Source organism: Mammaliicoccus sp. A-M4 (genome assembly GCF_022386955.1).
GTDB lineage: Bacteria > Bacillota > Bacilli > Staphylococcales > Staphylococcaceae > Mammaliicoccus > Mammaliicoccus lentus.
In genome coordinates, this window is sequence record NZ_JAJNHH010000014.1 from 1 (window position 1) to 57,671 (window position 57,671).

Annotated in this window: 61 protein-coding genes, 1 other RNA gene and 1 riboswitch (1 of these 63 running past the window's edge); of the genes, 53 read left to right on the forward strand and 9 right to left on the reverse strand. The window is 31.5% G+C overall.

What is annotated here, in order from left to right; genetic code table 11:
- Positions 1–607: 607 nt before the first annotated feature.
- Positions 608–1,468, reverse strand: a complete 861-nt coding sequence (locus LQ682_RS11535; protein ID WP_064211255.1) for a helix-turn-helix domain-containing protein — start codon at positions 1,466–1,468, stop codon at positions 608–610.
- A 28-nt stretch (positions 1,469–1,496) separates the two neighbouring features.
- Positions 1,497–2,981, reverse strand: coding sequence for a glucose-6-phosphate dehydrogenase (gene zwf, locus LQ682_RS11540; protein WP_016999129.1), 1,485 nt, complete (start codon positions 2,979–2,981; stop codon positions 1,497–1,499).
- 199 nt (positions 2,982–3,180) lie between these two features.
- On the opposite strand from zwf, the gene rnz reads away from it, so the two are divergent.
- Complete coding sequence (gene rnz, locus LQ682_RS11545) at positions 3,181–4,098, forward strand: ribonuclease Z (protein WP_016999130.1); 918 nt, start codon at positions 3,181–3,183, stop codon at positions 4,096–4,098.
- 88 nt (positions 4,099–4,186) lie between these two features.
- On the opposite strand, the gene proC is transcribed toward rnz, so the two are convergent.
- Entirely contained in the window at positions 4,187–5,008 is an 822-nt protein-coding gene (gene proC / locus LQ682_RS11550; RefSeq protein ID WP_016999132.1) for a pyrroline-5-carboxylate reductase, read from the reverse strand.
- 140 nt (positions 5,009–5,148) lie between these two features.
- Between proC and LQ682_RS11555 the strand changes: the two genes are divergently transcribed.
- The gene (locus LQ682_RS11555) at positions 5,149–5,898 is read left to right on the forward strand and encodes an SDR family NAD(P)-dependent oxidoreductase (protein WP_016999133.1); all 750 of its coding nucleotides are present in this window, start codon (positions 5,149–5,151) and stop codon (positions 5,896–5,898) included.
- Positions 5,899–5,993: 95 nt separating this feature from the next.
- On the opposite strand, the gene LQ682_RS11560 is transcribed toward LQ682_RS11555, so the two are convergent.
- Positions 5,994–6,905 (reverse strand): aldo/keto reductase, encoded by a 912-nt coding sequence (locus LQ682_RS11560; protein WP_064211258.1) that lies wholly within the window; start codon positions 6,903–6,905, stop codon positions 5,994–5,996.
- Between the two features lie 76 nt (positions 6,906–6,981).
- Here LQ682_RS11560 and LQ682_RS11565 point away from each other — a divergent pair, with 76 nt between their 5' ends.
- The 3 genes from LQ682_RS11565 (at position 6,982) to xerD (ending at position 9,062) form a co-directional block, all read left to right on the forward strand.
- Entirely contained in the window at positions 6,982–7,524 is a 543-nt protein-coding gene (locus LQ682_RS11565; protein ID WP_103269565.1) for an NUDIX hydrolase, read from the forward strand.
- A 99-nt stretch (positions 7,525–7,623) separates the two neighbouring features.
- The gene (gene fur, locus LQ682_RS11570; protein WP_016999136.1) at positions 7,624–8,064 is read left to right on the forward strand and encodes a ferric iron uptake transcriptional regulator; all 441 of its coding nucleotides are present in this window, start codon (positions 7,624–7,626) and stop codon (positions 8,062–8,064) included.
- 92 nt (positions 8,065–8,156) lie between these two features.
- Positions 8,157–9,062 (forward strand): site-specific tyrosine recombinase XerD, encoded by a 906-nt coding sequence (xerD, locus tag LQ682_RS11575; protein ID WP_016999137.1) that lies wholly within the window; start codon positions 8,157–8,159, stop codon positions 9,060–9,062.
- A 93-nt stretch (positions 9,063–9,155) separates the two neighbouring features.
- Here xerD and LQ682_RS11580 read toward each other — a convergent pair whose 3' ends face one another.
- Entirely contained in the window at positions 9,156–9,659 is a 504-nt protein-coding gene (locus LQ682_RS11580; RefSeq protein WP_064211260.1) for a DUF309 domain-containing protein, read from the reverse strand.
- 97 nt (positions 9,660–9,756) lie between these two features.
- On the opposite strand from LQ682_RS11580, the gene LQ682_RS11585 reads away from it, so the two are divergent.
- From LQ682_RS11585 to LQ682_RS11625, 9 genes are all read left to right on the forward strand, one after another.
- On the forward strand, positions 9,757–10,491 hold the full coding sequence (locus tag LQ682_RS11585; RefSeq protein ID WP_016999140.1) for a segregation and condensation protein A: 735 nt from the start codon (positions 9,757–9,759) through the stop codon (positions 10,489–10,491).
- Positions 10,478–11,035 (forward strand): SMC-Scp complex subunit ScpB, encoded by a 558-nt coding sequence (scpB, locus tag LQ682_RS11590; protein ID WP_016999141.1) that lies wholly within the window; start codon positions 10,478–10,480, stop codon positions 11,033–11,035. The genes LQ682_RS11585 and scpB overlap by 14 nt, the downstream gene beginning before the upstream one ends.
- Entirely contained in the window at positions 11,035–11,772 is a 738-nt protein-coding gene (locus tag LQ682_RS11595; protein WP_016999142.1) for a pseudouridine synthase, read from the forward strand. Before scpB ends, LQ682_RS11595 begins: the two co-directional genes overlap by 1 nt.
- Before the next feature lie 114 nt (positions 11,773–11,886).
- A complete protein-coding gene (resA, locus tag LQ682_RS11600; protein WP_016999143.1) occupies positions 11,887–12,423 on the forward strand; it encodes a thiol-disulfide oxidoreductase ResA in 537 nt (178 codons plus the stop codon).
- A 13-nt stretch (positions 12,424–12,436) separates the two neighbouring features.
- A complete protein-coding gene (resB, locus tag LQ682_RS11605) occupies positions 12,437–14,086 on the forward strand; it encodes a cytochrome c biogenesis protein ResB (RefSeq protein ID WP_239724315.1) in 1,650 nt (549 codons plus the stop codon).
- Complete coding sequence (gene ccsB / locus LQ682_RS11610; RefSeq protein ID WP_016999145.1) at positions 14,079–15,296, forward strand: c-type cytochrome biogenesis protein CcsB; 1,218 nt, start codon at positions 14,079–14,081, stop codon at positions 15,294–15,296. Before resB ends, ccsB begins: the two co-directional genes overlap by 8 nt.
- Before the next feature lie 31 nt (positions 15,297–15,327).
- Positions 15,328–16,035 (forward strand): response regulator transcription factor, encoded by a 708-nt coding sequence (locus LQ682_RS11615; protein ID WP_016999146.1) that lies wholly within the window; start codon positions 15,328–15,330, stop codon positions 16,033–16,035.
- Positions 16,035–17,774 carry an ATP-binding protein gene (locus LQ682_RS11620; protein WP_239724317.1) on the forward strand — a complete coding sequence of 580 codons (1,740 nt, stop codon included), beginning with the start codon at positions 16,035–16,037 and terminating at the stop codon, positions 17,772–17,774. The genes LQ682_RS11615 and LQ682_RS11620 overlap by 1 nt, the downstream gene beginning before the upstream one ends.
- Before the next feature lie 76 nt (positions 17,775–17,850).
- Positions 17,851–17,982, forward strand: a riboswitch (FMN riboswitch).
- Between the two features lie 78 nt (positions 17,983–18,060).
- Complete coding sequence (locus LQ682_RS11625; RefSeq protein ID WP_016999148.1) at positions 18,061–18,609, forward strand: ECF transporter S component; 549 nt, start codon at positions 18,061–18,063, stop codon at positions 18,607–18,609.
- Between the two features lie 270 nt (positions 18,610–18,879).
- On the opposite strand, the gene LQ682_RS11630 is transcribed toward LQ682_RS11625, so the two are convergent.
- Positions 18,880–19,128, reverse strand: a complete 249-nt coding sequence (locus LQ682_RS11630) for a ferredoxin (protein ID WP_016999149.1) — start codon at positions 19,126–19,128, stop codon at positions 18,880–18,882.
- 104 nt (positions 19,129–19,232) lie between these two features.
- On the opposite strand from LQ682_RS11630, the gene LQ682_RS11635 reads away from it, so the two are divergent.
- From LQ682_RS11635 to LQ682_RS11655, 5 genes are all read left to right on the forward strand, one after another.
- Complete coding sequence (locus LQ682_RS11635; protein ID WP_239724319.1) at positions 19,233–20,183, forward strand: helix-turn-helix domain-containing protein; 951 nt, start codon at positions 19,233–19,235, stop codon at positions 20,181–20,183.
- Positions 20,170–21,543 carry a RecQ family ATP-dependent DNA helicase gene (locus LQ682_RS11640; protein WP_239724320.1) on the forward strand — a complete coding sequence of 458 codons (1,374 nt, stop codon included), beginning with the start codon at positions 20,170–20,172 and terminating at the stop codon, positions 21,541–21,543. The genes LQ682_RS11635 and LQ682_RS11640 overlap by 14 nt, the downstream gene beginning before the upstream one ends.
- Before the next feature lie 96 nt (positions 21,544–21,639).
- Positions 21,640–23,160, forward strand: a complete 1,521-nt coding sequence (locus LQ682_RS11645) for a LysM peptidoglycan-binding domain-containing protein (RefSeq protein WP_167543689.1) — start codon at positions 21,640–21,642, stop codon at positions 23,158–23,160.
- Between the two features lie 24 nt (positions 23,161–23,184).
- Positions 23,185–23,823, forward strand: coding sequence for a CBS domain-containing protein (locus tag LQ682_RS11650; RefSeq protein ID WP_016999995.1), 639 nt, complete (start codon positions 23,185–23,187; stop codon positions 23,821–23,823).
- A gap of 105 nt (positions 23,824–23,928) precedes the next feature.
- Complete coding sequence (locus LQ682_RS11655) at positions 23,929–24,915, forward strand: YpdA family putative bacillithiol disulfide reductase (RefSeq protein WP_016999994.1); 987 nt, start codon at positions 23,929–23,931, stop codon at positions 24,913–24,915.
- A gap of 49 nt (positions 24,916–24,964) precedes the next feature.
- Here the strand turns inward: LQ682_RS11655 and LQ682_RS11660 are convergent, their stop codons facing one another.
- The gene (locus LQ682_RS11660; RefSeq protein WP_064204563.1) at positions 24,965–25,933 is read right to left on the reverse strand and encodes an asparaginase; all 969 of its coding nucleotides are present in this window, start codon (positions 25,931–25,933) and stop codon (positions 24,965–24,967) included.
- A 74-nt stretch (positions 25,934–26,007) separates the two neighbouring features.
- Between LQ682_RS11660 and cmk the strand changes: the two genes are divergently transcribed.
- The 30 genes from cmk (at position 26,008) to LQ682_RS11810 (ending at position 52,990) form a co-directional block, all read left to right on the forward strand.
- Positions 26,008–26,661: a (d)CMP kinase gene (gene cmk, locus LQ682_RS11665; protein ID WP_016999992.1), complete on the forward strand. Its 654-nt coding sequence runs from the start codon at positions 26,008–26,010 to the stop codon at positions 26,659–26,661.
- A 78-nt stretch (positions 26,662–26,739) separates the two neighbouring features.
- A complete protein-coding gene (gene rpsA, locus LQ682_RS11670) occupies positions 26,740–27,897 on the forward strand; it encodes a 30S ribosomal protein S1 (RefSeq protein ID WP_016999991.1) in 1,158 nt (385 codons plus the stop codon).
- A 184-nt stretch (positions 27,898–28,081) separates the two neighbouring features.
- Complete coding sequence (gene der, locus LQ682_RS11675; RefSeq protein ID WP_016999990.1) at positions 28,082–29,392, forward strand: ribosome biogenesis GTPase Der; 1,311 nt, start codon at positions 28,082–28,084, stop codon at positions 29,390–29,392.
- A 19-nt stretch (positions 29,393–29,411) separates the two neighbouring features.
- Positions 29,412–30,416: an NAD(P)H-dependent glycerol-3-phosphate dehydrogenase gene (locus tag LQ682_RS11680; protein WP_016999989.1), complete on the forward strand. Its 1,005-nt coding sequence runs from the start codon at positions 29,412–29,414 to the stop codon at positions 30,414–30,416.
- A gap of 17 nt (positions 30,417–30,433) precedes the next feature.
- The gene (locus LQ682_RS11685; protein WP_016999988.1) at positions 30,434–30,640 is read left to right on the forward strand and encodes a DUF2768 domain-containing protein; all 207 of its coding nucleotides are present in this window, start codon (positions 30,434–30,436) and stop codon (positions 30,638–30,640) included.
- Positions 30,633–31,358 carry a hypothetical protein gene (locus LQ682_RS11690; RefSeq protein WP_016999987.1) on the forward strand — a complete coding sequence of 242 codons (726 nt, stop codon included), beginning with the start codon at positions 30,633–30,635 and terminating at the stop codon, positions 31,356–31,358. Before LQ682_RS11685 ends, LQ682_RS11690 begins: the two co-directional genes overlap by 8 nt.
- Before the next feature lie 126 nt (positions 31,359–31,484).
- Complete coding sequence (locus LQ682_RS11695) at positions 31,485–31,757, forward strand: HU family DNA-binding protein (RefSeq protein WP_016912122.1); 273 nt, start codon at positions 31,485–31,487, stop codon at positions 31,755–31,757.
- Between the two features lie 131 nt (positions 31,758–31,888).
- Positions 31,889–32,380: a hypothetical protein gene (locus LQ682_RS11700; protein ID WP_016999986.1), complete on the forward strand. Its 492-nt coding sequence runs from the start codon at positions 31,889–31,891 to the stop codon at positions 32,378–32,380.
- Positions 32,381–33,088 carry a demethylmenaquinone methyltransferase gene (locus LQ682_RS11705; protein ID WP_026023674.1) on the forward strand — a complete coding sequence of 236 codons (708 nt, stop codon included), beginning with the start codon at positions 32,381–32,383 and terminating at the stop codon, positions 33,086–33,088. It abuts the gene before it with no gap.
- A 12-nt stretch (positions 33,089–33,100) separates the two neighbouring features.
- A complete protein-coding gene (locus tag LQ682_RS11710; protein WP_103269574.1) occupies positions 33,101–34,063 on the forward strand; it encodes a polyprenyl synthetase family protein in 963 nt (320 codons plus the stop codon).
- A 74-nt stretch (positions 34,064–34,137) separates the two neighbouring features.
- Positions 34,138–34,590 (forward strand): nucleoside-diphosphate kinase, encoded by a 453-nt coding sequence (gene ndk, locus LQ682_RS11715; protein ID WP_103269575.1) that lies wholly within the window; start codon positions 34,138–34,140, stop codon positions 34,588–34,590.
- A gap of 118 nt (positions 34,591–34,708) precedes the next feature.
- Complete coding sequence (aroC, locus tag LQ682_RS11720) at positions 34,709–35,875, forward strand: chorismate synthase (protein ID WP_016999982.1); 1,167 nt, start codon at positions 34,709–34,711, stop codon at positions 35,873–35,875.
- Positions 35,876–35,883: 8 nt separating this feature from the next.
- Positions 35,884–36,957, forward strand: coding sequence for a 3-dehydroquinate synthase (aroB, locus tag LQ682_RS11725; RefSeq protein WP_016999981.1), 1,074 nt, complete (start codon positions 35,884–35,886; stop codon positions 36,955–36,957).
- A gap of 15 nt (positions 36,958–36,972) precedes the next feature.
- Complete coding sequence (locus LQ682_RS11730; protein WP_016999980.1) at positions 36,973–38,211, forward strand: tetratricopeptide repeat protein; 1,239 nt, start codon at positions 36,973–36,975, stop codon at positions 38,209–38,211.
- Positions 38,212–38,224: 13 nt separating this feature from the next.
- A complete protein-coding gene (locus LQ682_RS11735) occupies positions 38,225–38,764 on the forward strand; it encodes a YpiB family protein (RefSeq protein ID WP_103269576.1) in 540 nt (179 codons plus the stop codon).
- Positions 38,764–39,198 (forward strand): DUF2487 family protein, encoded by a 435-nt coding sequence (locus LQ682_RS11740; protein ID WP_103269577.1) that lies wholly within the window; start codon positions 38,764–38,766, stop codon positions 39,196–39,198. Before LQ682_RS11735 ends, LQ682_RS11740 begins: the two co-directional genes overlap by 1 nt.
- Positions 39,199–39,478: 280 nt before the next feature.
- A complete protein-coding gene (locus LQ682_RS11745; RefSeq protein WP_016999977.1) occupies positions 39,479–39,982 on the forward strand; it encodes a Rieske (2Fe-2S) protein in 504 nt (167 codons plus the stop codon).
- A gap of 13 nt (positions 39,983–39,995) precedes the next feature.
- On the forward strand, positions 39,996–40,670 hold the full coding sequence (qcrB, locus tag LQ682_RS11750) for a menaquinol-cytochrome c reductase cytochrome b subunit (protein ID WP_016912349.1): 675 nt from the start codon (positions 39,996–39,998) through the stop codon (positions 40,668–40,670).
- A 37-nt stretch (positions 40,671–40,707) separates the two neighbouring features.
- Positions 40,708–41,496, forward strand: a complete 789-nt coding sequence (locus LQ682_RS11755) for a menaquinol-cytochrome c reductase cytochrome b/c subunit (protein ID WP_064204570.1) — start codon at positions 40,708–40,710, stop codon at positions 41,494–41,496.
- Positions 41,497–41,687: 191 nt separating this feature from the next.
- On the forward strand, positions 41,688–42,281 hold the full coding sequence (locus LQ682_RS11760; RefSeq protein WP_103269578.1) for a DUF1405 domain-containing protein: 594 nt from the start codon (positions 41,688–41,690) through the stop codon (positions 42,279–42,281).
- Between the two features lie 53 nt (positions 42,282–42,334).
- Positions 42,335–43,024 (forward strand): zinc metallopeptidase, encoded by a 690-nt coding sequence (locus LQ682_RS11765; protein ID WP_016999973.1) that lies wholly within the window; start codon positions 42,335–42,337, stop codon positions 43,022–43,024.
- Positions 43,025–43,446: 422 nt separating this feature from the next.
- Positions 43,447–43,782 carry a nucleotide pyrophosphohydrolase gene (locus LQ682_RS11770; RefSeq protein ID WP_016999972.1) on the forward strand — a complete coding sequence of 112 codons (336 nt, stop codon included), beginning with the start codon at positions 43,447–43,449 and terminating at the stop codon, positions 43,780–43,782.
- Position 43,783: 1 nt separating this feature from the next.
- Positions 43,784–44,905 (forward strand): N-acetyl-alpha-D-glucosaminyl L-malate synthase BshA, encoded by a 1,122-nt coding sequence (bshA, locus tag LQ682_RS11775; RefSeq protein WP_103269579.1) that lies wholly within the window; start codon positions 43,784–43,786, stop codon positions 44,903–44,905.
- A gap of 1 nt (position 44,906) precedes the next feature.
- On the forward strand, positions 44,907–46,118 hold the full coding sequence (locus tag LQ682_RS11780; RefSeq protein ID WP_103269580.1) for a CCA tRNA nucleotidyltransferase: 1,212 nt from the start codon (positions 44,907–44,909) through the stop codon (positions 46,116–46,118).
- Positions 46,105–47,073 carry a biotin--[acetyl-CoA-carboxylase] ligase gene (locus LQ682_RS11785; protein ID WP_239724323.1) on the forward strand — a complete coding sequence of 323 codons (969 nt, stop codon included), beginning with the start codon at positions 46,105–46,107 and terminating at the stop codon, positions 47,071–47,073. Before LQ682_RS11780 ends, LQ682_RS11785 begins: the two co-directional genes overlap by 14 nt.
- Positions 47,074–47,083: 10 nt before the next feature.
- Positions 47,084–49,777, forward strand: a complete 2,694-nt coding sequence (locus tag LQ682_RS11790; RefSeq protein ID WP_103269581.1) for a helicase C-terminal domain-containing protein — start codon at positions 47,084–47,086, stop codon at positions 49,775–49,777.
- A gap of 62 nt (positions 49,778–49,839) precedes the next feature.
- Entirely contained in the window at positions 49,840–51,132 is a 1,293-nt protein-coding gene (asnS, locus tag LQ682_RS11795) for an asparagine--tRNA ligase (RefSeq protein ID WP_016999967.1), read from the forward strand.
- A 169-nt stretch (positions 51,133–51,301) separates the two neighbouring features.
- Positions 51,302–51,994, forward strand: coding sequence for a DnaD domain-containing protein (locus LQ682_RS11800; protein WP_016999966.1), 693 nt, complete (start codon positions 51,302–51,304; stop codon positions 51,992–51,994).
- Entirely contained in the window at positions 51,984–52,652 is a 669-nt protein-coding gene (nth, locus tag LQ682_RS11805) for an endonuclease III (RefSeq protein WP_016999965.1), read from the forward strand. The genes LQ682_RS11800 and nth overlap by 11 nt, the downstream gene beginning before the upstream one ends.
- Positions 52,649–52,990, forward strand: a complete 342-nt coding sequence (locus tag LQ682_RS11810; protein WP_103269583.1) for a YpoC family protein — start codon at positions 52,649–52,651, stop codon at positions 52,988–52,990. Before nth ends, LQ682_RS11810 begins: the two co-directional genes overlap by 4 nt.
- A gap of 227 nt (positions 52,991–53,217) precedes the next feature.
- Here the strand turns inward: LQ682_RS11810 and LQ682_RS11815 are convergent, their stop codons facing one another.
- Both LQ682_RS11815 and recU read right to left on the reverse strand, forming a co-directional pair.
- Positions 53,218–55,581, reverse strand: coding sequence for a transglycosylase domain-containing protein (locus tag LQ682_RS11815; protein ID WP_239724325.1), 2,364 nt, complete (start codon positions 55,579–55,581; stop codon positions 53,218–53,220).
- The gene (gene recU / locus LQ682_RS11820; RefSeq protein ID WP_017000951.1) at positions 55,578–56,204 is read right to left on the reverse strand and encodes a Holliday junction resolvase RecU; all 627 of its coding nucleotides are present in this window, start codon (positions 56,202–56,204) and stop codon (positions 55,578–55,580) included. Before recU ends, LQ682_RS11815 begins: the two co-directional genes overlap by 4 nt.
- A 168-nt stretch (positions 56,205–56,372) precedes the next feature.
- Between recU and LQ682_RS11825 the strand changes: the two genes are divergently transcribed.
- From LQ682_RS11825 to rnpB, 4 genes are all read left to right on the forward strand, one after another.
- Positions 56,373–56,702: a DUF1798 family protein gene (locus tag LQ682_RS11825; RefSeq protein WP_239724327.1), complete on the forward strand. Its 330-nt coding sequence runs from the start codon at positions 56,373–56,375 to the stop codon at positions 56,700–56,702.
- Complete coding sequence (locus LQ682_RS11830) at positions 56,699–57,259, forward strand: SLOG family protein (protein ID WP_103269585.1); 561 nt, start codon at positions 56,699–56,701, stop codon at positions 57,257–57,259. Before LQ682_RS11825 ends, LQ682_RS11830 begins: the two co-directional genes overlap by 4 nt.
- Before the next feature lie 13 nt (positions 57,260–57,272).
- Entirely contained in the window at positions 57,273–57,587 is a 315-nt protein-coding gene (gene gpsB, locus LQ682_RS11835) for a cell division regulator GpsB (protein WP_017000954.1), read from the forward strand.
- Between the two features lie 47 nt (positions 57,588–57,634).
- Positions 57,635–57,671: RNase P RNA component class B (rnpB, locus tag LQ682_RS11840), an RNA gene on the forward strand; it runs 334 nt beyond the window's last position.

The following is a 57,671-nucleotide window of genomic DNA, read 5'->3' on the forward strand; positions in this document are numbered from 1 at the left end:
AAATCAAACAGATTTATTTTGTTAATACATTCTAAAAAACCAAAGGTTGATTACTTCTAAAGATATTACACATAAATATGGACTTGACTGTAGAAAATCCAATAAGAGTGTGTGTAGTTGGATTAATGAGTTAGAAAATCCAATAAAGGTGTGGTTAGTTGGATTAATGAAGTAAAAATCCAATAAAGGTGTGGTTAGTTGGATTAATGAGTTAGAAAATCCAATAAAAGCGTGTGTAGTTGGATTAATGAGTTAGAAAATCCAATAAAGGTGTGGTTAGTTGGATTAATGAGTTAGAAAATCCAATAAAAGCGTGTCTATTTGGATTAATGAGTTAGAAAATCCAATAAGAGTGTGTGTAGTTGGATTAATGAAGTAGAAAATCCAATAAAGGTGTGTCTACTTGGATTAATGAGTTAGAAAATCCAATAAAGGTGTGTCTACTTGGATTAATGAGTTAGAAAATCCAATAACGATGGCTGCACTTCATAAAAAAGCACCTATGTATATGTCGTACTTAATTTTAATCCAATAACAGTATATAAAAATAGCAGTGAAGAATTCCTATAATAATAGGGTTTTCTTCACTGCTTTTATTTATCTATATTTAATCTAATTTCTCGTAATCAATAGGTATCCATAATTGTACTTTAGTACTTTCTTGATCAAAGTTAACATCTAGTGGGTATACTTCAACATAAAAGTCATCATGTAAATAAGGCATTTTTAATTGCCATTGATTTTCAATATGGTGCCATGCTTCACTTACGACGAAATCCAATTCGCCTTGTAAATTAAAAGTAGCAAAATGATGACTAGGTAAGTAATAGTTATCTAAATGCCCTGGATAACGATCACTTGGTACACCGACGAAAACTTCTAAACCATCTAGAAGTGGTCTTCGTATAATAAAAAGTTGATTTGGTTTAACGTCATTATACCTAATAAAATCTTCGACATATTTATTTTCAATTAACATTTCCAATAAATCCGGTACAAGAAAATGGTTATCTAATTCGCTTGCTTGATAATGATAATTTTTACCTACTAAATTTAAATCATCTTTATATTGTAAAGTATAATTTAAAGGTTCTGTTTCAGTAGCTGTAAGTTTGATAGAAACTCGATTTTTAATTTTAAGCATAGATTGATGTGTCTTTGTTTGTAGTGGGCTGATACCGTGATAAGCATTATAATCATGTGCAAAAGAGTTTGCATCACGATAACCATATTTCATAGCTATATCTAATATCCTTGTGTGTCCACTTAAAATATCCTTGGCCGCTTCGGTCATTCTTCTTGCTGATTGATATTCTAAAGGCGTCATACCTACTATCATAGTAAAAGTTTGGTTTATATGAAAAGGGGATTTATCTACATAATCGCTTAAAGTTTGTAAACTAATATCACTTAATAAATGGTCTTCTATGTAAACAATCACTCTTTGTAAATCTTTAATTACTTCCAAAGTTCAGTCACTCCTGTGGGTAGAAAGATTAATTTATATCGTCCCACCATTTAAATCCATCGACTGACAACAATAATTGACTCTTAATTGGGCCATTTGTGCCAGCTCTATAATTAGGGAATGGGGCTTTATCATTGTCCCATACATTTTGTATTACATCCACATATTTCCATGTAGCTTTTAATTCTTCCCAATGCGTAAAGTTTGTTGCATCACCTTTTAAGCAGTCAAAAATTAAATTCTCATAAGCATCAACTGTGTTCATTTTATCTTGAGCACTCATCGAATAAGAAAGTTGAACAGGTTCTGTTTCAATACCTTGAACTTGTTTTTTAGCATTTAAGTGTAATGATAAACCTTCATTTGGTTGAATGTTAATAACAAGTAAATTAGATTCAAGTTGTGAATCTCTTTGATAATATAAATTCATTGGGACTTCTTTAAATTCTACTACAACTTGTATTCCTTTTTTCTTCATACGTTTACCTGTTCTTATGAAGAATGGTACACCAGCCCATCTGAAATTATCAATTAGTAATTTACCGGCTACAAATGTAGGGGTATTTGAATCATCGGCTACTTTATCTTCTTCGCGATAACTCTTAACTTGTTCTCCGTCTATTTGTCCTCTATCATATTGTCCACGAACAAAGTTTTGCTTAACTTCTGATTCGTCTAAAGGTCTAATAGAACGAAGGACTTTAACTTTTTCATTTCTAACATCTTCACTATTTAAACTGATAGGGGGTTCCATTGCTAGTAAAGCAACCATTTGTAACATATGGTTTTGGAACATATCTTTTAATGCACCACTGTCTTCATAATATCCACCGCGATCTTCAACGCCGAGTACTTCAGATGAAGTAACTTGAATATTTGATATATATTTATTATTCCACAATGGTTCGAACATCGCATTAGCGAATCTTAAAACTTCTATGTTTTGAACCATATCTTTACCTAAGTAATGGTCGATTCTATATATTTCTTCTTCTTTGAATGAACGTCTTATTTGTTCATTTAAATCTTCAGCAGATGCTAAATCATTACCAAACGGTTTTTCAATGATAAGTCTTTTGAATCCATCTGTTTCTGTTAAACCTGAAGATTTTAGGAAATCTGTAACTGTTCCAAAGAATTGAGGTGCCATTGCTAAGTAAAACAAACGATTTCCTTGTAGTTCATATTTTGAATCTAGGTCATTCGCAAATTCTAAAAGCTCTTGATAACTTGTAGCATCATTAACATCATGGGACTGATAAAATACATGCTCCATAAATTCATCTAATTTGTTTGTGTCTTGAACATGCTTTTGAACAGAAGCTTTAATCTCTGATCTGAACTTTTCATTAGACCAATCTCTACGACCAACACCTATGATTGCAATATGCTCGTCTAGTTGATTTTGTTGATATAAATGAAAAATAGATGGGAAAAGTTTACGGTGACTTAAGTCGCCAGTCGCCCCAAATATTGTAATTAAACATGGTATATTTTTAGTTTCAGTTGCCAATTTGATTACCTCGATTCTCTGACTTTTTTATCTTTATGCAATATCATTTATTATAACATGATACTTCTTGATATTCTTCAATTTGAACTATCAAAATTATAATTGAAATATTACTATACATATTAGTATACTCGAAATTATTTTTTTATAAATATAAATTTAAAAGACGTGTTATAATAATGTCGTTAGGAGGAAGACGATGGAGATTACATTTTTAGGTACAAGTGCTGGTTTACCGACCAAAGAGAGAAATACGCAATCTATTGCCTTTAATTGCCTACCTGAAGAAAATAAAATATGGCTATTTGATGTTGGTGAAGCTACACAACATAGAATATTACATACAGGTATTAAGCTAGGTAAAGTGAGTCATATTTTTATTACACATTTACATGGAGATCATATATTTGGTCTACCTGGACTATTAACAAGTCGATCTTTCCAAGGTGGAAAAGATAAACCTCTTACGATAGTAGGTCCTAAAGGAATATCTAAATTTATAAATACAGTATTAGAAATTTCTCAATCCCACTTAAATTATCAAATAACGATTAATGAATTTAATACTGATACAGATTTAAACGTCGATGGTTTTCACATAAAAGCTTTACCATTGAAACATGGCATTTTATCAGTCGGATATAGAATTACCGCTCCAGATATAGAAGGTAAGCTAGACGTTAATAAATTGAAAGAACTCGGTATGGAGCCTGGTCCGTTATATCAAGAGGTTAAAGCTAATGAAACCTTTATTTATAACAACCAAACTTATCAGTCTAAAGATTTTAAAGGGCCAAAGAAAAAAGGTAAAGTCATCACAATTTTTGGTGATACGATGCCATGTGAAAATGAACTGATTTTAGCGAAAGATGCAGATGTTATTGTTCATGAAACAACATATATAGAAGGTGATAAGAATCTAGCTAATGATTATTATCATAGCCACATAGATGACGTCTTATCTTTAATGACTGAAGCTAATGTAAAAAGAGCATTGTTCACACATTTATCAAATAGATATGAGATAGAAGAAATCGAAGAAATTGAAGAAGAAATTAACAAAATAACACACCATAAATTTAACTTTGTTAATGACTATGAAACATATCAAGTATAAGCTCTCACGCACATAAAATAATTAAAAACGCCAATTCGTTAGTTAAGTTATGAACTAACGAATTGGCGTTTTTTAAAGAATTATCACTTTAAGATTTATCTTCATCTGCTTCAGCTAATTCTATACTTCTTTTTACAGCAGCATTTAAACAATCGGTGAAAATTGCTTCTATATCGTGATTGCTTAAAGCATTTAATCCTGCTTGTGTCGTTCCACCTTTAGATGTAATGTTTTTACGCAATTGATCCATTTTTAAGTCAGAGCGTTCTATCATTTTACCAGTACCGATGATAAGTTCTTTTATAGATTCTTCTACTTGAGACTGTTCGATACCAAGCTTAGTTCCTGCGTTAACGTATTGTTCAAATACGTGATATAAAAATGCAGGTCCGCTACCAGTAATCGCTGTTACTTGGTGTAAATGATCTTCTTTTACTTCTAAAGCAGTTCCAAATGCTTCAATTAACGTTAAAACTTCTTGTTTAGAAGTAGGGCCGAAGTTTGAAGAGAAACTAATACCTGTTACTGAATGACCAACATGAGCATTCGTGTTCGGCATAATTCTAGCAATAGGATTATCATTTTGTAAATGTTCTTTAATATAGTTTATAGGTAACCCTGCCATGATAGAGATAAATTTGTTATCTGCATTAATATGAGGTCTAATACGCTCAGCTAATTTTAGAAAGTCATAAGGTTTAGTACTTAAGAAAACATAATCAGCATCTTTTAATAACTCAGCGTCATCATAACTGTAACTGACACCTAATGAATTATGATAGTCTTCTAAAGCTCCTTGATTTGATTTATTTGTTAAAAAAATATTCTCCGGCTCAATTGATTTACTGTTAACAATACCAGTAAAAATTGCGTTAGCCATGTTGCCTGAACCATAAAAAACAATTTTCATTATTAATCACTCACTTCCGTAGGATTTCATTTTCATTATAAAGTAATTAATTTTTATGTCAAAAATGATTCGGTATATATTAATCAATTACTAGAAGGTGTGTTACCATTTATAATAATACATATAAAAAGGTGATAACTATGATAGGTAAACATTTTATTGTGACGGGTGCTACAGGTTCATTAGGAGAAAGTCTAATTCATTATTTAAATTTATACGGCGCAAAAGCTACAATAATAGTTCGTAATAAAGAAAAAGCTCAAATTTTACAAAATAAATATAATAATATTGAAGATACAATCATATTAGATTTAAATAATTCAAATGAAATTATTAATATGGGTAGTTTAAATCATAAATACGATGGCATCATAAATAATGCCGGATTAGGTTATTTTAAATCTAATGATAATCATAGTTTTGAAGATATTATGGCTATATACAACACGAACTTGGTCAACCTAATTTTATTACAAAACATATTGTTGCCAAACATGAAAAGAGGGGCATCAATTGTAAATATTGCGTCTATTTCAGGAAAAGTAACAACGCCGTATGCAAGCCATTATGCCGCTTCTAAAGCAGGTTTAATAAACTTTTCAAACGCCTTAAGATTAGAAAGACCAGATTTACATGTCTTAACGGTAAATCCAGGCCCATTTAAATCGTCATTTCATTTAAAAGCTGATCCATCTGGTTCATACAATGAATCTACTGAATTTCTACAATTGGATATTGATGTTTTAGCAAACCAAATTATTAAAGGTATGATTAATAAAACGATAGAAATAAATGAACCTAAATGGATGGATATTGGACTTAGATTTTATCAGTTAGCGCCAAGAACAATAGAAAAAATATTTAAAAAAGTTTTTTTAAGTAAGATGTAATAGATTTTTATAATGAAAACGCCTCATCCGAGAAGTAAAACTAACGGATGAGGCGTTTTATTTTAATAAGAGATATACGTTCATAAGCTAGATTATTAGTTTAAATGATTTGTATATTCTAAGTTCTTAACAATTGATCTTGCATGGTTAATTTGGTCTTCTGAAAGACTTTCATTGTAATGTTGCATATTTGTAATAAGTTGTTCTTTAGAGCTTGCACCTGTGATAATAGAACCTAATGCTTCGAATGATTTTAAATAGTTAAAAGTAACAGCTGATAGATTATCAAATTCTTCTGCTAACTTTGTAACTGTTTCTGTTAAATCATCTGCATTATATTCTAATAAACCATCTTTGAATTTATTTTCTAAAACTTTATTATATTTATCAGTCAATAAACCTTTAGAAACAGGCCCTCTAGCTAATATTTTAATATCTTTATCGTTGATTCTTTCTGTCAGAGCTTCTGGTCTATTATCTAGAAGGCTAAATTGCATCATAATTGTTTCGATATTACTATTTTCTAAATAATAATCAATGACGTTTGGTCGAATAGAAGAAATACCATATGCTCTTATTAACCCTTGTTCTTTTAACCTTTCAAACGCTTCAATAGTTTCATCTTTGTTATCTTCTATTGTACCGCCGTGTAACATATATAAATCCAACTGTTCTACGTCTAGGCGTTGCAATGTATCTTTAATGCCGTTCATTATATGCTCTTTAGAAGGGTCCCAATGATGTTCTTTTGTTTCTTTATCAAAATGATTACCTACTTTTGAGCCGATAACAATATCACTGTTATTTTGATATTTTTTCAGCAAACTACCAACTATTTTTTCATTTTCACCATAATCGTATAAATCTGCTGTATCAAAATAAGTTATTCCTTGGTTAATTGCTTCGTCAATAATTGTTTCAGCATGTTCAACATCTGTACCTAAACTCATACAACCTAAGCCAACTTCTGATATTTCTATACCACTTTTTAAAGTATTTTTTTGCATATTGAAGCTCCTTTCGCTACACTTTATATATTAAGTTTATCAGATTAATTATTTAAATGAAAAGAGGCACGCTCGAATGAAGTTAACAGAAGATACAATCAGTAAAGAATTAATTTACGAAGGTAAGATTTTTAAAGTAGAAAAACATGAAATCAAATTACCTAATGGTGAAACGAGCTCAAGAGATGTTGTCTTACATAATGGAGCTGTAGCTGTGTTAGCTATAACACCTGAAAAAGAAGTATTAGTAGTAGAACAATTTAGAAAAGCAATGGAAAAAGTTTTAATAGAAATTCCAGCTGGTAAATTGGAGATAGGTGAAGAAAGAAAAAGTGCTGCATTGAGAGAATTAGAAGAAGAAACTGGTTATATTGCAGAAGACATAGAATTAATAGGTGAAGTTTACGGAAGCCCTGGATTCTGTAATGAGAAAATAAGCATCTATTTAGCTGATAATTTATCTGAAGGAAAAATGAAGTTAGATGAAGATGAATTTTTAGATATTAAAAAATATACAATTGAAGAAGTTAAAAATTTATTGTTATCTCAAAAAATTGAAGATGCAAAAACAATGATTGCGTTTCAATATTTATTATTAAATTATAATCATTCTAAATAATACAAAGTTTTCGCTTGCTTTTTTATAAAATTATTGGTAATTTAGTATACGAAATGTTTCTAATTGATAATGATTTTATTTAAGAAAGTAGGTGTCACCGTGGAAGAACGTATTCAACGTGTAAAAGAGCAATTACACAAAGCTTCCTATAAATTAACGCCACAACGAGAAGCGACTGTTAGAGTATTACTTGAGAATGAATCTGATCATTTAAGCGCAGAAGACGTTTATCTTAAAGTAAAAGATAAAGCGCCTGAAATAGGTTTAGCTACTGTTTACCGCACACTTGAATTATTAGCAGAATTAAAAGTAGTCGACAAAATTAATTTTGGGGACGGGGTAGCAAGATTTGATTTAAGGAAAGAAGGAGCGAAGCATTTCCATCATCACATGGTATGTATGGAATGTGGAGCAGTTGATGAAATTGAAGAAGATTTATTAGAAGATGTAGAAAAACGTGTAGAGAAAGAATTCGACTTTAAAATTTTAGATCATAGATTAACTTTTCATGGTATTTGCCATAGATGTAAAAAAGATTAATCTTTTAAGCTGACGTTACTAAAAGGTGTTTAACACAAATTTTAGTGATGTCTTTTTTTATGGTAAAATAAGTTCAACAATGAGGTGAATACATGGAGCAAATTATCAATGAATTTATAGATTTTATTAGATTAGAAAAAGGATTAAGCCAAAATACGATACAATCTTATAATCGTGATTTGTCACAGTATAATGAATATTTGAATGAACATAAAATTAGTCATATAGATAATATAGATCGTATCGTCATACAAAAATATTTCGCGGAATTAAAGAAAGATGGAAAGTCTTCTAAAACAATTGCGAGATTAGCTGCGACAATAAGAAGCTTCCATCAATTCGCAATTAGAGAAAAATACGCAGTAAAAGATCCAACGATATTAATAGAGACCCCAAAATATGAACAAAAATTGCCTGATGTGTTAAGTGAAGAAGAAGTGAATCAACTGTTAACATTTAGTCATATAACAAATGCTAGAGATGAGAGAGATAGGGTAATGTTAGAGCTGCTCTATGGTACTGGGGTCAGAGTAACAGAATTAATAGAATTAAAAGTTGAAGATGTTAACCTTACAATGGGCTTTATACGTGTATTCGGTAAAGGGAATAAAGAAAGAATTGTTCCGCTTGGTAAGCATTTAATGGAATTATTGCGTGTTTACATCCAAGAAGTAAGACCTAACCTTTTGAAAAAACAAGTTACAGATATTTTATTTTTAAATGCACGCGGAACTCAATTAACAAGACAAGGTTTTTGGAAAATACTTAAAAAAATTGGACTAGAGAAAGGTATTACTAAAACTTTAACACCACATACATTACGCCACTCATTTGCTACACATTTATTAGAAAATGGTGCAGATTTAAGAGCGGTTCAAGAAATGTTGGGTCATTCAGACATATCTACTACGCAACTTTACACACACATTTCTAAAAAGCAAATACGAGACATGTATTTAAATTATCACCCAAGAGCTAAAAAGGAGAATGAAAATTGAGTAAACAAAATAAAAATAATGAATCTAATAAGTACATAACACTTATTATTTTAGTTGCCTTTATTCTTATATGGGGGAGCGTATACTGGTTATTTATCGTTTAGCATGTCGATTTTCATATGCTAAATTACGACTATTAATAACTTCTGTACGATCTCTTAATAAATGATAGTGTTTAATATAATCTGATATTTGCTCATCATAATTAAATGTAAAATCATCATATGCACTTTCTAGCGCTTGATAACAAGCAGAAGTTAGAGGCAATTGTATATTTTGATATGATTTGTTTTGTTGGATGCGCAATATTTGAGAATTAACAACCGATATATATTGTGTTTTTTCTATTCCTAAATGATCGAATTGGTCATTTAGTTCTGCTATTTGTAAAGATTTTTGGTAAGTTTTAAGTGCACCTTTAACATTTCCGCGGCGATAATGGTAACAAGCCGTTGAAAATAATATTAAACTTACGATTGGGTCATTTTTACTAAATTTATCTTGTTCTTTCCAGTGTTCTTCTAAAATATCGTGACACTCAAAATAATGTCTTAACACATGGAAATGATAATGAAATTCCATAATATTTGTTTCCATCATAAATCCCTCACAGCATAGAATCTTTATACGTAATCATGTTATAATAATTTTTAGGTTTATGCACGTAAAAGGAATAGAAAAGAGGAAGTCTTAAATGTATGAAGTAAAACTCGATGCCTTTGAAGGTCCTTTAGATTTATTACTTCATTTGATACAAAAATACGAAATAGATATTTATGATATTCCAATGAAGGAATTAACAGAGCAATATTTAAGTTATATCCATCAAATGAAAATATTAGAAATAAATGTAGCAAGTGAATATTTAGTAATGGCTTCAGAATTATTAATGATTAAAAGTAAATTATTATTACCAACACCTCCATCCGATATTGATGAATTAGAAGATGACCCTAGGGAAGATTTAGTAAGACAATTGATTGAATATCAAAACTATAAAGAATATGCGCAATTGTTAAATGAAAAGAAAAATGATAGAGAACAAATTTTTGTGAAGAAGCCAGCTGATTTATCGAAATTTGAAGCTGTTCATGATAAACGAGCGCCGTTAGATTTAAATATGACAGATTTAATCATTGCATATCAACGGACTAAAAAGAGACAACGTTTTAATCAGCCACAAAATGTTACAGTTAACGAAGATTCTTATACAATTGAAATGGCAACTTCTAAAATAAGAGAAGAACTTTCAAATAAGAAAAGTTATCATTTTTTCGAAGCGTTACCACCAGATTTATCAATACCGGTATTAGTCACAATGTTTTTAGCAGTATTAGAAATGATGAAATTAAGACAAATTGATGTTTTTCAACAACATCAATTTGGAGAAATAACAATAAATCGAGGCGTCAATTATGTCAGTGAGTAAATTAGGATTATTAGAAGGATTGTTATATTCTTTAGGTGATGAAGGAATTGAAGTTAATCAATTATGTGAGTTATTAGAAATTACACCGTCACAACTTAAAGATTTAGCAAGCGAATATGAGAGAGAAACATTACAAATTATTTTTTATGGTAACAAGTGTATATTAACAGCGAAGACAATTATGCATCCATATTTAGAGCAATTAATGTTGGATAATGTAAACACAAAATTATCACAAGCAGCTTTAGAAACACTTTCGATTATTGCTTATAATCAGCCTGTTACAAGAAGTGATATAGAAGTGATAAGAGGTGTGAATTCTGATGCTTCAGTAAAAACGTTAATTGCTAAAGGTGTAATAGAGTCAAAGCATAATGAACAATCAAGAAGCCAATTGTTATATACAACTGAATACTTTTTAAATGTTTTCGGTTTAACATCTTTAGATGATTTGCCTAAGACAACAAATGATGAAAATGAACAAGAAGAAATGGATTTATTCTTTAGTAGCATGAACGAATCAGAAAATGAGGAGCAATCATAATGAGCGAAGAATTAGAGAGATTACAAAAGGTTATTGCAAAAAGCGGTTATACTTCACGTAGAAAAGCTGAAAAGTTAATAGAAGAAGGTTTAGTGACAGTTAACCATGAACGTGTAACAGAACTTGGTACTAAAGTGAAAGAAACTGATCACATTGAAGTTGAGGGGATTCCTCTTGAAATGCCAGATAAGTTATATATATTATTCCATAAACCAACTAAAGTTATTACAAGCGTTTCTGATGATAAAGGGCGCGCTGTTGTAACAGATTATTTCAAAGATTTAAAAACACGAATTTTTCCTGTTGGAAGATTAGATTACGATACTTCAGGTTTATTAATTCTGACTAATGATGGGGAATTCACAAACTTAATGACTCATCCAAGATATAAAATAAAGAAAAAATATATAGCTAAACTTAAAGGATACCTTTTAAGAGAAGAGGTTAAACAGTTAGAAAAAGGCATTAAGTTAGAAGATGGTATGACTCAACCAGCATTAATAAAAGTTAAGAGTCAAGATAGAGACCGAAATGTTACACATGTAGAAATCACAATAACTGAAGGTAGAAATAGACAAGTTAGAAGAATGTTTAGTCATTTCGGACATGAAGTAACTAAATTATCTAGAGTAGAGTACGGTCCTTTAAATTTAAAAGGTTTAAATGCTGGACAGGGCAGAACCTTGACACCGCATGAGGTTAAAGTATTAAGACATCTAGCGCAAGATGGTAAATAAGCTGAAAACGTTCACAATTATGCCACTAAACTAGTATTTAGTCATGATATACTAAACAAAACACCATAACATATTATATGTATGGTTTTTTATTGTGTTAGGGAGGATTTTTAAATGAAAAGGAAACAAAAGAAAATACTGCAAATTGTTATTACAGCTCTAATATTAATAGCAATCGTTTTTACAGTATGGTCTAGTCTTTCAAAAGATAAAGATAAAGTGGCTCAAGTAGGTGATGATGCGCCGTTGTTCGAGCTAGAAACAGTTGATGGTAAAAAAGTTAACCTTGAAGATTTTAAAGGTAAGGGAGTTTTAATAAACTTTTGGGGAACATGGTGTGAACCATGTAAACGTGAAATGCCTGAGCTAGAAAATCAATATAAAGAATATAAGGATAAAGGCGTAGAAGTAGTAGCTATTCACGTTAGAGACAATCCACAACAAATTAAACAATATTTAAGTTCATTAAAAGAAACACCAACATTTAATGTCGCTATGGATAACGATAATTTAGTTACTGATGCGTACGGTGTGAACCCACTTCCTACAACAATAACAGTTGATAAAGATGGTAAAGTGAAATCAAAACATACTGGTGAACTTTCGAAAAAACAAATCATTAAAGAGATGGAATCGGTCAAAGTGAAGTAGAGGGGGATTAAAGGTGAGTAACAGTAACAAGCAAATCGTTTGTGAGTGTGGGTTCAAAAATCCTGAAGGAACTCAGCTTTGTTTAAACTGTGGTCGATTAATTAACGACGACTACGATAAGAAAAAAACGACAGACGTTATGAGATACGATGGACAAGCCATAAGGTCTAAAACTAAAAACAGAACGTTATTGGATCGCGTTTGGAATTTCTTCGCGTCAATAAAAACAGGGGTCACATTACTAGTTATTACCGTGATTGCAGCATCAATAGGTACGATATTCCCACAAGAATATTTTATCCCAATGAACGTAAATCCCGAACAATATTATTATGAACATTATGGTTCACTAGGTTTACTATACTATAAATTAGGTTTTCATAATTTATACAGTTCATGGTGGTTTTTAATATTACTGGGCTTAGTTGCATTCTCTATCATAACTTCAAGTATAGATAGAGGCCTCCCATTACATAAATCATTAAAAAAACAACGAACTAAGAAGCATATCACTTTCTTTAAACGCCAAAGATTATACATGTCTACTAAAGATAAAGTTGATTTAGATGCATTAGGCAAATCTTTTAATGAAAAAAGATACAAAGTAAAAAGAGATGGCGATAATCTATTGCTCGAAAAAGGTCGTCTATCAAGATACGGGCCATACATTAACCATCTAGGATTAATCATATTATTATTCGGTGCAATGCTCCGCTTCTTACCTGGCTTTTATTTAGATGAGATGGTCTACATTAAAGAAGGTGAAACAAAACCTGTCCCAGGTACAGATAGAGAATATTATATGAAAAACAACGACTTTATCTATGAAGAATACGACCAAAAATCTCAAGCAAATACAAATCCTGAATCTATTGATCCAAGTCTAAATAAAATAGCGAAAAATTATGAAACGAAAGCTACTTTATATAAAAATAGTAAACAGGATGTTATCGGCTCAGATGCAAACTTAAAAGAAGTTAAATCAGATTCTATCAAAGTAAACCATCCGTTGACTTACGATAATTTACAGTTTTATCAAAGTAGTTTTGATAATTCATTGCTTAAAGAAATGACGTTCAATTTAAAAACGAAAGATGGAAAAGAATTAGGTGAATCATTCACTGTTAATTTGGATAACCCTAAGAAAGAATATAAAGTAGGCAATGACTACACAGTTAAATTACGTAGTTATGCACCAGATTATGAAAAAATAGAAAATGGTGTACTAGCAACGAAAACACCAAATCCAAACAATCCTGCTTTTGTGTTTGAAGTAAATAAAAAAGGTGAGAAACCAGAATTTAGTTTCTTAAGAATTAAAGAGTCTCAAGATATTTCTGAGAATAATCAATATGAAGTAAAATTTGCTAATGCTACTAATCAATGGGCTACAGTATTAGCTGTTAAAAAAGACTTAACGCTTCCTATTCTCTTAACTGGTTTCATCATATTCTTAATTGGTTTAGCAGTTGGTTCGTATATTAACCATAGACGTGTATGGGTTAGCGCTAACGACGGTGAATTTAATATTGCCGGCCATACAAATAAGAACTATTATGGATTTAGTAAAGAAATCAATCAAGTTCTAGACAAACATAATATTCAACATATAGTTGATACAAAAGAAGATTCACATGAAAGCAAGGAGGCAAACAATGGATAAAGATTTAATATTAAATATAAGTAATATCAGTTTATATTCAGCATTTATTTTATATCTTGTTGCAGTTGTGCCATTTTCATTTTCAGTTCGTTCTTCAAAAAAGCGAGCTGAAAAGATTGGTGTAACGTTAACGATAGTAGGATTTGTGTTACAAATCATTTATTTTATAACGAGATGGATAGCAGCAGGACATGCCCCAGTAAGTAATATGTACGAATTCTTGACGATGTTTGGCATTATGATGGTAGGTGGCTTCTTAGTCATTTATTCTATTTATAAAACGCCTGTTCTTGCATTGTTCGTATTACCAATTGCAATGTTGCTTATTGCTTATGCAAGTATGTTCTCAAGAGACGTATCTCCATTAATACCAGCTTTACAATCAAGTTGGTTAGCTATACACGTTATTACGGTAACTATATCTTATGGTATTTTATCCATTAGCTGTGTAGCAGGATTAATATACTTATTAGCAGCAGTAAGTCCAAAAGAAAAATCTATACATAGTTTCTTTGTTGAAGTCATTATGTATTTCGTTGTTATTGTTATTGGATTTATTTTAACGACTGTTGTCATGAAAGATATCGCTGGTTATGATGACACTTATTTCTTTATTGATAAGAATGATAGTAATTCAGTGCAACATTATCATCTTCCAGCTTTTGTTACACAACAAGATAGTTTGCTAGTTGATCATGTATCCGGTAGTGATTATGAACCTAAAGAGCGTACAGATATATTAAAATGGTCTAAAATTGAACTACCTGCAGTTATTAATGCTCAAAAATTAAACACTGTAATATGGTCTATTGTTATAGGTACAATCCTTTATGGTATACTAAGATTGATTTTCAAAGGTCGAACTTTATTTAGCTTAATAAAACCATTAACCAAACGCGTTAATTTATCGCTTATGGATGAAATAGGTTATCGTTCAGTTATAATCGGTTTCCCCTTATTTGCTTTAGGCGGTATATTATTTGCTAGTATTTGGGCACAGATGGCATGGAGTAGGTATTGGGGTTGGGACCCTAAAGAAGTATGGGCACTCATTACATTCTTGTATTATGCAATATTCCTACACTTAAGATTAGGTAAAGGCTGGGAAGGCAGAAAATCTGCTTGGCTAGCAGTTGGCGGCCTTGCTATCATTCTATTTAATGTAATCGCAGTTAACTTAATCGTAGCAGGATTACATTCTTACGCATAATATTGCTAGACTAGAAAGGAGTTTTGTAAGAATGACAGACCGTATTTTAGTTGTAGACGACGAAGATAGAATTCGTAAATTAGTAACAATGTACCTTGAAAGAGAAGGGTACGAAACAGATGAAGCAGAAAATGGTCAAGTCGCAATCGATAAAGCTTTAAACGAAGATTATGATTGTATTTTACTAGATTTAATGTTGCCAGAATTAGATGGTATTGAAGTATGTAAACGACTAAGAGAAACTAAATCTACACCTATTATTATGCTAACTGCTAAAGGTGAAGAAAATAATAGAGTCGAAGGTTTTGAATCTGGAGCAGATGATTATATTGTAAAACCATTCTCGCCAAGAGAAGTAGTTTTACGAGTTAAAGCTTTATTAAGAAGAACAACTAATCATGCCGTAGTCAATCAATCAAATACTGCTAAAGACCTTATCGTATTCGAAAATCTAGTTATAGATAATGATGCTCATCGTGTATTAGCAGATCAAAAAGAAGTGAACTTAACACCTAAAGAATATGAATTATTATTATATTTAGCGAAATCACCTGATAAAGTATTCGATCGTGAGCAACTCCTTAAAGAAGTATGGCATTATGAATTTTACGGAGACCTACGTACTGTAGATACACACGTAAAAAGATTACGCGAAAAGCTAAATCGTGTATCTGAAGAAGCTGCTCAAATGATTCATACTGTATGGGGTGTTGGATATAAATTTGAGGCGCCTGAATAATGAGACGGCTGAATAGTGTCGTTGTAAAACTGTGGTTATCTATTATATTAATAGTAACGACAGTTTTACTTTTATTAAGTGGCTTTTTAATCACATTTATCCAATCTTACAACACCTCTAATATTGGTGAAAACTTATATAATAATGCAGCTAAAATTGAACGACTAATGCTAAATACACATGAAAAAGATTCCACGATTGATTATGCAAGAGAGCTTGTAGAAGACCCAGCAGGACTCATTATCATTAAAAACAAAAAAGATTTACAAGAAAAATCTGAAGATCCTTTAAAAGGGGTAATGATTAATGAAATAAGAAAAAACCCTTCATTCAACAAAGTATTTCGTAGCAATGAACATGTTTTAAAAGAAATTAAGCTAACTGTTAACGGTGAAGATCATCGTTATATCTTACTAGGTTATCCTTCTCAAGCATTTCAAAGTGATAACGCGGGTATATTTTTATTCCAAGATATCAATTCAATAAAAGAAACGCAAAAAGTGATTACGTTAAGTATATTGATAGCTGCTATCATATTATTGATCGTCAGCACAGTATTTGCATTCTTTCTTTCAACTCGAATTACTAAACCACTTATTCAACTTAAATATGCTGCTTTTAAAGTAGCGAAAGGTCATTACACAGAAAAAGTACCTATTTATACGAGAGATGAAATAGGTGAACTAGGTTTAGCATTTAATAAGATGAGTAAAGATATTAGAAAAAATATAGAAGATGTAAAGTCTAAAAACAATATTCAAGAAAAATTAATCAATTCAATGATTGATGGTGTCATTGGTATCAATGATAAAAATGAAGTTATTATTTCAAACTCAAAAGCGGACGCATTCTTAAATGAGTTAAAAGACTTTGAAAACAAAGATATGAGTGAACAAAGAAATGTTACTTTTAAAGAGAAGAACACTCAATTTTTCGAATATGAATTAGGACATAAATATTATGTCGTAATATCTACTTATATTGAAAGTATTCAAATTGATGGGTCATCAGGTATCGTCATTATCATTAGAGATATGACAGAAGAACATCATATGGATCAAATGAAGAAAGACTTTATAGCAAGTGTCTCACACGAATTAAGAACGCCTATATCTATGTTACAAGGCTATACTGAAGCAATAGTAGATGGTGTTGTAACAGAGAAAAAAGATGTAGATGATTTCTTGTATATTATTTTAGATGAATCGAAAAGATTAAGCCGTCTAGTCAATGAATTATTAGAAGTAGCTAAAATGGACGCAGAAGGTATTAAAGTTTCATTGGCTGACTTTAACATCACGACATTAATTAATAAAATAGATACAAAATTCAAGCCTCAAGCTATTGAAAATAATTTAAAACTTTCAGTTAAGCATGTAGGTGATGGCAACACTTGGTATGGCGATGTTGATAGAATAGAACAAGTCTTAACAAACTTAATAGATAATGCTATTAGGTACACACACGAAGAAGATAGCATCGACGTTATATTTGATGATAGTCTAGAAGACTATGTACAAATCAAGGTTAAAGATACAGGCGTCGGCATTGCAAAAGAGCATTTAGAACAAATATTTGATCGGTTTTATAAAGTGGATACTTCTCGTACGAGAGGTAAATACGGAACTGGCCTTGGATTATTTATTGTTGAAAAAATAATAGATGCCCATGAAGGTAGTATAGATGTGCAAAGTAAAGAACAAATAGGGACAGAATTTACAATCACTTTACCAAAATAAAATATTTATGAGTTAATTTGATGAAAATCCCTTAGCAATGTGCTAAGATATAATCGTAAAATAAAATTAAATAAAAATTCATCTTCGGGGTTTGGTGTAATTCCATACCGGCGGTAATAGCCCGCGACCCAATGTGATTAATTTCATATTGGCTGACTTAGTGTAAATCTAAGGCCGACAGTAAAAGTCTGGATGGGAGAAGATGGAGGAATAATCTAGCACGCGCTAGGTTTATTTAGCTATTGCTTTTCCTCCTATTCTAACGAGATGAATGGGAGGAGTTATTATGTCTAACGATAACAAAACTAAGCGCTTACTAACGGTAAGTATGCTAATCGCAATTAGCTTTATTTTGATGTTTTTAAAATTTCCTTTACCATTTTTACCACCATATTTAACTATGGATTTTAGTGATGTTCCCGTTTTAGTGGCGACATTCACATTCGGTCCGGTTTCAGGAATTTTAGTTGCACTATTCAAAAATATTTTTAACTTTTTAATTGTATCTCATGAACCAATTGGAAATACAGCAAACTTTTTAGCTTCTGTATGTTTAATACTTCCAACTTACTATTTTTATAAGATGAAAAAGTCTAAATTATTCATGATGTACGGTTTGGCAATAGGTGTTATATTGATGACGATATTAATGAGCGTATTGAACTACTTCGTATTATTGCCACTATATGGCCAAATAATGAACCTTGCAGATTTAGCACACAATTTAAAAGCAATCGTATCAGCAGGTATTATACCTTTTAATATCATCAAAGGTGTCATCATAGCAATCATCTATATATTGATATTTGATAAATTGAAAACAATAACAAGATAGAAAACAAATAAGAAAAGCTGAGACAGAAATAAATGTCTCAGCTTTTTACTAGTAGGAGATTTCTGTCCCATAGTATATGGTTCTAATGTGTAAGAAATTTGAGGGAAGCTTAGACGCTTCTTATTGGATTAACCCTAATTCAAAAACATAAATAAAAGTTCCTAACCCGTTAACGAAAACAGGTTAGGAACTTTATTTTGAGTAAGGATTTATTATCCTAAGTTCATTTATTTTTGAGAAAGACATTTAAGTCTTATACTCTTATATATATTATTCGAATTTAAGCGCATCTCCATCAAACGGTTCGTCTGCTATTTTAATTGAATCTGTAGGACAACCTTCGAAAGCGTCTTCCATATCTTCGAGTAATTCTTCTGGGACAGCTTCGATTCCTTTATTGTCGTCTAATATTACGTAGGCGATACCCTCATCATCATAATCGTATATATCAGGGGCAGCTGCACCACATGCACCGCAAGCAATACATGTATCCATATCTACTATAGTGTATTTAGCCAAAATTTTCGCCTCCTTTAAAAAACATGCTACACTTATTATACATAACTATTTTAGTGATTACATGTATATTTTTCAACATTTTTATATTAAATGAGGTGACTTAATTGCAAGAGATAATAATGAAAACACTCTCTATGAAACACGAACTCAAAACTAATAAAAGTATTTATAATATTCTTATCGGTAAAAAGTCTCACCAAACATATTTTGATGCTACAATTGAACATCTTAAACTCTATTATGGTTGTTTACCAAATTTAAAATATCATCACTTTGAATCGATTATAGAAAATGGATCATACTCACAATATAAGCCAATTAAAGCCAACACTTTTTATGAACAAGCTTATCAAACAATTCAAACGATTTTATTGGTTATACAAATGGTTAGTCATAAAAAGCATGACCATTCCTTCTATCAACCAATTATCAATGATAAATCTATTCAATTCAAGGCAAAAGAATTATACACATTTATTAAAAATGATAAATTCGATTTATTTATAAATGAAATTTACGAATTATTAGAAGAAATAGAAAATGAATTTAATACCGTATACGTACATTATTTATTGACAGGATTTGGTGAAACGCCCTACACAATAGAACAAATATCACTTCTTGAACATATTCCTGTACTAGAGTTAAAGTCACAATTAATACAAGAATTTCAATATATTCAAAAGTGTTTAGAAAATAGCGAGAAATATCCGATTTTATCGAAAATTAAATTTGAAGCCAGTTTAAATTATCAAACTTTAACAACTTTTCAATTATTAAATCAGACAACGAATATTGAAAGATTAGCAGAATTAAAAAACGTGAAGACTCATACAATACACGATCACATTATTGAAATGTATATTAAAGGTTATTTAATCGATAAATCTCTATACATAGATGACGAAACTTACGTCAATTTTATAGAAGTATTTGAAGAAAAGCCTAACCAAAATTTAAAATATTATTATGAGAAACTTGAAAATTTAAGTTACTTTGAAATTAAATTAATGTACGTTATTTATGCAATGGAGGAAATCTATGTTAAAAGATGAACTGAAAAAATATTTTGGTTATGATGATTTTAGAAATGGTCAAGAAGAAACGATACAATATATTTTAGATAGACATGATGTATTAAGCATACTTTCTACAGGAGCAGGGAAAAGTTTATGCTATCAATTGCCTGCTTATATTACTGGAGGTAGTGTTCTTGTCATTTCACCCCTTATTTCTTTGATGGATGATCAAGTAGCTCAAATGAAAATAAATGGCGAAAAAAATGTTATCGCCATTCATTCAGCACTTTCTAAAGAAGAAAAAGACGAAGTATTTCGCAATTTAAACAAATATCAATTTATTTTCTGTAGTCCTGAATTTATATGTGAAAATCATAATTTTAATCATTTTAGAAATTTATCTTTAAAATATATTGTAATAGACGAAGCACATTGCTTAAGTGAATGGGGATTCGATTTTAGACCTCACTATGCATTAATCTCAAAAGTTACAAATTATTTCAATGATGCTCAAGTAATTGCATTAACGGCTACATTAACAGATAAGATGTTTAACGACATTGAAAAAATCACAAATAGAAAGTTCAAGTTACACAAAGAAAGTTTAAATCGTGAAAATATAATGTATCATCATTTTAATTTTTCGAGCGAAGACGATAAAGAGAATTGGTTGTTAAAAGAAATTAAAAAAACCGGTCCTACAATTATTTATGTTTCTTCAAAGAAAAAATGTCATGAGCTTGCTGAAAAAATTTATAAAGCAGGTTATCTAACAGGGATATATCATGGGGATTTGGATTATCAAGAAAGAACCACTGTACAATCACAATTTTTTCATAATGATATTAAAATTATTGTCGCTACCAGCGCTTTTGGAATGGGGATTAATAAGCAAGATGTAAGAACGGTAATCCATTATCATTTATCAACTTCTCCTTCAAAATATGTACAAGAAGTGGGGAGAGCTGGACGAGATGGTAGACCATCTCAAGCAATCAGTTTATATACAGATAGAGATTTAATGATATTGAACCATTTAGCAAATGAAAATAGTTTAGATATTGATGTGCTTAATTTGTTTGAAGAAGGGTATCAAATAAATGAGGAACTTTCTAGAAATATTCAGTTCCTTTTAGAGTTATATCCTATGGAACAATTAAAGCAAAAAATATTAAAAGAACAAGAACAAAAATTTAATGCTTATCGTTACATATTAAATTATATAAGGCTAGAATCATGCCGAAGAATATATTTATTAAAGTATTTTGATGAATATGTGAAACAAGATAATCATTGTTGTGACAATTGTAAGAATGTTGAATTGCTAAATGAACCAAATAAAAAAGAAGTAAAACAGAAGACCACATTCAAAGAAAGATTAAATGCAATATTTTAATAGGATTGCTTTACTTGGTAAGTTGAACAGGGATATAATAAAGTATACTAAATATTAAGTATATAAATTTAAAAAGATAATGAAGAGGTGAGTTTATTGTCTAAAGATAATTTCAAAGACGAATTCGAGAAAAGTCGTCAACCGATAGAGCGAACTGAAGACAAAGCAGATCAAGAACTAAATGATTCTCAAGAAGATGTTAAAGAGAATCAAAATAATCAAGATAATCAATCTAGTCGGAAAGAAAGCAGAAAACAAAATAGACAGCAAAAGAAAGACAAACAACAGTATCCTCCAAGAGGCGCGTTAAGAAGACAACGAAGAAAAGAAGAAGCGCAAAAACAAGCTTCACAACCTAAAGAAACAGATAAAAGCACTGATCAAGTTGAACAAAAGCAAGATAAGAATCATAAAGGTGCAGCAGCAGGCGCTGCTGGAGTTGCAGGAGCAACGGGCGCTGTAAATGCAAACAAAAATTCTAAAAAATCTTTAACAGATAAACCTGAAAAAGATACAGACGATAAAAATCAAAAAGGCAAACAAAACAAAAAAGGTAAAGTTGCAGGAACAGCAGCGGCTGGCGCAGCTACATCTTCTCAATCTGGAAATGCTTCTCCAAAGGATAAAGACGAAACATCTAAAGATACAAATAAAGAAGATAAAGGTTCTAATAAGAAAAAAGCAGCTGGAGCGGCTGCTGTAGGCGCTGGAGCAGCTGGAGCGGCAGGTTTAGTAGCTAATTCTAAAAATAATAGTGCTGCTGAAACAGATTCTAAGAAAGATAATAAAGATCATTCTAATAAGAAGAAAGGTGCAGCAGCTGGTGCCGCAGGAGCGACAGGTGCAGCCGGTGCAGCCGGAGCATCTGGTGGTGGAGGAACACCTCCAAATGGCGGAAGCGGAAACGGCGGTAATGGAAATGGTGATGGTTCAAACAAGTTTAAAAAAGCCATTATACCAATCGTTGCAGCAATATTGATACTTGGTGCTTTAGCAATATTCTTAGGCACATATTTAAACGGTACAAATAATGATAATGGTAAAGAATTAGCAGAAAAGACATCTCAGACAAATAGCGATGCTAAGAAAAAAGCTGACGAGCAAGCTGAAAAAGATAGAAAAAATAAAGAAGAAGACGATAAATCTAATAAATCATCAGATGAAGATAAACAATCAAGCGATGATAGTGATAAATCATCTAATAGTTCAAATGATGATAGCAATTCGAATAATGATAATAGTGACAGTAATGAAAATGCTAGTGATGACGCTTCTAATAACAACCAAGCTTCACAACCAGACCAAAATAGCGATCAAAACGTAAATCAATACGGTCAAAATTCAGATTCAAGCAATGATGATGTTCAAAATGCAGCTGATGATGCAGCGAACAATCAGAATGGGCAAAATGGTCAAAACGCCCAAAATAACCAAAACAATCAGTCTAATCAAAGTCAAGGCCAAGAATCTCATACTGTAACTGGTAAAGAGAACTTGTACCGAATTGCTATACAATATTATGGTAACGGTTCAGCTGAAAACGTTGAAAAAATTAGACAAGCAAATGGTATTTCTGGAAACAGTATTTCTCAAGGTCAAGATTTAGTAATACCATAGACATCAATTAAAGGGGATGGAATTATGTATTTATCAAATATTATGATACCTAAAGAAAAATGTTACATCGCACATCCAAAAGATACGATTCATTCAGCATTAGATAAGTTAGAACATCATGGTATCGACGGTTTACCAGTTGTTGAACATGGCAAGTATATCGGGATGATTACACGTTACAGTATTTTTAGACATTACTTTTTTAAAAAGGAAAATGTATCAAGAGATAATTTCATTGATGATACAATAATTGAAGATATACTGACGATTGACTTGCATTCACTTAATGAAAACTTAGTCGTTGAAGAAGCATTGTTGAACTTGCAAGATTTTCCGATTATTGCTGTAGTTAACGATGATAAAGACTTCCTTGGAATTGTGACAAGATATGATGTAATGGAACAATTTAAGTCAGCATTCGGTATGAAGCAAAAAGGGGTAAGAATTGCGATTACTTCAGTGGATGCTGAAGGTAGAATTAAGCGACTATCTAATATTATTGCAAAATATAAATTAAACACTATTTCATTTGTAACATTTGATGAAACAGACAAAATGTATCGTCGTATGATTATTAAAGTTGAAAAGACAGATAACATTAAAAAATTCATTAAGTATTTATCTAGAAACGGATTCAAAGTTCTAGATGTAACTGAAGACTAAGAAAAATAGAGCCCAGGACAATTATTTATGTCTTGGGCTCATTTTATTTTATTTATAGCTCTTTATTGATATAATTATCAAGGTATATTATAAGGAGTGAAATAAATGCAAGAATTTGAAAGCCTAATAATTGGTGGTGGACCATGTGGCTTAAGTGCAGCCATTGAACAAAAACGTCAAGGTATAAACGCTGTAGTAATTGAAAAAGGGAACGTTGTAGATGCTATATATCATTACCCTACGCATCAGACATTCTTTTCATCAAGTGAAAAACTTGGTATCGGTGATGTACCTTTTATCGTTGAAGACTTAAAACCTAAAAGAAACCAAGCACTTGTTTATTACAGAGAAGTGGTTAAACATCATCAATTAGATGTAAGAACATTCGAAGAAGTATTAACTGTAAAAAAAGTTGATAATCGATTTTTAGTATCAACAACTAAACAAACTTATAAAGTTAGATTTTTAACTGTAGCAACAGGATATTATGGTCAGCATAATGAATTAGATGTAGAAGGCCAAGAGTTAGATAAAGTTATGCATTACTTTAAAGAAGCACATCCGTACTTTAATCAAGACGTTGTAATCGTAGGCGGCAAAAACTCTGCAGTAGATGCTGCTATCGAGTTAGAAAAAGCGGGTGCAAATGTAACAGTAATTTATCGTGGATCAGAATACTCTAAAAGTATAAAACCTTGGATTTTACCTAACTTTGAATCATTGGTAAATCACGAAAAGATTACAATGCATTTCAACAGTGAAGTTGAGCACATTGACGAAGAGACTTTAACGTATAATCAAGATGGTAAATCATATACAATTAAGAACGATTTTGTATTTGCAATGATTGGTTACCACCCAGATTATAAGTTCTTAGAATCATGTGGTATTGATACAATAACTAATGAATATGGCACAGCGCCTTCATACAATAAAGATACCATGGAATCAAATGTTGAAAATCTATTTATAGCTGGTGTAATAGCAGCTGGTAATGATGCCAACACAATCTTTATTGAAAATGGTAAATATCATGGTGGTACAATCGCACAAGAAATAGCTAGAAAAAAGCAAACACCACTGGAATCATAAAACAAAATCCTTTTTGTGAGTAATACACTCATAAAAAGGATTTTTTATTTTACGCGAAATATGTTTTCAATTGTTCTTTATTTAAATGATTACTTAAACCGACTAACAATTTTAATCGTGCTTTTTGACCATTTAAGCCGTTTGAGAAAATTAAGCCCATATTTTGAAGTTGTGAACCTCCGCCTTCATATGCATATATACCATCTACTATTCCGTTAAAGGAACGAGATACGACTACTACTGGTATATGCGCATCCATTAACTTATGTAAGCCATCTAGAGCAGTTGGGGGTAAATTACCTTGTCCGAGCGCTTCAACAACTAAACCATTGTATTGATGTTCTACAAAGAAATTAAATATATCACTAGATATGTCCATATGTGCTTTGATTAAGCCGATTTTGGTATTTGGGTTAATTTCAGGGTATTTCTTATAAGGAAAAGGTTGATGATGAAATATAACATGTGTCTTAGTTACACTACCGATTGGTCCATAGTTAGGACTTTGGAAAGTACTCGTATTTGACGTATGCGTTTTTGTAACATTTTTAGCTGTATGAATTTCGTCATTAAAGACGACCATGACACCTTTATTACGCGCTTCGTCTTCTGAAGCTACTTTTAATGCTGAAACATAATTATATAATCCGTCAGAACCAATTTCATTTGAAGATCTCATCGCACCAGTTAAAATAATTGGTAATGATGTATCTATTGTTAAATCTAACAAATATGCTGTTTCTTCCAAAGTATCTGTACCGTGCGTAATAACAAAAGCATCATATGCATCTTTTTCGATAGCATCAGTAATAATATTTTTTAAAATGATGATATAATCATTGTTCATATGTGGAGAAGGAACTTGGAAAGGATTAATCTCTTCTATGTCTCCAAGTGATTGTATAAAAGCTTGATGCCTATGCATTGGATGCTCTTCGTTTGTTTCGACTTTACCTGTATCTTTATCTTCTGACATGCTAATTGTTCCACCAGTATGAATTACTAAAATTCGCTTCATATCTTTCCTCCTGTTCATAAGTTTATAATTTATGATAAAATATATAAGATTAAAGAACAAGAGAGGTTAAGGAAATGAGTAAAATAAATATAGCTATAGATGGACCAGCAGCTGCTGGAAAAAGCACCATTGCTAAATTAGTAGCACAGCATTTCAATATGATTTATATAGATACTGGTGCTATGTATAGAGCAATTACGCTTTATTATATCGAACAAGAGACAGAAGATTTTAGCCAGCTTGTTCAAAACATCGATTTAAGAATTGTTTTACAAAATGGTCAGCGTGTCATTTTAAACGATGTTGATGTATCAGAAAGAATTAGAGAGAATGATGTTACAGAAAAAGTTTCTCATGTAGCTTCACAAGAACCTGTTAGAACATTTTTAGTAGAGGAACAACAAAAGTTAGCTCAAGAAAAAAATGTTGTGATGGACGGTAGAGATGTAGGAACAACAGTATTACCGGATGCAGAGTTAAAAGTATACATGATAGCATCTGTAGAAGAACGTGCCTTAAGAAGATTAAAAGATAATGAACTAAGAGGCATTGAATCAGATTTAGAAAGTTTAAAAATTGACATTGAGAGAAGAGATCAATTTGATATGAATCGTGAAATCTCACCGCTTGTGAAAGCGGAAGATGCAATAAGTATTGATACAACAGGTTTATCCATTGACGAAGTGACAAATGAAATTGTAAATTTGGCAAAAGTCAAAATGGTGTAAATAGTACGAATTTCTTGACAATTTAGCTTCTTTATAAGAAGTTAATATTAAGATATTTATTTTAAGGAGGCAATTTTGATGACGGAAGAATTCAACGAATCCATGATAAATGAAGTGCAAGAAGGTGACAAAGTAAAAGGTACGGTGCAACAAATTGAAGACAAACATGTAGTTGTACACATTGATGGTGGTAAATTTGATGGCATCATTCCAATAAGCCAACTGTCAACTCAACACATCGAAACAGCTAATGAAGTCGTCAATATTGGTGATGAAATCGAAGCTTTCGTAACTAAAATTGAACAAAACGAAGAAAGCGGTCATTATATATTATCTAAGCGTAAACTAGATGAAAATTTATCATATGACAAACTTCAAAAAATCCAAGAAAATGATGAAACAATTGAGGCTGAAGTAACAGAAGTAGTTAAAGGTGGACTAGTAGTAGATGCTGGTATAAGAGGTTTCATACCTGCTTCTTTAATTTCTGTTCATTATATCGAAGACTTCTCTGACTATTTAGGAAAAGTCTTAACATTAAAAGTAGAAGAACTTGATCAAACTAATAACAGAGTGATTCTAAGCCACAAGAAAGTGGAACAAGAATCATTAGACGTTAAGAAAGAAGCGTTATTAGACAATCTTTCTCAAGGAGACATTCTAGAAGGAAGAGTTGCTAGAATTGCTAACTTCGGTGCGTTTATTGACTTAGGTGGAGTAGATGGATTAGTGCACGTTTCTGAATTATCACATAATCATGTTAAAACGCCTGATGAAGTCGTTCAAGTTGGAGATAATGTAAAAGTTAAAGTAAGAGCTGTTGATCGTGAAGCGGAAAGAATCTCGCTTTCAATTAAAGATACTTTACCAAGTCCATTCGAACAAATCGAATCAGAATTTAATGTAGGCGATATTGTACCAGGTAAAGTTGTGCGTTTAGCTCAATTTGGTGCTTTTGTTGAAATTGCTGCTGGATTACAAGGTTTAGTTCACATATCTCAAATTAGCCACGAACACATTGGCAATCCTGAGGAAGTATTAGAAAAAGGTCAAAACGTTCAAGTGAAAATCTTAGGTATAGATAAAGACGAAGAAAGAATTTCATTATCTATTAAAGATACAATCGAACAAGAAACTGACTATGATGAATCATATTTAAATCAATCAGATTCAGATGAAGATAACCCTACATTAGGTGATGTTTTCGGAGACAAGTTAAAGAATTTCAAACTATAAAATTATAGGATATGACATGAGACTGCTATTAGAGGAAGTAGACCTTTATTAGCAGTCGTTTTTATTTTTTACAACATTACATGATATGATAAATTATTAAATTAAAGCTCTTTTTATATTTCATAGGCTAAATAGCGATGATATGTTAAAATAAAAAGGATTATGAATGAGAGGAAGACGGTTTATGACAAAACCCATTATAGCGATTGTAGGGAAACCTAACGTAGGGAAATCTACAATTTTTAATAGAATTATTGGTGAAAGAGTATCAATAGTTGAAGATACGCCAGGTATCACAAGAGATAGAATTTATTCTAGTGGTGAATGGTTAACACATGACTTTAACTTAATAGATACTGGTGGAATAGATTTAGGTGATGAACCTTTCCAAAAACAAATAACTGCACAGGCAGAAGTAGCAATTGATGAAGCGGATGTCATCATCTTTATGGTAAATGGTAGAGAAGGTGTCACTCAAGCTGATGAAATGGTTGCTAAAATTTTGTATAAGTCTAATAAACCAGTTGTATTAGCAGTGAACAAGATTGATAACCCTGAGATGAGAAGTGAAATATATGACTTCTATTCATTAGGATTTGGAGAACCTTTCCCGATATCAGGCTCCCATGGATTAGGTTTAGGTGATTTGTTGGATGAAGCGGCTAAACACTTCCCAACTGAACAAGACCCTGAATATGATGATGAAACAATTAAATTATCTTTAATTGGTCGTCCTAATGTTGGCAAATCAAGTTTAATCAATGCGATTCTAGGTGAAGAACGTGTTATCGTTTCGCCAATCGCTGGTACAACTAGAGATGCTATCGATACTGTATACAATTATGAAGATCAAGAATATGTATTAATTGATACAGCAGGAATGAGGAAAAAAGGTAAAGTATATGAAAGCACTGAAAAATATTCAGTATTAAGAGCATTAAAAGCAATAGAAAGATCTAATGTAGTACTCGTTGTAATTGATGCTGAAGAAGGCATAATCGAACAAGATAAAAAAGTAGCTGGTTATGCACATGAAGCTGGTAAAGCAATTGTAATAGTAGTTAATAAATGGGATACAGTAGAAAAAGATTCAAATACTATGAAGAAATTCGAAAAGAAAGTTAGAGATAACTTCCAATTCTTAGATTATGCACCAATAGCTTTCGTATCAGCTCTAGAGAAATCTAGACTAAGAACATTATTCCCATTCATACAAATGGCTGATGAAAATCATCGTAAACGTGTACAAAGTTCGACACTTAATGAGGTTATTACAGACGCTGTTGCAATGAATCCTACACCAACTGATAATGGTAGAAGATTGAATATATTCTATGCGACACAAGTTGCTATACAACCTCCAACATTCGTTATTTTTGTTAACGATGTTGAATTAATGCATTTCTCTTATAAACGATTTTTAGAGAATCGAATTAGAGATGCTTTTGGATATGAGGGAACACCTATCCACTTAATTTCAAGAAAAAGAAACTAAAGAAAAAGGATGGATAACTATGTCAAATATTACTGTATTTGGTACTGGAAGTTGGGGAACTGCTTTAGCTAACGTTTTAGCAGATAATAATCACAACGTACTAATGTGGGGCAAAACTGAAAAAACTGTAAACGAAATAAATAAAGAACACAGCAATCATAAATATTTAAAAGATATATCAATTAATGAATCCATTAAATCTACGATGGACTTAAAGGATGCTGTACATCATTCATCAATTTATATAATCGCTGTACCTACAAAAGCGATACGAGAAGTTTCTACAAATATTAACGATATTGCATATGGAAAGAAAATCTTTATTCATGTATCTAAAGGAATTGAACCTGATACATTCAAGAGAATATCTGAGATGATATATGAATCAATAGACAGCAAAATTAACGGTGGTATCGCTGTACTATCTGGACCAAGTCACGCAGAAGAAGTTGCAATTAAACATCCTACTACAGTATCTGTATCTTCTGAAAATCAAGAAGTAGCGAGACTAGCTCAAGATCTATTTATGACTGATTATTTCCGAGTTTATACGAACAACGATTTAGTTGGAATTGAAATTGGTGGGGCTTTAAAAAATATAATCGCACTGGCTTCAGGTATAACTGATGGAATAGGCTATGGCGATAATGCAAAAGCAGCACTTATAACAAGAGGATTAGCAGAAATCACACGATTAGGCGTTAAAATGGGCGCAGATCCTATGACCTTCTTAGGATTAGGTGGTATCGGTGATTTAATCGTTACATGTACTTCTGTACATTCTAGAAACTGGAAATGTGGAAATATGCTGGGTCAAGGAGCAACTTTAGATGAAGCTTTAGAAGAAATGAACATGGTAGTAGAAGGTGTTCGTACAACTAAAGCTGCTTATCATCTTGCTCAAAAGTATGACGTTGAAATGCCAATTACATCAAGTCTATATAAAGTATTATTCGAAGATTATCCTGTACCAGATGGGGTTAGAGATTTGATGGAACGAGATAAGAAGTCTGAGAATATTTAAGCAAGTGGGGTAGTGAAATGTTTGATATTTCAAGAATGGATTTAATGTGGGTATCTTTTTATTCAATTGGATTTATGATATTAGCAATAGTACTTGTATATTTATCAAGGTTTAAATTTAGTAATAGAATCATAAGTGGTATTACGATGTTTCTAGCGGTAATATCACTTATATTGGCAGGCGTCTTAATGATTGTCGTTTTAGGTGGGTCAAGCCATGGATAAACAAAAGCGTATTTACATATTATTATTTACTTGTGTGTTGTTGTTATCAGCATGTGCTTTTCCTGATAAAGAAAAGGCAGAAAATCAAGTTCCTGCTAAAGATCAATTAAGCATCGTCCAAACGGCTGTAGATGAATATCAAAAAGCCAATGATGGTTTATTACCTATCAAAGAAAGAGATGATAGCTACTCGATTTACCTACAACATCCAGTTGACTTCAATAAATTAAAACCTAAATTTATATCTCAATTACCAGGTAATTCTTTTGAGAATGGTGGTATTTATCAATACGTCATTATGGATGTAGATAAAGATCCTACTGTTTATTTAATCGATTTAAGAACTTCCGAAGTATTAAAAGATATTAGAATACGCATAGATGCTAGCGGTGAACCACTTCAGTTAGGTGATAAAGTAGCACCAAATGTTTATGAAATTGATTATAAGAAGTATGGTTTTAAAAAGAAACCAACTGTACCAAGCCCATATAGCAATGAAAGATTACCAGTATATATGAATGGCGGAAATGATTTTATTATTGATTATAGGCTAGATTTATCTAAAGAAATTAAAAAACGAAAAGACCTCCCAAAACCAGGAACGGACATCAGAAAATTATTGTATGAAGATTCGCCAGTACTACCAGCTTATTCGCCCGAATTTACAATAAATAGTGATAAAGAACCCGTTTTTAAATCAAAAGTGAAAAATTATTAATAAAATTCGAAAAATAGTGCATTTATAGCTTGTAAATCGTTGCAGTGACACAGGTTGTTGTGTTAAAGTCTTATCATAATGGTATTATACATATCATTAGATAACCTTTTGGGAGGTGAATTTGAAATGAACAAAACAGAATTAATCAATTCAGTAAGTGAGAAAGCTAATTTAACTAAAAAAGAAGCTGGTCTTGCTGTAGATGCAGTGTTCGAATCAATTCAAAAATCTTTATCAGATGGTGAGAAAGTACAATTAATTGGTTTCGGTAACTTTGAAGTACGCGAAAGAGCTGCTCGTAAAGGACGTAACCCTCAGACTGGTAAAGAAATTGATATCCCTGCAAGCAAAGTTCCAGCTTTTAAAGCAGGTAAAGCATTAAAAGATGCAGTTAAATAATGAATTGTATCTAAGCCCTTTTTAAGGGCTTTTTTTATTTGTCTTATTTCTTTTATTTCTTTGAATATATGCATTTTCATTTCAATAAAGTTAGTGTTAAGATATATAGGTGATAATGTTGAGGTGATAAGATGGATAATATAGAAAAAATTTATAATAAAGAAGTTGCTGAATTGTTAAAAGGCGTTAATAATAGTCGTATACCAGTAGTCAATCCAATAATAGCAAATATATTAAATGATATTAATATTGATATAAATGCTAAGCTTGCTACAATATCTATAGATGCCTCAATGCGCTTTTTAAATAGAATTGGAGAGCCTGGTGTATCCAATCAAGATATTCTAATCGGAGATCTTGTAAGTGCGTACTTTTACAAATGTGCTACATTACATAGAGATTTGCAATTTTTAGATATTATGACTAAAGCAATTAGTAAACAAAACGAACTAAAACAAACTCTTATAGATAGCAAGTCTCAAAATAATATTGATTCTCTAAAAGAAATTGAATCTATATTTATTTTAACTTTATTAGACTACTTTGATATTGAATTAGATAGAGAATCTATAAAAGAAGAGATATACGCATACTATTATAAAAGAAACCAAAGGACTGAATAAATAGTGGACAATAAATCTAAATCAGAACACGTACATCACGTTTTTCAAAATATATCTGGAAAATATGATACTTTAAATAATATTATAAGCTTTGAACAACATAAAAGATGGCGTAAATACGTTATGAAAGAAATGAACGTTAAACCTGGCAGCAAAGCTCTAGATGTTTGTTGTGGAACTGCTGATTGGTCAATTCAATTAAGTCACGCAGTTGGCCCATATGGAGAAGTAGTAGGATTAGATTTCAGCGAAAATATGTTAGAAGTTGGTAAAAAGAAAACCGAAAATATGGCTAATATCCATTTAATACATGGCGATGCAATGAATCTACCTTTTGAAGACGATGAATTCGATTATGTGACAATTGGTTTTGGTTTGCGAAATGTACCAGACTACAAGCATGTATTAAACGAATTAAAACGTGTTGTTAAACCAGGCGGTATGGTAGTATGTTTAGAAACGAGTCAACCAACTATACCAGTATTCAAACAATTATATAGTTTTTATTTCAAAAACATCATGCCATTATTCGGCAAATTATTTGCAAAATCTTTACAAGAGTACAATTGGCTTCAAGAATCAACTCAAAACTTCCCAGGTAAAAAAGAACTTGCTCAAATGTTTGCAGATGTTGGTTATGAAAGAATTAAATATAAAGGATTTACTGGTGGCGTAGCGGCTATGCATTTAGCTTATAAACCTAAATAAAAAGGTGATCACATGTATGACAAAACAAAGATAAACTTAAATAAAGAAGTAAAAGAAGTAGAAAAGCTTCTTAACAGTTATATTAATAGTGAGCAAAGTACTGTTAATGAAGCTTGCCAATATTTATTATCTTCTGGGGGTAAACGTATTAGACCACTTTTCACGCTTATTGCTAGTCAATTTGGTGATAGTGGGTCAAAAGATGTTAGAGCAGTCGCTACGACACTTGAATTAATACATATGGCTAGTTTAGTTCATGATGATGTAATTGATAAAAGTGATAAACGGAGAGGTAAATATACCATTGCAAAGAAGTGGGATACCCAGACCGCTGTCCTTACAGGAAATTATTTATTATCTCAGTCCTTAAATGTCGTGAGTACAATAGAACACGAAAAATTACACGAGCAATTAGCTAAAGGTATAATAGAAGTATGCCGTGGCGAGTTATTCCAATTTGAAGACCAATTTGTTGCTGATCAATCTATTACAAACTATTTAAGGCGAATAAAACGAAAAACGGCACTTTTAATTTCATTATCAACTGAACTAGGTGCTTATAGTGCTCGAACAAGTGACGAGACAGCTCAAAAGCTTGGTAAAATTGGGTATTATATTGGTATGAGTTATCAAATTATAGATGATATTTTAGATTTCACAAGCACTGAAAAGAAGCTTGGTAAGCCAGTAGGATCAGATTTAAGAAATGGACATTTAACTTTACCAGTATTACTTAGAATGAAAAATTCTAAACAGTTCAAAGATAAAATACAGCAACTAAGTATAGATAGTTCTGATGAAGTATTTAACGCTGTTATACAAGAAGTTATTGAATCTGAAGAATTACAAAAGTCTAAAGAAGTGAGTAATAACTACTTGAAAAAAGCGGAAAAACTAATCAGTTCTCTCGAAAATGAATCCGGCCAAAAAATGCTAGCTGAAATTATTAAAAAAATAGGTAACAGAAACCACTAGAAAGCGGTTGCAAGTGGAGTCCCACAGTGATAAACTTATCTTGGATTTACATAAAACAAAGGTAGGGATTACATATGGACAGAACTTTTTTAATGATTAAACCAGATGCGGTGCAAAGAAATCTTATAGGGGAAATCGTTACTAGATTAGAAAGAAAAGGTTTAAAGCTTGTTGCTGCAAAGTTATTTCAAGCTGATGAAGCATTAGCTAAAGAACATTATTCAGAACATACAGATAAACCATTCTTTAACGCATTGGTTAGCTTTATTACTTCAGGACCTGTTTTTGCTATGGTTGTTGAAGGAAACAATGTTGTAGAAGTTACAAGAACACTTGTAGGTGAAACTAACCCATCTAAAGCTGATCCAGGTACAATTAGAGGAGATTACGGTTTAGATTTAGGTAGAAATATTATACATGGCTCAGATTCAAATGAATCTGCAGAACGTGAGATTAACTTATGGTTTAATGAGTCTGAACTTAATGACTATAAATTAAACAATGAAAATTGGGTTTATGAAGAATAATTAATATATGGATTAGTTTAACGAATTTTTGTTAAACTAATCCTTTCTTTTTGTTAATTTAACGCGTTAAATATGATATGATTAATTTTATATTTAATTAACAGTAGGGAGAGATAATATGCGTTACTTAACATCAGGCGAATCACATGGCCCACAATTAACTATCATTATTGAAGGTGTCCCAGCTAATCTTAAAATCGATGTAAATGAAATAAATGAAGAAATGTTTAAGCGTCAAGGCGGTTATGGCCGTGGACGTCGTATGCAAATTGAGAAAGATTCAGTAGAAATTGTTTCTGGTGTAAGACATGGTTATACTTTAGGTAGTCCTATTACACTTATCGTAACAAACGATGACTTTAAACATTGGAGAAAAATCATGGGAGCAGACGCTTTAACTGAAGAAGAAGCTCAAAATATGAAACGTGTTATTACAAAACCTAGACCCGGACATGCAGATTTAGTAGGTGGTATGAAATATAACCATAGAGATTTAAGAAATGTTCTTGAACGTTCATCTGCACGTGAAACAGCTGCTAGAGTTGCTGTTGGTGCTGTTTCTAAAATATTATTAAAACAATTAGATATTGATATTTATTCACGCGTTATAGAAATTGGCGGCATTAAAGATGACTATGAATATACACTTGATGAAGTAAAAGCAAACATAGATCATAATGATGTACGTTGTATTAGTGATGATGTAGCAGAAAAAATGCGTGAGAGAATTGACGCAGCTAAAAAAGAAGGCGATTCTATTGGCGGTATAGTTGAAGTTGTAGTGGAAAACTTACCAGCTGGCATCGGTAGTTACGTACAATACGATAGAAAACTAGACGGCAGATTGGCTCAAGCTGTTGTAAGTATAAATGCTTTCAAAGGTGTAAGTTTTGGTGAAGGCTTTAAAGCTGCTGAAAAACCAGGTAGTGAAATCCAAGATGAAATAGCATACGATTCAGAAAAGGGATATTACCGACTTTCAAATCATTTAGGTGGTTTAGAAGGTGGCATGTCTAATGGTATGCCTATTGTTATAAATGGTGTTATGAAACCAATTCCTACACTATACAAACCATTAAACTCGGTAGACATTGAAACTAAAGAAGATTATAAAGCTACAATCGAACGTTCTGATAGCTGTGCCGTTCCAGCAGCAAGTGTTGTTTGTGAACATGTTATTGCATTCGAAATTGCTAAAGCTATTACAGAAGAGTATCAATCTAATCATATCGACCAATTACAAGATGCTATTAAGCAACACCGTGATTGGAATTTAAATTTCTAGGTGATGTCATGATATTTGAAACAACTTATACTAAAGATAATTATCCAATCATACTAAAAGATAATGCATTATCTGAACTCTCATCATATTTAAAACCAAATGAACAAAATATCGTTTTGATTGATCAAGATGTGTACAAACTTCATAAAGATTATTTAAAAGACCATTTAGATTCACTAAACCTTAAGTATTTAACGATCATAAGTGGAGAAATGTGTAAACAAATGTCTTATTTTGAATCTATCAGTGAAAAGTTGCTTTCAATGAATATTAATAGACAGTCTCAATTAATAGCTATTGGTGGAGGAGCTACAGGTGACTTTGTAGGTTTTCTTGCAGCAACACTACTAAGAGGTATTGATTTTATACAAGTGCCAACAACATTGCTCGCACATGATTCTGCTATCGGTGGGAAAGTAGGCATTAATGCTTCTGTTGGTAAAAATTTAATCGGTGCATTTCATCGTCCCAAAGCTGTTATATTCGATTTGCACTTTTTAAACACGCTTCCAAACACCGAGATTAGAAGTGGTTATGGTGAAATATTTAAACACGCTATATTAAATAACGAAGAAGAAGCTAATAAGTTAATGGCTACTTATCCCTCAATTAAAGAGTTAACACACTTAGAAGACATAGAAGCATTTTTAAAAATGGGTATTCAAACTAAATTAGATATTGTTATACAAGATGAATTTGAAGGCAATGTAAGAAAACATTTAAACTTAGGTCATACTTTTGGACATGGTTTAGAATATTTGACTAAAATAGCTCACGGTGAAGCTGTCATGATAGGTATACTATTCCAAAAAATTATCAATCAAAAGATTACTGCTTACGATAACGAAGATAGTATTTTTAAATTTATAAATTATTTAAAAGAACTTGGCTATCCATTAAATATTTTAAATCAAGTTGATATTGAGAAAATATTTGAATATATGAAAAAAGACAAAAAAAATATTGGACAATCTATTCAAATGGTTTTACAAACGGGCGATGGTTCGTTTACAATTGAAGCCGTTTCTAAAGAAGAAGTATTAGATTCATTTATAAAGCTTAAGCAGCTAATAAATGATTAGAAGGAGTCCTACAAAATGGAAGATGTATATAAAGTTATAGATGATATTCATATGCAAAATATTAACCAATTAGACGAAAAGATAGATAGAGTATTACAATCTGATGATCACGATGCGCTATTTATGCTTGGTGAAACATTATACAAATATGGAATTGTGGATCAAGGTGTAAAAATATTTGAAGAATTATATATGCTATACCCTGATGAAAATGAAGTGCTTGTATATTACGTAGAAGGTCTAATTGACCAAAATGAGTTAGATAGAGCACATGAAGTATTATTTAATAGCCCAACCTCTACTGAAAAATTAATGCTTGAAGCTGACTTATATCAACAACAAGGATTATTCGAAGTAGGTATAGAAAAATTAATAGAAGCAAAAGAAATCGAACCAGATGATATGGTTATTACATTTGCTCTGGCTGAAATGTATTATTATGATGGTCAGTATTTAAAAGCAATTAGAAACTATGAATCAATTGTTCAAACAGGCGAAGATATTATAAACGGTATATCTATTTACGCTAGAATGGCAGATTCCAGTTTACAAAGTGGCGCTTATGAAGAAGCAGTTAAATATTATGAATATGTATCTGAAATGGATATGACTGTGGAAGATTATTTCAAACAAGCGATTAGTTATCAGAAGAATGAACTGACACAAGAAGCGATTAAGCAACTTGAAAAACTATTACACAAAGATCCTGACTTCATGCAAGCTTATCATTATCTACTGCAAATTTATGAATCCGAAAAAGATTATGAAAAAGCGATTGAGATTGGTAAAGAAGGTCTACGTTTAAACGCTTATTACAAAGAATTAATGACTGACACAGCACGCTTAATGTTGACGACAAATGATGAACATGGTGCTTTACTATTACAAGATGCTCTAACTGTTGATCCATCATATACAGAAGCTGCTATTTTATTAGCGGACTATTATCGAGAGAAAGATAATACTACAGGTTTAATTAACTTACTAACTTATATTGATGAAGATGACATTGATCCAATAGTAGCATGGCATATTGCTTATGCATTTGGTATTGAAGAGCGTGATAAAGAAGCTCAACATTTTTATGATTTAGCATATCCGGATTTAACTCAAAACATTGATTTCTTAAATGACTACTATCATTACTTAATTGAAATTGGCCAAATTGCCACTGCTAAAAACATTCTAGAATCTATTCGTAAAATTGACCCAGAAAATCCTTACTGGGACCAAGAATTAGAAAGATTACAATAAGTAGGTTATTCCAATGGAACATACATGGCTCATTTATGAAAAGCAACGTTTTATTGAATATATTCTATATCAATATGAGTTTAAAAATGCTGAAAGTGTATGGATTTTAAATTTAATTAAGAGTAACCCTAAATACTTATCAAATATTTCATTTGCGAAAGAAATGACAGACGATCGATTTCTATCAATAAGTACTAAACAATCTAATCAATTATCTCTAATGTATTATAAAGAAAAATTTTGCATTGATGATGGCAGACAGATTTTTCATGATATTAGATTAGATCAGTCTCATTTAAATGTGATTCTCTATTTAAATCAAAGAGATGATCGTCTAAATAGAATAATGTTACTGCAAATGTTATTTGATCAATTTAGCGATAACGAAAATGTTAATTTTTCTAAAGATAACCCAAAAGAATATAGCATTTATCATTGGGAACAATTAATTAGGAATGAAATTGATCGAGCATTAGATAATAACGATCAGGAAACATTTTTGGAAATGACTAAAATATTACAATTCATTAATGAGTTGGAGGAAAATTGGTAATGTTATTCAATCATGCAGATTTAAAGGATTTAAAAAATAATTTAGAATATATCGACACAGCGGTTATCCCTGTTTCAAATATAGATATGACTAATCAATTAATTACATCTTGTGATCAAAGTGAAACGATTCAATTAGTCGGTATGTTAACTGAAAAGCAATTCAAAGGTAGATTATTATTAACTCCAGCTTTCTTTACTAGTGATTTTCATACTGAGCATATACAATCATTCATTCAAAGTCTTAAAGAATATGGTTTAACTAATATCATTATTTTAACAAGTGATAAATTAGAAAATATTGAAACTGAAGAAATATATACTGTTAATACTATTCCGATGGCCGACTTAGATGAGGAAATGAAACGCACACTTATAGAAGACGAAGTTAAAAACTTCATGAAATTTATAATAAAAACTTGGAATAAGAAATAGATAGAAACAATTGGGAAAGAAATTTTCCCTCTAAGAATAGCTAGGAGTGAAAAGCTTGATTTAAATGCATTTTCAATCCACTTAACTCCTACTATTATAACGAATTAGGCTTAGGCAATTAAATTTGTCTAAGCCTATTTTCTTTTTGCTCAAAAATAGTGAATAAAACCACAAGAAATAAAAATATAAATTGTGACAAAGCGTTGACCGTCTTGAGATAATAGGCTAAAATTAAATTGTCCTAGTTATAAAAGAACGATTAATAGAGGGGGGAATCTAAATGAGCCAACGTGTCACACGACGCCAATTTTTAAACTATTCATTAATGGGTGTTGGGTCATTTATGGCTGCTGGTATGATTTTACCTATGGGTAGATTTGCGCTTGATCCTGTTTTTAAAGCAGAGGGCAAAGGCGATATGATCGCTACAGGCGTAAAAGAGTCTGAACTTGGTAAAGAGCCAATTAAAGTTGACTTTAAATTTGAGCAAGAAGATGCTTGGTACACGAGTGAAGTTACCGAATTCGCTTGGGTATACAAGGATGGTAAAGACATTGTCGCATTATCACCAGTCTGTAAACATTTAGGATGTACAGTTCAGTGGAATGGTGACAATTCAAATCCAAATCAATTTTTCTGTCCATGTCATAACGGACGTTATGAGAAAAATGGTAAGAATGTACCTGGAACGCCGCCATTAGCACCATTAGATCAATATGAAGTAAAAGTGAAAGATGGCATTATTCAAATCGGTAATAAACATGAGAACGAATTAGCTAAATAAGGAGGGATTAACAATGATAGATAAAATCTATGATTGGGTCGATGACAGACTTGATATTACACCAATTTGGCGAGATATTGCTGATCATGAAGTGCCAGAGCATGTTAACCCTGCTTATCACTTTTCAGCTTTCGTATATTGTTTTGGTGGATTAACGTTTTTCATTACAGTTATCCAAGTTTTATCAGGTATGTTTTTAACTATGTATTACGTACCAGATATCGTAAACGCTTGGAAATCAGTTTACTATTTACAACACGATGTTGCTGCAGGTGTTATCGTTCGTGGTATGCACCATTGGGGGGCTAGTCTAGTAGTAGTAATGATGTTTTTACATACACTTCGTGTATTCTTTACAGGCTCATATAAACAGCCTAGAGAATTAAACTGGGTTGTAGGTGTCTTAATATTCTTTGTAATGCTTGGTTTAAGTTTTACTGGTTATTTATTACCATGGGATATGAAAGCACTATTCGCAACTAAAGTTGGTTTACAAATTGCAGAATCCGTCCCTATTATAGGGCCTTGGGTTAAAACATTACTGGCAGGGGATGCAGAAATAGTTGGTGCACAAACTCTGACTCGTTTCTTTGCGATTCATGTATTCTTCCTTCCTGCTGCACTATTCGCGTTACTGGCAGCACACTTTATAATGATCAGAAAACAAGGTATTTCAGGTCCACTATAAAATTAACGTGAATAAATGAAAAAGGAGGTCATGCGACATGCATCGCGGTAAAGGGATGAAGTTTGTTGGTGACTCAAGAATTAAGTCATACGACAAACCAAAGTTAAATAGAGATTATTCAGAATTTCCAGGTCGTACTGAAAGTTTCTGGCCTGACTTTCTACTTAAAGAATGGATGACTGGAGCAGTTTTCTTAATTGCTTATTTATGTTTAACAGTTGCACATCCATCGCCACTTGAACGTGTGGCGGATCCATCTGATACTGGTTATACACCATTACCAGACTGGTATTTCTTATTCTTATATCAAATACTTAAATATTCATTTGCATCTGGTCCATATAATACTTTTGGTGCTATCGTCTTACCAGGTATCGCATTTGGTGCATTACTATTAGCACCATGGTTAGATAGAGGCCCTGAACGTAAATGGACAAAGAGACCATTTGCATCTGGATTTATGTTATTAGCAGTTGCTATTTTGTTCTACACTACTTGGGAATCTAGTTATTACCATGACTGGAAACAACAAGCTAAGCAAGGTCAAATTGTATTCTCAAACTTAGATAAATCTGACCCTGTATATACGGACATCATCAAGTCAAACTGTACAAGTTGTCATGGTGGTGAGTTGACCGGTGGGCAAGGTCCAAACCTAGTTGAATCTAAACTACCTGAAGAGGGCGTAAAAGGTTTCGTCGAAAAAGGGGCTGGTAAAATGCCTAGCTTTAAAGATACCCTTTCTAAAGAAGAAATAGATAAAGTTTCAAAATATGTTGCAGATTTACATGAAACAGACTCTAACGGTAAAGAATTGAAAAAATAATAATTTAAAGGGATAGGGACAAAAATCTTATTTTACTAAAAAGATTTCTTAGTCCCACCCCGGCAAGTATGACTCTAATTGAAATAAAGCTTGATAAAAGCGCATTTTCAGACCAGTCAGCTACTGCCAATATAATAAATCAGGCTGAGACATTATAATGTCCCAGCCTCTTTTTTCAAAGGAGAATTTAAATGGCATTTTGGAAATACGTAATGGGCCAAAAACCAATGCTTGCCACATTTTTTATAGCCAATCTACTAGGCACTGTTTACGGATACATATGGTATGGTGGTCAACTTGCTGAGACAAAATGGTACTTTTTGCCATTTGTACCAGACAGCCCAACAGCAACATTCTTCCTAATAATAGCTATAGCAGCCATATATTTTAGTCGTCATTTAGGACTTTTTGAATGTTTAGCATTTATTACTTTAATTAAATACGGAGCATGGGCAGTACTTATGAATTTATTTGTGATGATACATTATGAGCAACTTGTTCCAATGGCGCTCATGTTAATGGTTTCTCATGGCATTATGGTTGTACAAGCATTTATGTTCTATCCATTATTTGAAATCAAAACATGGCATATTGTCGTTACAATGATATGGGTTTTCCATAATGATGTGATAGATTATGTATATCATCAATATCCAGTTTATAGTATGTTGAGCCAATACGAGGCACACATAGGATATTTAGCTTTCTGGTTAAGTATTATTCCATTCTTACTATTAATATATTTACAAAAAACATTTAAATTAGGGTCAAAACATTTGACGTGAAGGTCTTCACTCCGTAATATATAATTTAAGAGGGATAAAAAGGAGGAAGTTATTTGTTTTCATTTATTATATATTTCATAATCATTATGATTGTCCCTATGTACTTCCAATATAAAGTAAAATCAACTTACAACAAATATTCTAGAGTACGCTCAACTAGTGGCAAGACGGGAAGAGAAGTTGCTGAAGAAATTTTAGCAGCAAATGGTATTCATGATGTACAAGTATTGCAAGGTGAAGGGTTCTTATCAGATCACTTTGATCCGGTTAAGAAGAGAGTAGTATTATCACCTGATAACTTTAACAAGCCTACTGTAGCTGGTACAGCAATCGCTGCCCACGAAGTAGGACACGCAATCCAACATGCACATGGATATGCATTCTTAAAATTTAGAACAGCATTATTACCACTTGCAAACCTTGGAAGTTCATTATCGTATATCATTATTTTAGCAGGTATTGTATTAACGGCATTAAGCAATACATTTGGTACAACTCTATTATGGGTAGGTATCGTATTCATGTCATTCGCTGTACTATTTACAATTATTACATTACCAGTTGAATTTGATGCGAGTAAACGAGCAATGCGACAAATTGAGAAATTAAATATGGTCAATCAACAAGAATACAAACATGCTAAGAAAGTATTATCAGCAGCAGCTATGACATATGTAGCAGCAACTGCAGTAGCAGTAGCAGAACTTGCTAGATTTATACTAATAGCACGTAGTGGTGACTAATTAACAAAAAGCTGAGACATTATGATGTCTTAGCTTTTTTTATATGGAAATTACATTAAAATATAACTACCGTGGATTAACGGGTATTTAATATCATAATGTATTGCACACTAAAAAGTTTATTTTTGGTTCAACTTTTGGGGTGCACTTCATAATTGGATTATTGCCTTAGTTAATCCAACAAAAGTACAATTCGTGAATTTACGACATTCTTAATCCAATAACAGAACCCAACCGCAATTTAATTCATCCACGATCCAAATCACTTCTCAATCTAAGTTTTTCTATACCTTTATACGGTGCTATTTTGCGGTAAACTCTACTATGCCAAGTTTATTACATTGTCATTATGTATATAAATCCTTTATAATTTTATTAAGTGGGCTCAAAATAACAAAATATAAATATTAGGGGGAAGTACAATGGATATGCATGAAATGCAAAAGGAAGTAGATGCATATATTTCTCAGTTTAAGACTGGTTATTTTTCTCCATTAGCAAATTTAGCTCGTTTGACTGAAGAAGTGGGTGAACTTGCTAGAGAAATTAATCATTCTCATGGTGAGAAAAAGAAAAAATCTACTGAAGAAGATAATACAATAGAAGCAGAATTAGGAGATAATTTATTTGTTTTAATTTGTCTTGCTAACTCTCTAGATATAGATTTAAATCAAAGTTTTGAAAATACAATGCAAAAATTTAATACGAGAGATAAAGATCGTTTTGAACGCATAGATGAAAATAGTAAGGAGGATTAACATGAAAATAGGGATAACTTGCTATCCTTCTATGGGTGGTTCTGGCATAGTAGCCACAGAATTAGGGTTAGAAATGGCTAAAAGAGGACACGAAATACATTTTATCACTTCTAATATGCCCTTTAGGATGAAAGAACCTGTGCCAAACGTGACTTTTCACCAAGTTGATGTTAATCAGTATTCAGTATTTCAATATCCTCCATATGACATAACATTAAGCGCTAAAATTGCAGACGTTATCAATGATTATGATTTAGACATTTTACATATGCATTACGCTGTACCACACGCTATATGTGGAATATTAGCAAGACAAATTTCTGGTAAAGATGTTAAGATTATGACGACATTACATGGTACTGATATAACTGTATTAGGATATGACACTTCTTTACAAAGCGCGATCCGATTTGGCATTGAGAAAAGTGATGTCGTTACAAGTGTTAGTAACAGCTTGAAAAAGGAAACTTATGAAATTATACAACCAGATAAAGAAATCAAAACAATTTATAATTTCGTTCAAGAAGACAGTTTCCCCCAAGTTTACAATAAAGAATTAAAATCTAAATATGGCATTAAAGAAGATGAAAAAGTGATTACATTCGTATCAAACTTTAGAAAAGTAAAACGAGTGCATGATGTCGTAGAAACATTTTCTAAAATAAATAAAGAAATTAAATCAAAGTTACTTTTAATCGGTGACGGTCCGGAACTTCAGGATGCTAAAGAGCAAATAAAATCATTGGGCATAGAAGATAATGTACTGTTTTTAGGTAAACAAGATAAAGTGAACACATTCTATCAAATGTCTGATATTACACTTCTATTAAGTGAAAAAGAAAGTTTTGGTCTCGTACTACTAGAAGCTATGCTTACTGGTGTTTTACCTATAGGGACAAATGCTGGCGGTATAAAAGAAGTAATCAAAGATGGTATTACAGGATATACTGTAGACGTTGGTGATACTGACTTAGCAAGTAAACGAGCGATTGATTTATTAACTGATAGCGAATTGTATAACAAAATGCAACAAGCTATGATACAAGATGTTAAAGAGCGATTTTCATCTAAAGTTATCGCTGATCAATATGAAAATTGTTATATTAACATGTTAGGAGATTAATATGAATGACACAAAAATTTTCGAACAGTCTAAATGGATAATCGAACAACTTGAGAATTATGGCCATAAAGCTTTTTTTGTTGGAGGATCTGTACGTGATTTTTTAATGAATAAAGCAATTTCAGATGTTGATATAACGACGAGTGCCTTACCAGATGAAGTAGAGTCTATTTTTGACAAAACACTACCAATCGGTAAAGAACATGGAACGATTATGGTTATAAGTAATGAACAACAATTTGAAGTTACAACTTTTAGAAAAGATGGAGATTATGTAGATCATCGTAGACCGACATCAGTTCAATTTGTAACGGATTTATACGAAGATGTTGCTAGACGTGATTTTACAATGAATGCTTTAGCCATGGATAAAAATTATGGTATACATGATTATTTTAACGGCAAAGAAGATATCGAAAATCACATTATTAAAGCTGTAGGTACACCATTAGATAGAATGAATGAAGATGCATTACGCATAATGAGAGGTATTCGTTTTCAAGCACAAACTGGTTTTGATATTGAAATAGACACTCAAAATGCTATGAAAGACACTGTTCATTTATTAAGTAACATTTCAATAGAACGCATAATAGTAGAGTTAAAAAAGCTTATCTCTGGCAGTTATATAAAAGAATCAAAGAGAACAATTGATTCTTTATCAATTTTTCAACATATACCATTTTTTGAACAAATTAAGAATGATGAAATTTTTATGCCTACTGACGCAGACTTTGACTTATGGATTGGAGCCTTATGCTTCATTTATAAAGTCGACACAACTTCACTAAATACACTCAAAATTAGTAATTTAGAACGAAAACAAATCATAGCTTATGTAGAGTTACTTAAATCATTTTCCAAAAAGAATATTAGCAAACAACAATTAACTTTAATCGTTTATAAATATGGAGATGTTCAAGTCAAAAATATTTTAAATCTTATTAAAGAATATCATGAAATTTTAAATATTGAATATCAACCAGTTATTATGAATAACATATTAATAGATGAAATATATGGTAAACTACCTATATACAATAAATCGGAATTAAATATTAATGGCCAAATATTAATGACCGAATTTAATAAAACTGGTGGACCGTGGATTAAACATGCTTTAAACCAGCTGGAAGAGGCTGTGGTATTAAATAAAGTGAACAATAAACGGTATGAATTAATAGAATGGATGAGAGAACATGTCGAAATATAAGCATGAAATAATTCGTTATTTATACAAACAAAATGAATATTTATCTGGTCAACATATAGCTGAAGCTTTAGACTGTTCAAGAGTAACGGTAAAAAAAGTGATGGATCAATTACGTAATGACGGATATGAAATTGAATCTATATCTAATAAAGGTTATAAGCTCAATCAACTTCCTGATAACTGGCAAGAAGATATTGTTAATATAGATATTCAAAATAACAAAATATTAAATAAAGCATATGTAGAACCACAAGTTGATTCTACTCAAATCTTAGCTAAGTCGATACTCAATAAAGATGATGGTTCTTTCATAGTATTGAGCGATGAGCAGACGAAAGGAAGAGGTCGTTTCAATCGACCATGGTCATCATTAAAAGGCAAAGGATTATGGATGTCAGTCGTATTACGACCAGACATACCAATTCAAAAAATGTCGACATTTAATTTATTTATTAGTCTAGCAATTCAAGAAGTTATCGAAGAGCATTACCAGTTGCCAAGTAAAATCAAATGGCCGAATGATATATATATCAATGAAAAAAAAGCATGTGGATTTTTAACAGAAATGATAGCTGATACTGATGGCGTAAATGCAATTATATGTGGAATAGGTTTAAATTTAAATCAAACCGAAGAAGATTTTAAAAAGGCAAAGCAGGATCGTGCAACAAGTTTACATATTAAAAAAGAAAGTCATATTGAGCCATATCAATTTTTAGAGAACTTATTACTTTCCATCGAAGATAAATATGAACAATTTTTAAATGGGGAATTTACCGATATAAAAGAGGTATATAAAAGTAAAAGTATGATTTGGAATCGTGAGCTGACATATACTGAAGGCAAGAAAAGAATAAAAGGGCGAGCAATTGATATTCAAGATAATGGCTTTTTAACAGTGATATCTCAAGATGGTGAACTTTATCAATTTATGAGTGCAGATATCGAAATATAGGAGAGATAATATGGCACAAAGATACGCGGTTGTAGATTTAGAAACAACTGGTAATCAAATACAATATGACGAGATTATACAAATTGGTATAACTTTTGTAGAAGGTTTCAAAGTCGTGGATACATATCATACATATGTAAAAACAGATTTAGAAATCCCATCTTTTATACAAGCTTTAACAAACATAACAGAACAAGACTTATTTGAAGCACCTTATTTTGAAGAAGTTAGCAAATCCCTTTACGCACAGCTAAAAGATTGTGTATTTGTTGCGCATAATGTTTTATTTGATTTAAATTTCTTAAAATCTCACTTTGAAAAACATCAAATTGAATTTGAACCAAAATTAGCGATAGACACGATGGAGTTATTTAAAATTGCTTTCCCACAAGAAGAAAGTTATCAATTAAGTGAATTAAGCCAATCTTTAGAAGTAGATTTAAATCAAGCACATAGTGCAGATGAAGATGCGAAAGCAACAGCCTTATTATTTATTAAAGCTATTAAAAAAATAGAATCATTACCGATAGACACAATTAAACAATTATATTATTTATCGAAATCTTTAAAATATAACTTAAGTGACGTGCTTTTCGAAATCGTAAGAACTTCTCAAGGTAAAGAAGAATCACTGCATAATATTAAAAAATATCAAAATATATATTATTTAAAGCAAAAACCTATAAAGAAATCTAGTAGTAAAGATACGATTTCTATTGATGAAGCGTATGAAAGAATTTTAGAAAAGTTCGGATTTGATTATCGTAAAGAACAATATCAACTTGTTCAACAGTTATTTGATTCGTTACTGCATAATGAAAATGCGTTGATTGAAGCGCCTCTAGGTAGTGGCAAATCTATGAGTTTCGTTCTTGCATCTTTATTATATTATTTAGAAACTGGCGAACATATTCTCGTTTCGACACATACTAAATTATTACAAAATCAACTATTAGAACAAGAATTTAACAAAGTATTAGATGTGCTCAATCTTGATTTGAAAGCTATGATTATTAAAAGTAAAGATCATTATATATCTTTAGGTTTAATTTTGAATATTTTACAAGATGACACTGACAATTATGAAGCTACAATTCTTAAAATGCAGCTTTTAGTATGGATACTTGAAACTGAAACTGGAGACATCGAACAATTGCACTTAAAAGGTGGACAAAAAGTATTTTTCGAACAAAAAAGAACTACTTATGTACCTTTTAAAAATGATATACATTACTATCAATTTGTTAAGGAAAGTGCGAATCATGTAGAAATAGGGATAACTAATCATGCACACTTACTTCAACATAGTACAGAAGACACTGTATACCTATTATTTAAACACATAATTGTAGATGAAGCGCACAGAATACAAGACTACGCTTTAAATCAAGTAACTGATGTATTAAGCTATCAACACATTAAATATCACCTTGGTTTATTAGGTAAAAATGAACAAGAGAAATTATTTAAGAGGTTGGATAAGTTAGAAAACAGAAGAGTTATAGAACAATATCCAATTGAACCGATTGATATTTATCAACTAAAACGAGATATAGATTTATTGCATGAACAAAATGAAAATTTATTTGATAATTTAATGGATCAAATTAACGAAAAACATCATAATCAGCAACAATATGACAATCAAATCCATTACTTTTATGATTTAGAAATTGATGAGATTTCCGAAATTTTCAAGAAGCAAATTAGTACAATAAATCAAATATTATCAAGATTCAAATCTTATACACATGCTCATATAAAAGCATTTAGAAAAGAGCTTATTTATATTTATCATCAATATACTAAAATTTATAATATGATAAAAGCAGGGCAAGTGCCGTTTGTTTCTATAAAAAAATTATCCCAGAAATCAACACTTTCTTTATTTGTAAAAAAAGAAGAAGTGAAAGATTTATTAAATGAAGTATTCATAGAACAGTTTAATAGTAATATATTTATTTCAGGGACTTTAACAGTTAATGAATCATTTAACTCGTTTAAATCAATGTTTCCAGATGATATAGCATTTAAAAGCTATTTCCTAAATGATATATACGATTTAAAAAATCAAGCATCATGTTTCGTTCCAGAAAACATGCCACAATATCAATACCAAGACCAAGATGAATACATTGAAACAATCGTGCATTATTTATCAGCTTTTGTAACTGAAACCAATCAAAAATGTTTAGTTTTATTTACCAATTATTCAATGTTATATCAAGCTTATCGATATATGGAAGAACTAGAAATGTTTAGTGATTATGTCATTTTAATGCAGCAACAACATTCGCACGTCTATAAATTAGTACAACAATTTAATCAGTTTGATAAAACGATATTGTTAGGTACTTTGTCATTCTTTGAAGGCTTCGATTATCAATCTGCCGGAATAAAATGTGTCATGATGACAAAATTACCGTTTATACATCAAGACGACCCAAGATATCATCTGATGAAAGATGAATTTGAAAATCCTTTTAAAGATTTTGTTTTGCCTGATGCAGTAACAAAATTCAGACAAGGTATTGGCAGATTAATTCGTAACAAACATGATCAAGGCTTACTTGTGTGCTTTGACAGAAGAATTTTAGATAGTACTTATAGTAAATTTTTCATTAATGCTTTAGGAGAAATACCTGTTATAGAAGGCGACATAGATAAATTTACAGATAAGCTAAGAAAATATTCAAACAGATAGCAGTTCCATGTATTATTTGATAAAATAACAATAGGTAATTTATTTGAATAGGAGAAATAATAATGAACATAACGATTAAACAAGCTAAAGATTATGTCAATCAAGAAGTGACAATCGGTGCTTGGATTGCTAACAAGCGATCAAGTGGTAAAATAGCGTTTTTACAATTAAGAGACGGGACAGGCTTTATGCAAGGTGTTGTAGTTAAAGCTGAAGTTTCGGAAGAAGTATTCCAAACTGCAAAATCTATAAACCAAGAGTCATCTGTATATATCACAGGAACAATTACAGAAGATGACCGTTCTAAATTTGGATATGAAATACAAGTAAGTGATATTGAAGTTATTTCAGAATCACATGATTATCCAATCACACCAAAAAATCATGGTACAGAATTCTTGATGGACCACAGACATTTATGGTTACGTTCTAAACGTCAACATGCTGTTATGAAAATTAGAAACGAAATTATTCGTGCGACATATGAATTCTTTAATGACAATGGATTTACAAAAATAGATCCACCTATATTAACGGGAACTGCACCAGAAGGTACGAGTGAGTTATTCCATACTAAATACTTTGATGAAGATGCATTCTTATCACAAAGTGGCCAGTTATACTTAGAAGCTGCTGCAATGGCGCACGGAAGAGTATTCAGTTTCGGACCAACTTTCAGAGCAGAAAAATCAAAAACTAGACGTCATCTAATTGAATTCTGGATGATTGAAGGCGAAGTGGCTTTCATGAACCACGATCAAAGTTTAGAAGTACAAGAAAACTATGTACATCATATAATTAAATCTGTACTTAAAAACTGTCAATTAGAATTAGAACTATTAGAAAGAGATACTTCTAAATTAGAACAAGTTACAACTCCTTTCCCTCGTATTACTTACGACGAAGCAGTTGAGTTCTTAATTGAGGAAGGCTTTACTGATATTGAATGGGGAGACGACTTTGGAGCGCCACATGAAACGGCTATCGCTAACCACTACGATAAACCAGTATTCATCGTGAACTACCCAACTAAAATTAAACCATTCTATATGGAACCAAATCCAGAAAACCCTGATACAGTATTATGTGCTGACTTAATTGCACCCGAGGGATATGGTGAGATTATTGGTGGTTCAGAAAGAATTAATGATTTAGAATTATTAAATCAACGTATTAAAGAATACGGTCTTGATCCAGAAGCTTACGAATACTACACTGACTTAAGAAAATACGGTAGTGTTCCTCATAGTGGTTTTGGATTAGGCCTTGAAAGAACAGTAGCTTGGTTAAGTGGCGTAGAACATGTAAGAGAAACATCACCATTCCCAAGATTATTAAATCGCTTATATCCATAGGAAGTGGGACAGAAATCTCATTTAAACCCCACCTCGACAGGATAACTAGATTTGAAAAGCTTGATATGAGCGTATTATCAATCCTGTCAGTTATGGCTAATATAATGAATGAGTCTGGGACATTTATTTATGTCTCAGACTCTTCTATTACAAAGTAGGTGAAATAAACATGTACACGAGCCAAATGTTAAAAGAAAAACCGGTTGTAATACAAAGATCTTTATTTAATCATTACGCAGATTTAGGTTTAAATGAAAAACAATTTGTTATTTTAATTAAACTATTGGATAAAGAAAATAACAGTGGTCTACAACCACCTTTAGAAGAAGTTCAACAAGGAACGAGTTTATCTATACAAGAAGTTAGTCACATAGTTAACCAATTATCTTTGCTGAAATGTATAGATATTAAAATCGAAAAAGACGAACAGCATAAATATAATGAGTTTATATCATTCGAACCATTGTATGAACAACTTGCTTTAGTTTTAAACGAAAGTACTCAAGAAAATGAAAATGAAAAATTGAATATTCAATTCAAAAATTTGTTCCAAGAATTTGAATCTACTTTTGGTAGACCTTTAACACCTCTAGAAGTACAAACACTCAATCACTGGATTGATAGTGACAAACATTCTAACGAGCTGATTATGAGCGCTCTAAACGAAGCACACAGTTTAGAAAAATTGAGTTTTAAATATATAGATAGAATTTTATTAAATTGGAAAAAGAAAAATATCACAACAGTTTCTTCTTCTAAACAAGAAAGTGAAAAATTTAATCAAAGTAAAAAAGTAAAACATAATGTTAATTTAATCCCAACTTTTGATTGGGTGAATGGGGAGAATCCTTATGATAAGTAAAAAGAAAGCATTAGAAATGGTTGATGTAATTGACGGGATGTTTCCTGATGCTGAATGCGAACTTAGACATGATAATCCTTTCGAACTTACAATTGCAGTATTACTATCTGCCCAATGTACAGACGTCTTAGTCAATAAAGTTACAAAATCTTTATTTGAAAAGTACAAAACACCTGAAGATTATTTAAATGTAAGTTTAGAAGAATTACAAGATGATATTAGATCGATAGGTTTATACCGCAATAAAGCTAAAAACATACAGAAATTATGCCAATCATTATTAGATAACTATGATGGTATCGTTCCACAAACACATAAAGAACTAGAATCATTAGCTGGAGTAGGTAGAAAAACAGCTAACGTAGTCATGAGTGTTGCTTTTGGAGAACCATCACTAGCAGTGGATACACATGTAGAACGTGTTTCAAAACGATTAGGAATATGTAGAATTAAAGATAATGTTCGACAAGTAGAAGATAGACTATGTAGCATTATCCCTAGAGAACGTTGGACGAAAAGTCATCATCAACTTATATTCTTCGGAAGATACCATTGTGTAAGTCGTAAACCAAAATGTGAAGTATGTCCTTTATTAGATGATTGTAGAGAAGGGCAAAAACGATTAAGAGCAGGATTAGTAAAGGTTGATGGCGCATGATAGATAAAAACGACTTTCTAGAACTAGAAGAACAAATAGAACCGTTAGTAAAGCAAAAGCAATTAAAAACTGATATAGCACGTCAACTTCTAGATCAATATTACAAACTAATTATGGACTATTTTAAACAAATCAATGAAATAGAAGAGTTTGATATAGGTAATATAGAACAATATCCAGTAGTACCTATGAACTTTTCAGAAAGATATCAATATATTAATCAGCGAATCTATCACTTTATGGGATATAGACAAATGGTGACACTTAAAGATGAATTGATTAAGATGAATGCGAGATATCAATTGCAACTAAAAAGAAAACGAAACTCACAAAAATAAAAGGTCTTTTCATTAGATAAATTATTCTAATGAAAAGACTTTTTTATTGGACGAGGAATTTATATTTATGGGGGCTAAAGAGCTTGTTTGAATGGACTTGCACGTTAGCAGGTGATTTTACATTTATTATTGTCACGTTTTCTAAGAAATGACAACAACTGCGCCCTAAACAACACTATTTTGTATCATACAAAAAAATGGTAGCTCATATGAGCTACCATTTTTCTTTAATTTTCATCTTTTGCTTGTTCTGCAGCTTGTTCTGCTGAACTAGAGCTGGATGAGCTATTAGTGGAACTATCACTTGAGGAATCATCTTCATCACCATCAGAGTCGGAGTCAGAGGATTCTTCAGTTGTAGGTTGTTCCGTTGTTACATCTTCATTACGTGCTTGTTGTGGAGATGTATTAGATTGTGTTGAATTCTGTGTTGAGTTTCTTTGTGTTGTTTGTGGTTCATTTGTATTTACGTTGTTATTGTTGTTTGAGAAATTGTAACTGTCATTGTTTTCTTGTTCGTTGCCAGTGTCTGGTGATGAACTAGTTGTTGTTTGATTATCCTCATTACCAGCAACACTTAAGCTCTTGCCGCTACCTGATACTGAATCTGGTTTTTCAAAGTCAGTGCCATCGTAACTTGAAATTTGACTCATTACATCTTTGAATAACGTTTGTGGTTTTACTTGTTCGTCATGTCCTAAGAATGAGTTTTCACCGTATTCTTTAACTTTAGTGAAGCCCATCCATACTGACATTGTGTACTGTGGTGTATAACCAGTAATCCAAACGTCTTTAGCTGCATTTTCAGGTAAGTTATATTCAGTGTAAACTTCGTCACCATAAGTACCTGTACCTGTCTTAGCAGCTACGTTAAGTCCGCTAATACCCATTCCGTAAGCTGAACCATAAGGATCGAATGTTCCTTTAAGCATTTCAGTTAACATATAAGCAGTGTAATCTTCCATAGCTTTATGGCTTTCTTTAGAGAACTTAATTGTTTCATCATCTTGTGTTACAACTTTTCTTATTGATTTAGCTTCGTTGTATGTTCCGCCGTTACCCATAGAAGCAAATGCTGATGCTAATTGAGTAGTGGAGAATTCAGATTGTGAACCACCAAGTACTTCTGATGGACCGATTGTATCTTTATAATTTAAGTTTACTTTAGATGCGAAGTCTCTAACAGCTTTCTCACCAGCGTTTTGGTTTGTTTCTTGCCAAGCTTTTAATGCTGGTATGTTATAAGATCTTGCAAGTGCATCAGCCATTGTTACTGAGCCATGTCCTTTACCATCATAGTTCTTAAATATGCTACCGTTAATATTATATTCATTTTCATCTTGGAACTTATGGTTTGTAGCATACTGCATATTTTCAATAGCTGGACCATAAGCAAGTAATGGTTTTAATGATGAACCAGTAGGGTGGGCATCTGTTGCTTGGTTTCTATCTACAACATCTTTATAATTCTTACCACCACTAATACCTACAAGTTTACCAGTCTTCGTATCTACTATTGAAGAACCAGCAATTTGGTCATCGTTTTTATAGAATGTACCATTGTCGATTGAATCTTGTAATGTTTTTTGTACACCTTTGTCCATATTTGTGTAAATCTTAAGTCCGCTTGTCATAATATCGTTTAATGACTGTTTCTTGAATGCTTTGTTTTCTTTAAGTTCTTGTTTAACGTAGTTAACATATGATGCATATTCATTGTCTGGTGTTTCAGTCATTGCATCGTTTCTTTCTTCTACAGTACGTTTGATTAAGTTTTTATCTATTGGTGTATCTTGTGCTTCTTTCATTTCTTTCTTAGAAATTCTACCATGTCTTTCCATTAAGTAGAGTACAGTATCTTTACGCTTTTCAGCACCTTCAGGATTATCATATATATTATATTGGTTAGGTACTTGAGGTAAACCAGCTAAATAAGCAGTTTCGGCTAAATTAAGATCTTTTAGCTTCTTATCAAAATAATATTTAGCAGCTGTTTGAGAACCGTAAATACCATCTGAATAGTAGATTTTATTTAAATACATTTCAAAGATTTCATCTTTAGAGTATTCTTGTTCTAATCTGTATGAAAGATAAGCTTCTTGTGCTTTTCTCTCTACTGATTTCTTATCTGTTAAGAATGAGCGTTTAACAACTTGTTGTGTTAATGTTGAAGCACCTTGTGAGCCAAATCCGCCCGTAAAGTTTTTCATAACAGCTCCAGATAAACGTTTGTAGTCTAAAGCACCATGTTCATAAAATCGATTATCTTCTGTTGCTAATACTGCATCTTTCATTTTGTCAGGAACATCATCAAATTTTACGTGTTCACGTTTTTGTCCCATGTATAAGGTTGTTACGAGGTTGTCGTTCTTATCGTAAATCTTAGTTGGTAATTGGTCTTTCAAAGCACTTTCATTGAAAGCAGGAGCTTTCCAAGCATAGTATGCAAATAATAGAACACCTACTATGACCATTGCCAAAAATGCTAGAACAAGGATACCAAACACCTTGATTATAGTTCTTTTGATATTCCTCTTCTTCTTAGGTTGTTCTTTGTTATTTTTACTATTAGAAGCTTTTGATTTACTCATTTGAGCGCCTCACTTTCTATTTTTATCAATTGATCAACTATTTTTATGTAGTCTATTCTAGGTCTATATTGGTAAGGAATTAAATAACCATCTCTTTCGATTTCTTGTTTAGTGATTGATTTTTTGCCTCCTGATTTATATCTGTCCCAATATACCATGAATTTCCTAAAAGGCAATAAAAATACGCTATCATGGTAGCTGAATTTTATCAATAAAAAACATATGCCTTTTTGTTTTAAAATTTGGTTCATGTGAGAAACTTGATGATCATGAATGTTATTTAAAGGGAAACTCGTTTTGTTTTTAGTTTCTTTGGCTTCAAAGTCAATATAATATCCTTGGTAAATACCATTATAATCTGTAGTAGAAGGCTTTCTAAAATAAGCTTCCTTAATAACAGCTTTTTGTCTCTTCGGATAATCTACATCAACAATTTGCACTGGTGTCGGTTTTTTATGAATAACTGCGATTTCTTCTAATCTATAAAATTGATTAGATTTATCAATTTCCTCTTCTAAATTCATCCCACGTTTACCATATTGTATTTTACTATAATTTGTCTGGGTTTGCCGTGAGACTTTAGAAGTATTTTTTGAAACTTTTTTACCATTTGGATAATTCAAATACATCACCTAACTTTACTTCATAAAAACTCTACATATTATACCTTATTTCATTATAAGTTACAAAAGTTTTTTATGAAACATATATATTCTAGAACATACCTAGTTATGTTATCATTTTATCGTGAGGTATTATAAATTACAAACTGATTGATAGTAGGGATAAAAATGATTGAAACACTTTTAAATAAACTTACTGAAATGCAAGAAATTTTTAGTAACGCTAAAAATGATCATGAATATGATTTCTATAAAGATGTTGTACCTTTTGTTGAATATGTAGATGAATGTCTAGAACAATTTATACAACATAAAAATACAATATTACAATTACAATATATGAATGTACAAAAGTTCGAATTATTAATAGATAACTATAAAGAATTATCAGTAGAATGCCATTATAAACGTACAAGTAAAAAACTATTTCTAGAAAAACATAAAGCTGTTCAACATGATTTAAAATATATACAAACACATTTAGGTGATTTGTCATGAGTTCTATTTATTTTACAGGGTATAAGCCTTTTGAGTTAAATATTTTTAAAGATGACCAACCAGAAGTAAAAGTCATTAAAGCTTATATTAAAGAATTGATAGAAAATGAAATAGAAGAGGGGCTTGAATGGGTTATTATTTCAGGACAGCTTGGTTTTGAATTATGGTCCGCTGAAGTTACGATTGATTTAAAAAATAAATACCCAGATTTAAAGCTCGCAGTTTTGACTCCTTTTCTAAATCATTTTAATAAATGGAATGAAACAAACCAGCAAAAGTATCAAAACATCGTCATGAATGCTGACTATGTCAACGCTATACATCAAAGTGAATATCAAGGCGCGTTTCAATTTCAACAAGCTAATGATTTCATTTTAGATAATACTGACAAGACCATTTTATTTTATGACGACGAACAAGAAGCTTCACCAAAGTACTTTAAGACTAAGTTAGTTGATTTTGCGGAAAAGACAAATTATACTTATAATGTTATAACATTCATGGATTTACAGGATTTTATGGAATTTAATTATAATAATGGAAATGAATCTTATTAAATGAGGTGTAAAAATGGCTGATGTAACTTTGAAGTTATCTGCTAAAGATATTTACGAGAAAGAATTTGAAAGAGGTCTAAGAGGTTTCAAGACTGAAGAAGTCGATGCATTTTTAGATGACATTATTTCTGATTATCAAAAAATGGCAGACTTAAATAATGAAGTCATTAAATTAACTGAAGAAAATAGTAAATTAAATAAAGAAATCGAACAATTAAGGATTAGAGTTGCCTCAGGTAGACCACAAGGCTCTCAACAATACAGCTCTAATAACGTCGATATTTTAAAGAGAATTTCAAATCTTGAAAAAGCTGTATTTGGTGAATAAAAGATAGTTATTAATCATATTTTATGATATAATTCTTCTTTGAGTGATATTTCGGGTAATCGCTACGTAAAGTAGAGGAAAGTC

What these genes read in the sequence shown, in the direction of transcription:
- LQ682_RS11815 (WP_239724325.1), bottom strand. Translation starts at nt 55,581, where the DNA reads ATGAGTAAATCAAAAGCTTCTAATAGTAAAAATAACAAAGAACAACCT.
- LQ682_RS11755 (WP_064204570.1), top strand. Translation starts at nt 40,708, where the DNA reads ATGCATCGCGGTAAAGGGATGAAGTTTGTTGGTGACTCAAGAATTAAG.
- aroC (WP_016999982.1), top strand. Translation starts at nt 34,709, where the DNA reads ATGCGTTACTTAACATCAGGCGAATCACATGGCCCACAATTAACTATC.
- der (WP_016999990.1), top strand. Translation starts at nt 28,082, where the DNA reads ATGACAAAACCCATTATAGCGATTGTAGGGAAACCTAACGTAGGGAAA.
- LQ682_RS11585 (WP_016999140.1), top strand. Translation starts at nt 9,757, where the DNA reads ATGTATGAAGTAAAACTCGATGCCTTTGAAGGTCCTTTAGATTTATTA.
- LQ682_RS11730 (WP_016999980.1), top strand. Translation starts at nt 36,973, where the DNA reads ATGGAAGATGTATATAAAGTTATAGATGATATTCATATGCAAAATATT.
- aroB (WP_016999981.1), top strand. Translation starts at nt 35,884, where the DNA reads ATGATATTTGAAACAACTTATACTAAAGATAATTATCCAATCATACTA.
- qcrB (WP_016912349.1), top strand. Translation starts at nt 39,996, where the DNA reads ATGATAGATAAAATCTATGATTGGGTCGATGACAGACTTGATATTACA.
- LQ682_RS11660 (WP_064204563.1), bottom strand. Translation starts at nt 25,933, where the DNA reads ATGAAGCGAATTTTAGTAATTCATACTGGTGGAACAATTAGCATGTCA.
- LQ682_RS11770 (WP_016999972.1), top strand. Translation starts at nt 43,447, where the DNA reads ATGGATATGCATGAAATGCAAAAGGAAGTAGATGCATATATTTCTCAG.
- rpsA (WP_016999991.1), top strand. Translation starts at nt 26,740, where the DNA reads ATGACGGAAGAATTCAACGAATCCATGATAAATGAAGTGCAAGAAGGT.
- LQ682_RS11810 (WP_103269583.1), top strand. Translation starts at nt 52,649, where the DNA reads ATGATAGATAAAAACGACTTTCTAGAACTAGAAGAACAAATAGAACCG.
- LQ682_RS11745 (WP_016999977.1), top strand. Translation starts at nt 39,479, where the DNA reads ATGAGCCAACGTGTCACACGACGCCAATTTTTAAACTATTCATTAATG.
- resA (WP_016999143.1), top strand. Translation starts at nt 11,887, where the DNA reads ATGAAAAGGAAACAAAAGAAAATACTGCAAATTGTTATTACAGCTCTA.
- LQ682_RS11700 (WP_016999986.1), top strand. Translation starts at nt 31,889, where the DNA reads ATGGATAATATAGAAAAAATTTATAATAAAGAAGTTGCTGAATTGTTA.
- LQ682_RS11555 (WP_016999133.1), top strand. Translation starts at nt 5,149, where the DNA reads ATGATAGGTAAACATTTTATTGTGACGGGTGCTACAGGTTCATTAGGA.
- LQ682_RS11640 (WP_239724320.1), top strand. Translation starts at nt 20,170, where the DNA reads ATGTTAAAAGATGAACTGAAAAAATATTTTGGTTATGATGATTTTAGA.
- LQ682_RS11690 (WP_016999987.1), top strand. Translation starts at nt 30,633, where the DNA reads ATGGATAAACAAAAGCGTATTTACATATTATTATTTACTTGTGTGTTG.
- asnS (WP_016999967.1), top strand. Translation starts at nt 49,840, where the DNA reads ATGAACATAACGATTAAACAAGCTAAAGATTATGTCAATCAAGAAGTG.
- LQ682_RS11785 (WP_239724323.1), top strand. Translation starts at nt 46,105, where the DNA reads ATGTCGAAATATAAGCATGAAATAATTCGTTATTTATACAAACAAAAT.
- bshA (WP_103269579.1), top strand. Translation starts at nt 43,784, where the DNA reads ATGAAAATAGGGATAACTTGCTATCCTTCTATGGGTGGTTCTGGCATA.
- LQ682_RS11620 (WP_239724317.1), top strand. Translation starts at nt 16,035, where the DNA reads ATGAGACGGCTGAATAGTGTCGTTGTAAAACTGTGGTTATCTATTATA.
- LQ682_RS11695 (WP_016912122.1), top strand. Translation starts at nt 31,485, where the DNA reads ATGAACAAAACAGAATTAATCAATTCAGTAAGTGAGAAAGCTAATTTA.
- LQ682_RS11710 (WP_103269574.1), top strand. Translation starts at nt 33,101, where the DNA reads ATGTATGACAAAACAAAGATAAACTTAAATAAAGAAGTAAAAGAAGTA.
- LQ682_RS11565 (WP_103269565.1), top strand. Translation starts at nt 6,982, where the DNA reads ATGAAGTTAACAGAAGATACAATCAGTAAAGAATTAATTTACGAAGGT.
- nth (WP_016999965.1), top strand. Translation starts at nt 51,984, where the DNA reads ATGATAAGTAAAAAGAAAGCATTAGAAATGGTTGATGTAATTGACGGG.
- LQ682_RS11615 (WP_016999146.1), top strand. Translation starts at nt 15,328, where the DNA reads ATGACAGACCGTATTTTAGTTGTAGACGACGAAGATAGAATTCGTAAA.
- LQ682_RS11825 (WP_239724327.1), top strand. Translation starts at nt 56,373, where the DNA reads ATGATTGAAACACTTTTAAATAAACTTACTGAAATGCAAGAAATTTTT.
- LQ682_RS11740 (WP_103269577.1), top strand. Translation starts at nt 38,764, where the DNA reads ATGTTATTCAATCATGCAGATTTAAAGGATTTAAAAAATAATTTAGAA.
- LQ682_RS11685 (WP_016999988.1), top strand. Translation starts at nt 30,434, where the DNA reads ATGTTTGATATTTCAAGAATGGATTTAATGTGGGTATCTTTTTATTCA.
- LQ682_RS11800 (WP_016999966.1), top strand. Translation starts at nt 51,302, where the DNA reads ATGTACACGAGCCAAATGTTAAAAGAAAAACCGGTTGTAATACAAAGA.
- LQ682_RS11830 (WP_103269585.1), top strand. Translation starts at nt 56,699, where the DNA reads ATGAGTTCTATTTATTTTACAGGGTATAAGCCTTTTGAGTTAAATATT.
- rnz (WP_016999130.1), top strand. Translation starts at nt 3,181, where the DNA reads ATGGAGATTACATTTTTAGGTACAAGTGCTGGTTTACCGACCAAAGAG.
- LQ682_RS11790 (WP_103269581.1), top strand. Translation starts at nt 47,084, where the DNA reads ATGGCACAAAGATACGCGGTTGTAGATTTAGAAACAACTGGTAATCAA.
- LQ682_RS11735 (WP_103269576.1), top strand. Translation starts at nt 38,225, where the DNA reads ATGGAACATACATGGCTCATTTATGAAAAGCAACGTTTTATTGAATAT.
- LQ682_RS11680 (WP_016999989.1), top strand. Translation starts at nt 29,412, where the DNA reads ATGTCAAATATTACTGTATTTGGTACTGGAAGTTGGGGAACTGCTTTA.
- LQ682_RS11625 (WP_016999148.1), top strand. Translation starts at nt 18,061, where the DNA reads ATGTCTAACGATAACAAAACTAAGCGCTTACTAACGGTAAGTATGCTA.
- scpB (WP_016999141.1), top strand. Translation starts at nt 10,478, where the DNA reads ATGTCAGTGAGTAAATTAGGATTATTAGAAGGATTGTTATATTCTTTA.
- LQ682_RS11650 (WP_016999995.1), top strand. Translation starts at nt 23,185, where the DNA reads ATGTATTTATCAAATATTATGATACCTAAAGAAAAATGTTACATCGCA.
- gpsB (WP_017000954.1), top strand. Translation starts at nt 57,273, where the DNA reads ATGGCTGATGTAACTTTGAAGTTATCTGCTAAAGATATTTACGAGAAA.
- xerD (WP_016999137.1), top strand. Translation starts at nt 8,157, where the DNA reads ATGGAGCAAATTATCAATGAATTTATAGATTTTATTAGATTAGAAAAA.
- ndk (WP_103269575.1), top strand. Translation starts at nt 34,138, where the DNA reads ATGGACAGAACTTTTTTAATGATTAAACCAGATGCGGTGCAAAGAAAT.
- LQ682_RS11760 (WP_103269578.1), top strand. Translation starts at nt 41,688, where the DNA reads ATGGCATTTTGGAAATACGTAATGGGCCAAAAACCAATGCTTGCCACA.
- cmk (WP_016999992.1), top strand. Translation starts at nt 26,008, where the DNA reads ATGAGTAAAATAAATATAGCTATAGATGGACCAGCAGCTGCTGGAAAA.
- LQ682_RS11780 (WP_103269580.1), top strand. Translation starts at nt 44,907, where the DNA reads ATGAATGACACAAAAATTTTCGAACAGTCTAAATGGATAATCGAACAA.
- proC (WP_016999132.1), bottom strand. Translation starts at nt 5,008, where the DNA reads ATGAAAATTGTTTTTTATGGTTCAGGCAACATGGCTAACGCAATTTTT.
- LQ682_RS11595 (WP_016999142.1), top strand. Translation starts at nt 11,035, where the DNA reads ATGAGCGAAGAATTAGAGAGATTACAAAAGGTTATTGCAAAAAGCGGT.
- LQ682_RS11580 (WP_064211260.1), bottom strand. Translation starts at nt 9,659, where the DNA reads ATGGAAACAAATATTATGGAATTTCATTATCATTTCCATGTGTTAAGA.
- LQ682_RS11655 (WP_016999994.1), top strand. Translation starts at nt 23,929, where the DNA reads ATGCAAGAATTTGAAAGCCTAATAATTGGTGGTGGACCATGTGGCTTA.
- LQ682_RS11560 (WP_064211258.1), bottom strand. Translation starts at nt 6,905, where the DNA reads ATGCAAAAAAATACTTTAAAAAGTGGTATAGAAATATCAGAAGTTGGC.
- ccsB (WP_016999145.1), top strand. Translation starts at nt 14,079, where the DNA reads ATGGATAAAGATTTAATATTAAATATAAGTAATATCAGTTTATATTCA.